We start from the raw sequence: 49,936 nt of genomic DNA on the forward strand, positions 1-49,936 counted from the left end.
TCCCTCCGGAGCCCCGTGGCCGAGACCGGAGCGTGGGGCTTTCGCCGGGTGTCGGTGGTCGCTAAACAGGCGCACGCGGCGAAGGAGTGGGGCGTGCGCATCAGGCTCGGAATGGTCGGCGGCGGCGAAGGCTCGTTGATCGGGGCGGTGCATCGGCTCGCCGCGCGGATGGACGATCGCTTCGAGCTCGTCGCCGGCGCCCTCTCCGCCGATCCGGCGCGGGGGCGGGCCTCGGCCGAGGCGATCGGCCTCGCGCCGGAGCGCACCTACGCGACCTATGCCGAGATGGCGAGGGCGGAGGCGGCGCGGGCCGACGGCATCGAGGCCGTCGCCATCGTGACGCCGAATCACCTCCATTTCGACCCCGCCATGCGCTTTCTCGACGCCGGCATCCACGTGATCTGCGACAAGCCGATGACCACCTCGCTCGCCGATGCCGAGGCTCTCGCCGCCAGGGTCGCCGAGACCGGGCTCGTCTTCGCCCTGACGCACAACTATTCGGGCTATCCGATGGTGCGCCAAGCGCGCGCCATGGTGGCGGCGGGCGAGATCGGCACCGTGCGCGTCGTCGCCGCCGAATATGTCCAGGACTGGCTCGCCGAGCCGGTCGAGGCCACCGGCATGAAGCAGGCCGAGTGGCGTACCGATCCCGCCCGCTCCGGCGCCGGCGGGTCGGTCGGCGACATCGGCACCCACGCCTACCATCTGACCGGCTTCGTCACCGGGCTCGCCTGGGAGGTGGCGGCGGCCGAGCTCTCCACCTTCGTGCCCGGCCGCCGGCTCGACGACAACGCCTTCGTCCTCCTGAAGGCGGGCGAGGCGCGCGCCATGCTGTGGGCGAGCCAGGTGGCGCCGGGCAACCGGAACGCCCTCTCGCTGCGCGTCTACGGCGACAGGGGCGGGCTCGAATGGCGCCAGGAGGCGCCGGAGGAACTGTGGTTCAGCCCGCTCGGGAAGGAGAGACGCCTCCTCACCCGCGGCGGTCCGGGGACGGGGGAGGCGGCGCGCCGGGTGACGCGCCTGCCGCCCGGCCACCCGGAGGGTTATTTCGAGGCGTTCGCCACCCTCTATGGCGAGGCGGCGGACGCCATCGAGGCCCATCGGGCCGGACAGCCGCGGCCCGCCGACTGTCTCGTTCCGACCGTCGAGGACGGGGTCGCCGGGGTCGCCTTCATTGAGGCGGCCGTGCGCCTCGCAGGCCGCTGAGCGCGGACCCGGCGGGCGCCCCGCCCCCGGCCGACCAGCGCTCGAGGGGCGAGGTGCGCGTCGGGCTGGGCGACCGGGACGGGCGGCCGCGGCTTCTGGCGTCCTACCAGCAGGGCTCGGGCAAATTGCGCTTCCCCTCCGTGCCGGTGGGGGTGGAGGCGATGGTGCTCAACACCGCCGGCGGCCTCGCCTCGGGCGACGTGTTCACCGTCACGAGCCGCGCCGAGGCGCACGGGCTGACGGTGTCGACGCAGGCGTGCGAGCGCGTCTACCGCGCCGAGGGGCCGCCCGCGCGGGTGCGCCAGAGCCTCTCCGTCGCCGCCGGCGCCAGCCTGCGCCACCTGCCGCAGCCGACCATCCTCTACGACGGCTCGCGGCTCGATCGGCTGACCCGCGTCGACATCGAGGAGGGAGGCGCCCTGACGCTGGTGGAAGGGCTGGTGCTCGGCCGTGCCGCGATGGGCGAGGACGTCACCGCGCTCGCTCTCGCCGACCGGGTCGAGGTGCGCCTCGGCGGCCGGCTCGCCTTCGTCGATGCGCTGCGCCTCGACGATGCGGCGCTGGCGCGGGCGCGCCAGCCGGCGGGCATCGGCGCGGCGCGCGGGATCGGCATCGTCATCCACCGCGCGGCGGGGCCCGGCTCGATGGGCGATACGCTCGAGGCGCTGCGCGAGGCGCTCGCCGGCACGGCGGTGGTGGCGGGGGCGAGCCTCCTCAACGGGCTTCTCGTGGCGCGCATGCTTGCGCCGACGCACACCACGCTTCAGGATGCGCTCGCAAAGGCCGTGTGGACGCTGACCGAAGGTGCGCCGCCGCGGGCCTGGGCGCTCTGATCGGCAGGAAGGCATCGATGAATCTATCGCCGCGTGAGAAGGATAAGCTCTTGATTGCGATGGCGGCCGAGGTGGCGCGCCGCCGCCGCGAGCGTGGCGTCAAGCTCAACTATCCGGAGGCCATCGCCCTCATCAGCGACTTCGTGATGGAGGGCGCGCGCGACGGTCGCTCGGTCGCCGAGCTGATGGAGGCGGGCGCCCACGTCGTCGGCCGCGACATGGTGATGGAGGGGGTCGCCGAGATAATCCACGACGTGCAGGTGGAGGCGACCTTTCCCGACGGCACGAAGCTCGTGACCGTGCACGATCCGATCCGCTGAAGGAGCCGCTATGCTGAACTTCTGCCCCAACTGTATGCATCGCGGCGCGACGGTGCGGCGATGATCCCGGGCGAGATCGTCACCGCCGAGGGAGAGATCGAGCTCAACGCCGGGGCCGACGTGGTGGAGATCGCCGTGGCGAACACCGGCGACCGGCCGGTGCAGGTTGGCTCGCACTATCATTTCTACGAGACCAACCCGGCGCTCCGCTTCGACCGCGAGGCGGCGCGGGGGCGCCGGCTCGACATTCCCGCCGGCTCGGCGACGCGGTTCGAGCCGGGGCAGGAGCGCACCGTGCGGCTGATCCCGCTGTTGGGCGCGCGCATCGTTTATGGCTTCAACGCGAAGGTCGCCGGAAAGCTCGACTGAGGCGGCCTTCCCTCACGAGGGAGAGAGCCGATGTGTGGTCACGACGTCATCGCGAGTGTGCGCGCCCAGGTGCTCAGTCGGCGCCACCTCCTGTTGGGAGGCGCGGCCGCGGGCGCTGCCGTCACGGCGGCGAGCCTTGCCCCGCCGCGGGCCGCCGCGCAGACCGCGGGCGGCACCATCCGCGACCTTACCCACACCCTGTCGCCCGACTTCCCGACCTTCTTCGGCGAGCCGCAGTTCGCGATCGAGCAGCTCTTCCACTTCGACAAGGACGGCTTCAATCTCTTCAAGTACACCGTCAACGAGCACACCGGCACCCATGTCGACGCGCCGTTGCACTTCTCGGCCGACGGGCAGTCGGTGGACGAGATCCCCGTCGACAATCTGATGGCGCCGCTCGCGGTGGTGGACATTGCCGCGAAGGCCGCCGAGGACCCCGACGCGCAGGTGACGCCGGACGACCTCAAGGCCTGGATCGCGGCGAACGGCGACATCCCGGAGCGCGCCTGCGTGGCGCTCTATTCGGGCTGGGAGCGGTTCGTGTCGAGCGACAAGTTCCGCAACGTCGGCGACGACGGGAAGATGCACTTCCCCGGCTTCCACGTGGAGGCGGCGCAGATGCTGATCGAGGAGACGAGCGCGGTGGGGATCGCGGTCGACACCCTGTCGCTCGACTACGGCCCGTCGCCGGACTTCGCCACCCACTATAAGTGGCTGCCCACCAATCGGTGGGGTGTCGAGTGCGTCGCGGGGCTCGGCGAGCTGCCGCCGACGGGGGCGACGATCATCCTCGGCGCGCCGAAGCATGCCGGGGGATCGGGCGGCCCGGCCCGCGTCTTCGCCCTGGTCTGAGGCGGGGGGACGGCGCGCCGGGTGCGGGCTCGCCTTCGGGCGGGCACCCCTCGGCGGCGTCACAGTGGTGTGCGGCGAAAACGCGGTCGGAGGGCCATTCATGCGCCGCCAAGCGATTGCTGCGGCGCATGGATGTGCAATGATGGGCCCGTCTCGTTCGACCCATCCTCGGAGGACCGATGCCTGCCCGCATCTCCCGCCACGACTACGCCGCCATGTTCGGCCCCACCGTGGGCGACAAGGTTCGTCTCGCCGATACCGAGCTCTTCATCGAGGTGGAGAAGGATCACACGATCTACGGCGAGGAGGTGAAGTTCGGCGGCGGCAAGGTGATCCGCGACGGCATGGGCCAAGGCCAGCAGACGCGCGAGCAGGGCGCCGTCGACACCGTCATCACCAATGCCCTGATTGTCGACTGGTGGGGCATCGTGAAGGCCGACGTCGGGCTGCGCGACGGCAAGATCGTCGGGATCGGCAAGGCGGGCAATCCGGACACCCAGCCGGGCGTCACCATCGTCGTCGGGCCGAGCACGGAGGCGATCGCGGGCGAGGGCAAGATCCTGACGGCCGGCATCATCGACAGTCACATCCACTTCATCTGCCCGCAGCAGATCGACGAGGCGCTCGCGGCCGGCGTCACCACTATGATCGGCGGCGGCACGGGCCCCGCGACCGGCACCAACGCCACCACCTGCACCCCCGGCCCCTGGCACATCGCCCGCATGATCGAGGCGGCTGACGCGTTCCCGATGAACCTCGCCTTCGCCGGCAAGGGCAACGCCTCGCTGCAGGCGCCGCTCCTGGAACAGGTGTCGGCGGGCGCGATGGCGCTGAAGCTGCACGAGGACTGGGGCACCACGCCGTCCGCCATCGACAACTGCCTCACCGTCGCCGATCAGACCGACGTGCAGGTGATGATCCACACCGACACGCTGAACGAATCGGGCTTCGTCGAGGATACCGTCGCCGCCTTTAAGGGCCGCACCATCCACGCCTTCCACACCGAGGGGGCGGGCGGCGGCCACGCGCCGGACATCATCAAGGTGGCGGGGCTCGCCAACGTCATCCCCTCGTCCACCAACCCGACGCGGCCCTACACGGTGAACACCATCGACGAGCATCTCGACATGCTGATGGTGTGCCACCACCTCGACCCCTCGATCCCCGAGGACATCGCCTTCGCCGAGAGCCGCATCCGCAAGGAGACGATCGCCGCGGAGGACATCCTCCACGACATGGGCGCCTTCTCGATCATCGCCTCCGACAGCCAGGCGATGGGCCGTGTCGGCGAGGTGATGACCCGCACCTTCCAGACCGCCCACAAGATGCGCGTCCAGCGCGGCCGCCTGCCGGAAGAGACCGGCCAGAACGACAATCTGCGCGTACGCCGCTACATCGCCAAGGTGACGATCAACCCGGCGATCGCCCACGGCATGACGAAGCACGTCGGCTCGATCGAGGTCGGCAAGCGCGCCGACCTCGTCCTCTGGTCTCCCGCCTTCTTCGGCGTGAAGCCCGACATGGTGCTGATCGGCGGTGCCATCGCCGCAGCCCAGATGGGCGACCCCAACGCCTCGATCCCGACACCGCAGCCGGTCCACATGCGCCCGATGTTCGGCGCCTTCGGGCCGGCACGCACCGGCACCTCGGTCACCTTCGTGTCCAAGGCGGCGGCGAGCCTTCACATGCGCTCCGGCAAGGCGCTGGTGCCGGTGGAGGGCACGCGCGGCATCGGCAAGGCCGACATGAAGCTCAACGACGCGCTGCCCAAGATCGAGGTGGACCCGGAAACCTACCGCGTCACGGCCGACGGCGAGCTCCTCACCTGCGAGCCGGCGACGGTGCTGCCGATGGCCCAGCGCTACTTCCTGTTCTGACGCATCCGCGATGGGCGCGATGGCGTTCGTTCCGCTCGTCCTCTACGTCATTGCCTTAGTCCTCGGCATCGCCGGGGTGGGGCTGCCGGGTCAGGGCGCGGACCTCTCGCCGCTCGCCGCGTGGATGCTGTTGGTCTCGCTCGGCCTCAACAGCCTCTGGGCGGCGCTCGGCCATCTGATGAAGTCGGAGGAGGTGGCGGCCTCCATCGGCTGGGCGACGAGCCCGTTTCAGAAGGAGGTCGGGGCGGCCAATCTCGGCATCGGCCTCGCCGCCGTCGCCGCGGCCTTCCTCGGCGCGGGGGCGGGCTGGGCGGTGTTTCTCGTCGCGGCCGGCTTCCTGTGGGGCGCGGCGACGGTCCACCTGCTCGACATGGTCCGTGCGAGGAATTTCGCGATCAACAACGCCGGCCCGATCTTCTGGTGGGACATCCTGACACCGCTCACCATTCTGATCGCCCTCCTATGAGTGTGCTAGCCTCCGGCGCGGCTGGAGATGCTGCGGGGCGAGGGCGCTCCGCCTGCACGATGGAGCAAAGCGATGGCCAACGATCCGCGCGACAAGAAAAAGCCCGAAGAGACCGAGGAAAGCGACGCCGATGAGGCTCTGGACGAGGCGCTGGAGGAGAGCTTCCCGGCGAGCGACCCTCTGCCGGAGCCGTCGGTTCCCGGCCGCGGCGATCACAAGGACTAGGCCGACGCGCGCGGGCTTCGCTCGTCGATCGGGCGTCGGCGGTCCGGCGGGCGAGGCGCGCGCATGATGCGTCTCCTCGCGGCGGTGGCGGCCGTGCTCGGCGGCGTCGTCACCGCGAGCGCCTGCGGCGGGCCGGAGGACGCCTGCGCCACGCCGCTCGGCACCTACCACATCAGCCTGCCGGAGGGTGTGACGGGTCCCGTGCCGGCGTTCGTCTATTTTCACGGCGCGGGCCGCAGCGGCGCGCCGGTGGGGCAGATGCCGTTCGCCGCGGCGCTGCGGGCCCGCGGCTACGCGGTGATCGCACCCAACGGGCGGATGCGGCCCGGCAGCCGCTTCGGCCCCGGCTGGTTCTTCCGCGACGGGGCCGACGGGCCGCGCGACGAGCTCGCCTTCACGCGCGAGGTGATCGCCGACGCCGCTTCCCATCACGGCGTCGATCCTGCCCGCATCGTGCTCTCGGGCTTTTCCATCGGCGGCTCGCTGGTGTGGTATCTCGCCTGCCGCGACTCCCATCTCGCCGCGGCCTACACCGCCTACGCCGGCGGCTTCTGGGAGCCGATGCCGCCGACCTGCGACGGTCCCGTCCATCTCCTCCACACCCATGGCTGGCGCGACCAGACGGTGCCGCTCGAAGGTCGCCCGCTGCGCGGCGGCGCGATCTATCAGGGCGACATCTTCGAGGGGCTGAAGCGCTGGCGCGTCTCAAACGGCTGCGATCTCTTGCGCGCCGACGCATTCGACACCCATGGTCGCTATTGGCGCCGCAGCTATACGAGCTGCGCACCCGGCACGGCGCTGGAGCTCGCCCTCTGGCCGGGCGGTCACGTCACCCCCGACGCCGAGTGGGCGGCCCTCGCGGCCGACTGGGTGGAGGCGGTCCTTCCGGAGATCAAGCCATGATACGCGCCCACACCCTCCTCGCCGCCGACGCCCCGAGCGGTCCTCTCGTCACCGCGCGTCTCGGCTACGACGACCGCCACCGCCGCCGCCTCGCCGTGTCGACCGACGGCGGGGAGCGCGTGTTGATCGATCTCGCGGAGGCGACGCGGCTGCGCGACGGCGACCGCATCGCGATGGACGACGGCCGCATCCTCGCGATCGTCGCCGAGCCGGAGGACGTCGCCGACATCTTCGCCGCCGACGCGCCCGCGCTGACGCGGCTCGCCTGGCACCTCGGCAACCGCCATACGCCGACGGCCGTGCTCGCCGACCGGCTGCGCATCCGCCGTGACCACGTGCTGGAGGCGATGGTGGAGCGCCTCGGCGGGCGCGTCGAGGCGAAGCTGGCGCCGTTCGATCCGGAGGTGGGCGCCTATCACGACGGCGGCGGCCACGGCCATCACCACGACGAGCACGAGCACGATCACGCCCATGCTCACGGGCACGACCATCATCAGGGCGCGCACACGCACCGTCATGGGCACCATGACCATCACGAGTGAGGCGCTCGACGCGCGCACGCTCGCCCTCGTGATGGCGTGGTTCTCGCCGGCCTGCCCCATCGGCGCCTTCAGCTATTCGCACGGGGTGGAGCGGCTCAACGAGGACGGCGTCGTCGCCGACCGGCCGGGCGCCGAGGCGGCGATCCGCCTCGCCCTCACCGACGGCAGCGGCCGGTCCGATGCGATCCTCCTCGCCCACGCCTATCGGGCGGTGGCGGGTGACGACGAGGCCGCGTTTCACGAGGTGCGCACCCTCGCTCTCGCCCTCGTTCCCTCCATGGAGCGGCGCGAGGAGACCGTCTATCAGGGCAACGCGTTCGCGACCATCGTCGACGCGGCGTGGCCCGGCGCTGGCGCGCTGTCGGGCGACGACGTGCCGCTGCCGGTCGCCGTCGGCGCCGCGGGCGCGCTCCACGGCGTGCCGCTTGTGCCGCTCGCGCAAGCCTTTCTCGGCGCCTTCGCGGCGAACCTCGTGTCTGCCGCCGTCCGCCTGGTGCCGCTCGGGCAGACCGACGGGCAGCGCCTCACCGCGACGCTCGCGCCGGTGGCGGCGGCGGTGGCCGTCGAGGCCGTGGCGCTGCCGCTCGACGCGGTCGGCGGTGCCGCGATCGGGTTGGATCTTGCCTCCATGCGGCACGAGTGTCAGGAGGTTCGATTGTTTCGATCATGAGGGGGCAAGGAATGTCGCGCACCGAGAACGGTCCGCTCCGGGTGGGGATCGGCGGTCCCGTCGGATCGGGCAAGACGATGTTGATGGAACGCCTCTGCAAGGCGCTGCGCGACAGGATCGACATCGTCGCGATCACCAACGACATCTACACCAAGGAGGATGCGCTGATCCTCGCCCGCGCCGAGGCGCTGGCGGTGGAGCGCATCATGGGGGTGGAGACGGGCGGCTGTCCGCACACCGCGATCCGCGAGGACGCCTCGATCAATCTCGCCGCCATCAAGGAGATGCGGGGTAAGTTCCCGAATGTCGACCTGGTGCTGGTGGAATCGGGCGGCGACAATCTCGCGGCGACCTTCTCGCCGGAGCTCGCCGACATCACGATCTACGTGATCGACGTCGCCGCCGGAGAGAAAATCCCCCGCAAGGGCGGCCCCGGCATCACCCGCTCCGACCTTCTCATCATCAACAAGGTGGACCTCGCGCCGTTCGTGGGCGCTTCGCTGGAGGTGATGCACGCCGATGCCACGCGCATGCGTGGCGAGCGGCCGTTCCTGATGACCAACCTCAAGGCCGGCGACGGGGTGGACGACGTCATCGCCTTCCTGCGCGACACCGGCGGGCTCGACGTCTGACCTGATGACCGACTTCGGCCAGCGCGACGCTCTGATCTCCGAACGCATTCTGGAATCGATGCGCGACGGGGTGGTGAGTATCGACCTCACCGGCCGCATCATCACCTTCAACGGCGCGGCGGGCCGCATCCTCGGCAAGAAGCCGGAGGACGTGCTCGGTCGCTCCTTCGCCGAGGAATTCCTCGCCGAGGAGAGCTTCGACGACTTCAACGAGGTGGTGTTCAAGGCTGTGTACGAGGCGGCGACCACCCACTCGATCGAGATCGCCCTCAAGGTGGATGGTCAGCGCACCGACCTCGTCGTCGCCTCGAGCTTCCTGACGATGGAGGGCGAGGACGGCGAGGAGCAGCGCTTCGGCGTGGTGGTGGTGTTCTCCGACACCACGGAGGAGCGCAAGCGGCGCAAGATCAAGCGGCTCTTCGGCGAATATGTCGATCCGCGCATCGTCGACCGGATCCTGTCGAGCGAGGAGGCCTCGCGGTCGCGGCGCGGCGACATGACGATCTCGTTCGCCGACATGCGCGACTTCACCGGTTGGTCGGAGCGGCTCGACGCGGACGCGCTCGTCGACCTCCTCAACCGCTTCCTGACGGCGATGACGGAGCCCATCGGAGCCGCCGGCGGCATCACCGACAAATATATCGGCGACGCGGTGATGGCCTGCTGGGGTCCGCCCTTCACCGACGACGCGGGGCAGGCGCGGGACGCGCTCAACGCCGCCCTCGGTCAGATGGAGGCGATCGCGCCGCTGCGGGCCGAGCTCGCCGCGGAAGGGGTGGCGGGAGCGGAGCGGATGGACGCCGTCGTGGGCGTTGCGACGGGCGACGTCCTCTCCGGCGACATCGGCCCGCCGTCGAGCCGCAACTTCACCGTCATCGGCAACGCGGTGAACCTTGCGGCGCGGCTGCAAGAGGCGGCGAAGCTCTACGGCCAGCACATTCTCGTCGCCGACGACACCGCCGAGCGGGCGGGCTCCGGCTTCGTGTTCCGTGAGATCGACCGCATCACCGTGCGCGGCTCGCACCGGCCGGTGCGCGTCTATGCGCTGCTCGGCCGGCAGGGCGATGTCGCCGCGCCCGCCGTGGAGCTCGCCGCGCGCTACGGCGAGGCGCTCGCCGCTCTGCAGGCGCGCGACCTCGACGCGGCCGACGCCGGTTTCGCCGCCTGTCTGGAGATGGCGCCCGACGACCGGCCCGCCGCGCTGATGCGGGGCCGCATCGCCGCCTATCGGCTCGACCCGCCGCCGGAGGACTGGGACGGGGTGTGGCGCGGGGCCGGGATGGCTCAGGCGGCGCGGAAGTAGCGCAGCGTCAGACAGGTGAGGTCGTCCGCCCGCTCCGCGCCCTTCTCGAAGGCGACCACGGCGTCGCGCACCGCCTCGTCGAGGGCGGCGGCGTCGTCGGTATGGTGAAGCGCGACGGTGTCGACGAGCCGCGCGTCGCCGAACGCCTGGCTGTCGGCGTTGAAGGCCTCGGTCACGCCGTCGGTGAAGAGGAACAGCGTGTCGTCCGGGTGGAGGGTGACCGTCGCCTCGGTGAACTCGAAATCCTCGATCACGGCGAGGGCGGGGTCGCCGGCGCGCGGCAGCTCCGACACGGCGCCGGTCGTGCCGTTGGCGAGGAGCGGCGGGTTGTGGCCGGCGTTCACGAAGGTGAGCGAGCCGGTGTCGAGGTCGAGCACGCCGTGGAAGAGGGTCACGAACATCATCTGCTCGTTGTCGGCGGCGAGGAAGGTGTTGACCTCGGTGACCGTCGCGGCGGGTGAGGGGGCCGACTGCGCCGTCGCCTTGATGAGGGTGCGGGTGATCGCCATGAAGAGCGCCGCGGCGACGCCCTTGCCCGAGACGTCGGCGACGACGATGCCGAGCCGCCGATCGTCGATCATGAAGTAGTCGTAAAAGTCGCCGCCGACCTCCTTGGCCGTCTCCATCAGCCCGTAGATGCGGAAGGCGGGGTGCTCGGGAAGCGGGCGGGGGAGGAAGGAGCGCTGCAGCTCGCGGGCGATCTCGAGCTCCTGCTCCAGTCCGGCGAGGCGGGCGCGGGTGATGATCGCGTCCTGCAGCTCGCGGATGAGCTCGGTCAGCCGGCGGTGCTGGTCGGTGATCCGCTGGCTCATACCCTGGAGCACGGTGGCGAGCACGGCGAGCGCCTCGGTGGGGCGCTCGGCCGCGGCGGCGGTGGCGGCGGGGTCCGGCTTCGGCTCGGCCATCACGCGGCGCAGATCGGACAGGATCTCCTTGCGCCCGTCCTCGTCGAGGGTGCCGGCGAGGCGTTCGAGCTGGCGGCGGATGATGCGTTCCTGCCGCTGGCGCTGGCGGGCGATCGCTTCCTCCTGTTCCAGCAGTTGCAACGCGTTGCGGCGGAACACGGCGAGCGCCTCGCCGATGCGGCGGATCTCGCCGGTACCGCTCACGGGCGTGGAGGGTTGGAGGTTCCCCTCCGACAGCTCGTGCAGCGTTTCGATGGCGCTCTCGAGCGGCATGAAGGCCTGCCGCAGGAAGACGTAGAGGCCGATGATCATGACGAGGCTGCCGAGGCCCACGGCGACGAGCCCGGTGCGCTCCAGCCGCCGCGTGGCGCTGAGGCTGTCGGTGGCGTCGCGCAGGGTGACGAGGGTCCCCGCGACGCCGCCCATCATCTCGTCCACCGGCGCGGCGGCGGCGAAGTAGAGACGACCGTCGGCGGACAGAAGCTCCGCCGCCGCGGTGCGGCGGGGCAAGGTGGGCGACACCTTCTCCCACAGGGTGGGATTGGTGCCGGCGATCATCCGGCCGCGCAGCGACATCAGATAGCTCGGCTCGCCGAGCCGGTCCGTCAGCTCCTGGAGGACTTCCTCGGCGTCGATCGCGAGGCTGAGGACGGCGCGCGGAACGCCGCTGATCGAGACCGCGCGGGCGGCGGTGATCACGTAGCGGTCGGGCCGCTCCTGGCGCAGTCCGCCCACCGTCGCCGTGCCGGAGGTCAGCGCATCGATGGCGGGAGCGCCGAGGATGGGGCGGGCGCGGAAGACGGGCGCGTTGGCGGCGAGGAGCTCGCCGTCGAGGTCCAGAACCTGCACCATGATGCCCGGCGTGATGAGATCGGGCGAGTTGAGGATGACCTCGGTGATCTCCGCCGGGGTGAGGTTGGGTGCGGCGACCGAAAGGCGCGCGGCGAGCTCGGCGGCCGGCACCTCGAGATCGTCGGTCCGCTCGATGACGAGGCTCGACCAGAACGAGCGCTGGGCGCCGATGGCGATCTCGGCGAGGCGGTCCTGTTCGAGGCGGGCGCGCACGGTGCCGACGGCGACGAGGCTCCCGATGACGACCACCAGGGCGATGGACAGGAGGAGGGTGATGCGGGTGCGCAGCAGCATCGTCAGCGCCTCCGGCGCCGGCCGGCCGGCCGGATCGCGGCGAGAAGGCTCGCCCCGCCGAGGACCGCGGCCGCGAGGGTGGCCGAGCCGATGGAGGAGAGGCCCGTCAGATAGGTGGTGGCGTGGGAGGCCGCGGAGAGCACCATGGCGAAGGCGATCGTCATGGCGGCGGGCGGCGCGAAGGCACGGGCTCCGAGGGAGAGCATCGTAAGCCCGAGGCCGAGCCCGACGGCGATGGAGGTGATCGGGGCGGGCAGCGCGACGAGGCAGGCGCCGGCGAGGGCGAGGGCGCCGAGCGCCGCACCGACGGCGGGCGCCGCTCGCACGGCGAGTGCCGGCGCGAGCAGCGAGGCGACGCCGACGAGGCCGAATTGGAGCCCGATCGTCGCATAGTTCTCGCGCATGGCGATGCCGGACGTCTGGATGTCGGCCCAGGCGAAGACCGGGAAGGCGGCCGCGACGAGGGTGATCGCCTCGGCGAGGGCGAGCGCACCGGGGCTGGACGGCGCGAGGAGGTCGAGCCGCGTCCTGACGCGCTGCGGCGTGCGCGAGGCGCTGGCGATCGAGGCGAGTCCGACGATCACCACCACGACGCCGATGGTGGCGAAGGCCATGCGCCGTCCCTCCGCCTCGGCGAGGAGGGAGCCGACGATCGGCCCCGCCGCCCCCGCCGCGAGAAACACGAGGGCGGCCCGCCAGGGCCGGCGTGCCGCCGCCCCTTCGGCGAGGAGCACCGTCCACACCGCCGTCCAGAGGCCGAAGCCGGTGACGAACACGATGAGGGCGAACGGCATCGCGTCGTGGACGAAATAGGTGGCGCCGAGCGCGACCCCGGCCGCGCTCATCGCGAAGAGGGTGATCGCCTTCGACCAGCGGCCGCCGAGGAGGAGGGCGAGGAGGAGCCCGAGGATCGCGCCGAGCCCGTCGGCGGCGACCGCCCCGGCGGCGGCGATGGTGCTGAGGGGAGCGTCGCCGATCCGGTCGATGGCGAAGTTGGCGACGAGCGGGCGCGAAGCCTCCGCCGCCGCCATCGCCAGGAAGGGCCATGCGAGGCCCGCCCCCTCGCGCTCGATGCGGCGCACGAAGAGCCGGTTGAAGCGGTAGGCCCGGAGCGGGCGCATCGCCGCGTCGATGCGGCCGTGGAGGAGGTTGCTGGTGTCGAGGGCGCGCACCTCGTCCACCACCAGGAGGAGGCGGCGGTAGCTGCGTCGCAGCGGGCCGATGAGGCGCGCCGCGGCGGCGCCGAGCGGAGTGAGCGGCCCCGGCGGCGGCGGCGTGAAGTCGGCGAAGACGCCGCGGGCCACGCTGCGGCCGCCGGCGACGAAGCGGGCGCGCGGCAGGTCCACCCGCTCGAGCAGGGCGAAGCGCAGCGCGAGGCCCACCGCGAGGCCGGCGAGAAGGGCGACAGCGAGGGCGCTCGCGAGGATGTGCTCGCGGACGGCCTCGACCACGTAGAGCGAGGGCCGCACGAGCACGGCGCCGCGCGTCTCGCCGACGCTGATCGGGGCGCGCATGTGCGTGGCCGCGTCGAACACCTGTCCCGGCTCGACGGCGTAGAGCACGTCCTCCGCCTCGTCGAGGATCGCGATGCCGGCAATCGACGGATTGGCGGCGAGCATGGCCTGCAGATGGGGCTCGACGCCGCGCATCTTGTCGAGCGGGATCCCGAGCGCCACGGCGTGCTCGATCTCCTCGGCGACGGCCTCGCCGATGGCGAGCGCCACCTCGTCGGACTTGATGGCGAGATCGTCGAAGGCGTTGCCGAAGGATCGCTCGATGGCGAGGAAGGCCGCGAGGAGGGCGAGGAGGCCGACGAGGGTGCCGACGAGCAGCGCGAGAAGGTCGGACCGCTCGGCCCGGCTCGCGTGCGAGGATCGAGGAGGTTGCGCCACTTCTCAGACCTCCGCGTCGAGGCGGCGCAGCTCTTCGGCCGCCGTCTCGAGGGTGCGGGTGGCGGCGAGGGCGGTGACGACGGCCTCGTTGGAGGAGCTGCCGAGCGGCGTTGCGGGATCCGCGATCGGCTCGTGCCGGCTGATCGCGGCGAGCGCGCCCTCCATGTCGTGGTCGCGCCGCCGCATGACGAGGAAGCCGATGATGCCGGCGATCACGCTCGCCCCGAGCGTGATCGGGGCGGCGGCGACGAGGAGCGTCGGCACGCGCGTTAGCGGCAGCACCAGCGCGTCCTTGTCGATGATGAGAGCGACCCAGCCTTCGGTCTGGTCGAAGTCGTTGATGAGGGGACCGCCGAGGGTGATCGTCTCGGGCTCGGTGGCCCGCCACCGCGCGGCGCCGCGGCGGTTGCCGATGGCCTCGAGCCAGGGCGGCGGCACCGGCTCGCCGACGGCTCCGCGGTCGGTGGAAAAGAGCGTGATGCCGGTCTGGGAAAACACGTCGACGGCGAGGAGGCCCGGGGTGGACGCGAGCACCTCCTCGAGCAGCGGTTCGATCTGCTGCAGCTCGGCGAGCGGTAGGCCGAGCTGCAGGTTGCGCTCGATGGTCTCGTCCATGTCGCCGAGCACGAAGTCGAGCTTGGCCTCGGCGAGCCGCGCGTCGCCCTGCTCCACGACGCGGGCGGCCACCACCACGAAGGCGAGCAGCGCGGCGAGGGTCGCCAGACTGAGGAGGATCACGCCGCCGGTGCGTCCCATGGGGTCCGTCTATCTGGGTGAGGGGCCGAGGTCTGTAATCAAGTCCCGGCGAGCCCGTGTCAATTTCGTGTCCATCTCTTAGCGTGAAATTGGCAAGCAGCGTTGTGAGTGTCGCGCAGTGGCACTAGGCTGCGCCCGTAACGCGACACGAGGCCCATGGGCAAACTCAGCCTGACCCTTCTTGTGGTTTTGTTCCCGCTGCTGGCCGCGTCGCTGGCGCTCGGCGCCTATCTCAACTACGCGAGCGTGCGCAACAGCTATATCGAGATGGTGGGCACGCGGATGCAGACCGTGGCGCGCCGCGTCGCGTCCGACGCGCAGGTCGCGCTGTCGATGGGCATGCCGCTCGCCGGGCAGAACGCGCTGGAGCGCCTGTTGACGCGCGAGGCCGCCGCCGACCCGATGATTCGCTCGGTGGACGTCGTCGCCGCCGACGGCACCGTGCTCTTCTCCAGCGACCCGGTTCGCCGCGGGACGCGCGAGCAGGAGAGCGACCCGATGGCGGAGCGGCGGATGGCGTCGATCGTGTCGGCCTTCGACACCACCGAGGGGTTGGTGGTGACGCGCGCCTCCCGCCCCGCGCTCGACGCAGCGCTGGCGCGTGCGGGCGGTGGTATATTGACGGTCGCCGTCGCCGCACTCTCGTTGGCCGCGCTGGCTATTGCCATCGTCGTGGTGTTGGCGGTACGGGGCCTTACGCGGCGGCTGACCGACCGTGCGGCCACCGCCGCCGGTGAGGAGGTGCCGGCAGAGATGGTTCCGGTGATTGCCGAGATCGACGAGGCCCATGCCGCCATTCGCAGCCGCTGGGCCGCAAGCCGGCCGCCGGCCACGGGGAGCTGAACGGATGCGTCGCTTCGATGGGGCTATTCTGCTGTGCGTCACCGCCATCCTGATGGCGGGGCTCGCCGCCATCTCGTGGCAGACGGTGCGCAGCGCCGAAGCGATCCTCCTGCCGGCGCTGGAACAGAAGGCCGACACGGTCGCCCGCTCCCTCTCGAGCCTCGTCGCCGAGGCGGTGGACTACGGCATTCCCCTCGACCGCATGGTGCGTGCCGACGAGGTGCTGAAGGACGCGATCGCCGAGAATGGCGACTTCGCCTACATCGCGGTGGACGACAAGAGCGGCCGGACCCTCGCCTTCGCCGCAGCCGACGCCTACGCCGACATCCGCGGCGAGGACGACGCGGCGATGCGCACCGTGACGGCGCCGATCGAGCGGAACGGCCAGACGATCGCCGTCGTGGTGGTCGGCACGCCCGACGAGGTGGCGCGCACGGTGGTGCGAGAGCTGTGGCTCGACGTGGCGGTGCTCCTGGTGGTGGCGCTCCTCGTCGCGCTGGAGCTCATCACCTTCGCCTTCTCGATCCCCTCCGCGGTGATGATGCGGGGCCTCGCCCAGCGGCTCGATGCGCTGCGGCGGGGCGACTTCCGGCCTCACCTGCCGCTTGCCGGCAGCGGTCCCCTCGCCGACGAGGTGACGGCCGTCGACACCGCCATCGCACGCACGCGCGAGGATCACCGCCTGTTGCGCGAGGAGGCGATGGAGCGGGGCGACGAGGCGGCGCTCGAGGAGCTCGACCGGCTCGCCGCCCGCCATCAGCTCGAGGTGGCGCGGCACGAACCGCCGGTGAGCCTCGTCGCCGTGCGGGCCCCGGTGTTCCTCTTCTACCTCGCCGAGGAGATGACGCGGCCCTTCCTGCCGAGCTACATCGAGAGCATGGCGCGGCCCATCGCCGGACTGTCGGTGGAGTTCGTCATCGCGCTGCCGATCATCCTGTTCATGGCGCTGGTCGCCTTCCTGCAACCCTCGCTCAACGGCTGGACGGAGCGGATCGGCCGAGCGCGCTCGCTCAGAGGCGGGGCGGTGATCGCCCTCTTCGGCTATCTCGGCACGGCCGGGGCGACCGACATGAGCCAGTTGATCCTCTGCCGCGCCATCACCGCCATCGGCTTCGCCACGGTGTTCGTGTCGGCGCAGGGCTTCATCGTCGACCGCACGGGGGCGGAGAGCCGGGCGCGAGGCATCGGCCTCTTCGTCTCGGCGATCATGGCGGCGATGCTGTGCGGCCCGCCGATCGGCGGCATCGTGGCCGATCGGCTCGGCGTCAGCGCCGCCTTCGTCATGTCCGCGGCGATGGCGCTGATCGCCTATCTGTGCGCTCTCGTCGCCCTGCAGCGCGATCCGAAGCGCACGACGCCGCCCGCCCGCGCCGTCCGCATGTCCGACGTGATGGCGGTGCTGCGACAACCGGTGCTCTTCCTGCTCCTCATCGGCTGTGCGCTGCCGTCCAAGATGATCCTCATCGGCGTGTGCTTCTACTTCCTGCCGCTCGACCTCGCGGCGGACGGCTTCCAGCCCGCCGTCATCGGCCGCGTCCTGATGCTCTACGGCCTCGCCATGCTGATCCTGGTGCCGATGATCTCGCGCGTTTCGGACGAGCGCAGCAAGCGCGTGCCCTACGTGGTGTTCGGCGGCGTCCTGTCGGGGCTCGCGGTCGCCCACCTCTTCCTGTGGCCGCAGCCTTGGGGGGGCGCGCTGATGGTGCTCCAGATCGGCCTCGCCCAGGGCATCTCCACCACGCCCCAGTCGGCGCTGGTGGGTGAGCTCGGCCGCCTGCACCTGCCGGAACTGTCCGAGGGGGGCATCTACGGCGTCTTCCGTCTGATCGAGCGCACCGGCACGGCGGTGGGACCGGCGATGGTGGCGCTGATCTGGGGCGCGGCCTCCGGCGAGGCGGCCGTGGTGGCGATGGGCGTGCTTCTCGTCGTCGGAGCGCTGCTCTTCGGGCTCGCCTCGACGGGCCTCGGCGAGCGCACCGCTGCGGCGGGAGCGGGTAAATGACGTCGACCTTCACCCGTCGGGCGACGCTGAAGCTCGCCGCCGGCCTCGCGGCGGTGCCGGTGGTCGGCCGCGCGCAGGGGCGCCCCTTCAAGATCTTCCAGATCACCTATCGCGGCGACACCGACGTGGAGCGCGGCTTCCGCGACTATTTCGATCAGCGCGGCATCCCGGTGGAGATCATCTCGAGGAGCGCCGAGCTCGACCCTTCGCGGGTGCCGGAGATCCTGAAGGAGGTGCGGGCCGAGAAGCCGGACCTCGTCTACACCTGGGGCACTCCGGTGACGATCGCCACCTTCGGCAAGGCGGGGGAGACGGACTCGGAGCGCTACATCACCGACATTCCGGGCGTCTTCACCATGGTGTCGGCGCCGGAGAGCTCGGGCGTGGTGCCCTCGCGCGCATCCTCGGGGCGCAACATCACCGGCACGTCCCACGTGGTGCCGCCCGAGCCGCAGCTGCGGGCGATGGAAGCCTACCTGCCGTTCACCAAGCTCGGCGTGCTCTATACGCCCACGGAGCAGAACTCCATCGCCATTCTCGCGGCGCTGCGCGAACTCACCAAGCCGATGGGCTTCACCCTGCTGGAGCGGACCTTCCACCTCGACGAGGCCGGCAAGCCCACCACCGAGGGGGCGGCCGATCTCGTGGCGGAGCTCGCCGAGGAAGGGGCGCAGTGGCTCTACTATCTGCCCGACACCTTCCTCTCCACCAACATCGACAAGGTGGCGCCGGTCGCGACGAGCCTCGACCTGCCCGGCTTCTCGGCGACCGAGCTCTTGCATCGCGACGCGCTGATCAGCCTCATCAGCCGCTACTATTCGCTCGGACAGCTCACCGCCTACAAGGCGGAGCAGATCCTCCTGCGGGGCGTCGATCCCGCCGACATTCCGATCGAGACGCTGAAGCGTTTCGCCCTCATCATCAACATGCCGCTGGCGCGCGAGCTGCAGCTCTACCCGCCTCTCGGAATGCTGAACTACGCCAATATCATCACCGACTAGGCGGCCTGACATGACGATCGCCCCTCCAACGTGGGCCGCCACCGACTTCCACACCGTCGATCTGTCCGTCGACGACGTTCCAGCGGTGTTCGCGCTCTACGCCGAATCGCTCGCGGCGGTGCCCGACCCGGCCGCGGTGCGGGCCGACGCGCCGTCCTTCTTCGAGAAGATCTTCGCCGTGGGCGGGGAGATCATCGGCCTGTTCGACGGGCTGGTGATGATCGGCTACGGCGTGATCAGGCCGGAGCTCGAGGAAGAGCACGACCGGGTCGGCCTCGACCGCGTGGTGCCCGCCGACGCGCCGATGCGGGTGCTCGACGGGTCGGCCGTGCGTCCCGCCTACTGGCGCCACGGGCTGCAGCGCACGACGATCGACGCCCGCATCGCCCGCGCGGCCGAGCTTGGCGCCACGCACGTGATCGCCAAGGCCTCGCCGGGCAACGTGCCGTCGATGCGCAACCTCACCAAGCAGGGCTTCCATATCCTGGGACGGGTGATGAAGCCCTATGGCTGGCGCTACGTGCATCATCGGCCGGTGCATCTCACCGCGGCCGAGCCCATCGAGGGGGAGTGGTATCCGGCCCATGACGTCGACGGCGCCGAGGCGATGTTCCGCGAGGGTCGTGCCGCCTTCGCCGCTAAGCGGGACGACGCCGGCGAGCCCATGCTGAAGTTCACGCTGGGGCCGGACGCCCCGCGCTGAGCGGCCGCCTCAGGCGGCGCGGGCGACGGAGACCGCCTCGGTCCGCGTCGGCGTCACCTCGAAGAGGCGCAGGAAGCCGGAGATCTCGAACACGTCGCGGATCGCGGGCTGCAGCGTGCACAGCACGATCGCGCCGCCGCCCGCCTTCGCCTTCTTGCCGCCGAGGAGGATGACGCGCAGTCCCGCGCTCGAGATGTACTCCACCTTGGCGAGGTCGATGACGATGCGCGCGACCCCCTGACCGAGGCGGCCGAGGATCTCGGTCTCGAGCGTCTTCGCCGTCGCCGAATCGATGCGTCCGCTGAGGACGAGCACGAGGACGGGCCCCACCTCTTCGTGTTGGATCGCAAGTTCGCTCACCAGTCAGCCTTTCTCGATCGCGAGGACGAAGCGCGTCACGTTGTGGGCGTCGTCCCGCCGGTAGGATAGGTCCCGCGTCAGCGTCCGCACGAGGTGCACGCCGAGGCCGCCGATGGGGCGCTCGTCGAGGGGCATCGTGACGTCCGGCGCGGGGCGGGAGAGGGGGTCGAAGGCGATGCCGTTGTCGCGCACTTCGCCGACGATGTCCGCGCCGTCGCGCGACACACTCACGGCGACGCGAGGCCCCCCGGGCGCCGCACCGTGGTTGATCACGTTGGCGATGAGCTCCTCCAGGATAAGGTTGAGGTGCATCACCGTCGCCATGGGAAGTTGTTGCGTCTCGCCGAAAGCCTCGACGGCCTCGACCATCCGATCGAGGTCGTCCATCGTCGTCAGTATGAGGTCGATGGCTTTGTCCACCTCGTCCATCAGGTCGGCGCGACGGCGATCGCCGGAGCGCGAGGGAATGCGGCACGGAGGCCGCCGATAGGGTCCCCCATTATACGGGCCGGAGCAATGTGCAAAGGCCGTCACGCTCAGCGTGGCGGCAGCGTGCGCAGCCACGCGACGATGGCGCCGACGTCCTCGGGCGTCATGCCGGCATAGTAGCCGAAGCCCATCGGCGGCTTGAGGCGGCTGCCGTCGCGCGACACGCCGGTGGTGATCGCGCGGGCGATCTCCTCGTCGCTCCAGCCGCCGAGGCCGTGCTCCGGGTGGGAGGTGATGTTGGAGGCGACCGACACGCCCCACGGGCCCGGAAATTCGCGGCCGCCGGCACCGAGACCGTTGACGGGATCGGGTCCGGTCGGCGTCCAGGCCACGTGGCACTCCATGCAGTGGGCGATGGTCGCGAGATAGAAGCCGTTGCGCACGACGTCCGCGGCGCGCTCCGCCTCCGGGATCGGCGCCTCGGCACCGGGGAAGGGGTGCGCCTCGGGCAGCGCCGAGAAGCTGCGCGGCGGCGTTGTCGCCTCCACCGCGGGCACGGTGCGCAGATAGGCGACGATGGCGTCGAGGTCGTCCCCGGTGAGGACCTGGTAGAAGGTCGTCGGCATGACGGGCGCGAGCAGCGCGCCGTCGGGCCGCACCCCTTCCACGATGGCGCGCTTGATCTCCGCGTCGCTCCAGCCGCCGATCCCCGTCGCCGCGTCCTGGGTGATGTTGGGGGCGTGGACGGTGAAGTCGGGCGTTTCGAAGCGCAGACCGCCGGAGAGGGCGCGCTCCATCATCGGCCCGTTCGGTCCCACCGGCGTGTGGCAGTTGCCACAGGCCATCACGGTATTGACGAGATAGTCGCCCCGCTCGGCCGAGCTTTCGGCCGCCGCGCCGCCGGCCGGCAGACCGCCGGCCGCAACGGCGAGCGCCACGCCCAGCCCCACCATCCTTCGACGTTCCATGTCCCACCCGTTCGGTGTCGTTATTTTGTCTTAGTCTAAACTGGAGTCACGCGCCGGAGAATGGGGCGGCGTGGGGGATGCACCGATCGGTGCGGCGACGATCGGTCGGGTCGGGCTGCTTGCCGCGCCATTCCCGCACGCCTAGGAGGGAAGAAAACGAACGCCAGGGAGGCGGCGATGGGCGAGCACTACGACGGGAAGGAAACGCGTCGGCCGGAGGAGCGGGAGAGGGCGCTGTTCGCCGCGCTGCCGGGCATGATCGCAGGTCTTCTGGCGGCGCCCGCCTGGGCGCGGCGGCTCGACGGCGTCGACCCTGCGGCCGTCACCTCGCCCGAAGCGCTCGCCGGCCTTCCGGTGCTGCGCAAGAGCGAGCTGATGGAGGCCCAGCGCGACGCCCCGCCCTTCGGCGGCTTCGTGGCAGCGCCCACCGCGACGCTCGCGCGGGTGTTCGTGTCGCCGGGGCCGGTGTTCGTGCCGCAAGGGACTGAGAGCGACGCCTGGGGCGCGGCGCGGGCGCTCCATGCCGCCGGTGTGCGGCCCGGCGACCTCGCGGTCAACACCTTCGGCTACCACGTGACGCCCGGCGCGTTCATTCTGGAGAGCGGGCTCGCGGCGCTCGGCTGCCCGGTGTTCGCCGCCGGTCCCGGCCGGCCGGAGGAGGTCGTGCCGCTTCTCGCCGCGCTGCGCCCGTCGGTCTATTGCGGCGTGCCCGATTTCCTCAACATCCTCCTCGACCGGGCGGAGGCGGCGGCAGCCGATCTCTCCTCGCTCCGGGCGGCGCTCGTGTCGGGCGCGGCGCTTCCCGGCGATCTGCGCCAGCGCATCGAGGCGCGGGGCGTCCACGTCGCCCAGTGCTACGCGACCGCCGACCTCGGCGTCATCGCCTACGAGAGCCGGGCCCGCGAGGGGCTGATCGTCAACGAGGACGTGATCCTCGAAATCGTCCGTCCCGGCACCGGCGACCCGGTCGCCGAGGGTGAGGTGGGCGAGGTCGTGGTGACGCGTCTCTGCGAGGGCTACCCGCTGCTGCGCTTCGCCACCGGCGACCTCTCGGCGATCCTGCCGGGGGAGAGCCCCTGCGGGCGCACCAATCGCCGCATCCGCGGTTGGATGGGCCGGGCCGACCAGCGTACCAAGGTGAAGGGGATGTTCGTGGACCCGGCGCAGATCGCCGAAGTGCGGCGGCGTCATCCCGAAATCGTCCGGGCCCGGCTGGTGGTGAGCCGCGCCGACCACGTCGATCAGATGGTGCTGATGGTGGAGGCGCCCGCCGCGGCGGAAGCGGCGATCGGGGCGACGCTGAAGGCCGTCACCAATCTCTCCGGCAGCGTCGAGGCCGTGCCGGAGGGGGCGCTTCCCAACGACGGCAAAGTGATCGCCGACGAGCGCCCGGTGGAGGGTTGAGCCGAAACCACGGCTGAAATAGAGATCCAACCCTCGACAAGCGGGCCGCGAGACACTATTCAAGCGGCCTGGCATTTCTTATGCGATATGACGCAACACGCTGCGGCGGCAGCGTGACGGGATCCGACGACATGAACATCATCGACGAGCTCAACCGCGAGCAGATGGCCGCGATCGAGGAAAAGCGCACCCTTCCGGCGTTCCAGCCGGGCGACACCGTCCGGGTGAACGTGCGCGTGACCGAGGGGACCCGCACCCGCGTGCAGGCCTACGAGGGCGTGTGCATCGCCCGCTCGGGCGCCGGCCTCAACGAGAATTTCACCGTGCGCAAGCTCTCCTACGGCGAGGGCGTGGAGCGCGTCTTCCCCGTGTACTCGCCCATGCTCGAGTCCGTCGAGGTGGTGCGCCGGGGCAAGGTTCGCCGCGCCAAGCTCTACTACCTGCGTGGGCGCACGGGTAAGGCCGCCCGCATCGCCGAGCGCAAGGAAAAGCGCCCGACTGCCGCCAACGCCTAAGCTATCGACCCCGCCTCGATGCCGCGCGACCGGGACCGGTCGAGTCGGCTCGCGGCACGGCCGTCGGATCGCTTCCCTTCCTACCGCCGCGGGCGTGCCCACGGCGGCGTGATGGCACGCGTCACGCTGGCTGCGACGCTGCTCGTCGCCGCGGTCATGCTGGTGGCTGCGGCCTGGCTCTTCACCGGACAGGGCGAGCCCGGAGCTTCGCCGGGGACTGGTCCGGCGCGCGTCACCGCCACGCCGCGCGCCGCTTCGACCGCCGCGCCGGCTCCCTCCGCCGCGAGCCCGGCGTCGGCCGCTGCATCGCCGGCCGATGCTCCCCCGCCCGAGGAAGAGACCGACTCCGATATCCGCTATGTCGAGGAGAACGGCATCGCCTCGCCTCGGCCCACGGGGCCGCTGGTACGCGACACCCGGCCGATCGAACCGCCGGAGCCGGAGGCGCCCCGGCCGCCCCAGCCCGAGCGCTACCGCCTGGTGGTGGTCGAAAGCGCCGGGCTGATCGACGCCCGCACCCACTTCATCAAGCTCGCCCACATCGAGGCGCCCGCCGCCGACGCGAGCTGCAGCCATGCCGACGGGGCGAAGTGGCCGTGCGGCCGTCGCGCCCGCACGGCACTGCGGCGCCTGGTGCGGCGCCGCGCCATCGACTGCCTCGACCTTGCCGCCGTCGCCGCGCAGCAGGCCGGCAAGCCGCTGCCGGCGCCCACTCGCGAGGAGACGCGAGCCGAGACGTGCACGGTCGCCGGCACCGACCTTGCCGAATGGCTGGTGGAGCAGGGATGGGCGACCCCCACGGCGGACGCGCCGGAGGGCTGGCAGGCCATGCATCGCACGGCGGTCGAGGAGGAGCGCGGCCTCTACGCCGCCGACGCCCGATAGGGCGCGCGCGGCTCTCTCAGCGCTGCAGCTTGTCGGACAGGTTGCCGATCTCGCCCATGAACGTCGCCGCGCGGCTCGCGATCATCGCCTGCAGGCGGCGGGCGGCATCCGGATATTCTTCGAGGATCCTCAGCATCTGGCTGCGCGGCAGCACGAGAAGCTCGCACGTCGTCTGCGCCGCGGCGCTGGAGCCCCGCGTGATCGGCACGATGAGGGCGAGCTCGTCGATGAGCTGACCGACGCCGGCGACCCTTGGAGAGAGACTTTCGCTCGCCGGGGTCAGCCGAAGCTGTCCGCCGAGCACGAGGATGGCACTGTCGGCCTGTTCCCCGGCCTCGAACAGCGCTTGCCGAGGCTTGAGGGTGACAGGCTCGCTGCCGAAGGCGAGCAGTTTGAGCGCGTCCTCGTTCAACACTTTGAGGAACGGGGCATTGCGCATCACCGCCATGTGACGGGCGAGACTCACGTTAGATGTTCGCCGCCCGCGGCATGAGCTTGTAGCCGCCACCTTCGGTGACGAGCAGCTCGGCTGCGGCCGGGTTCTTCTCCATTTTTTGGCGTAGTCGGTAGATGTGGGTTTCGAGGGTGTGGGTGGTCACGCCGGAGTTGTAGCCCCAAACCTCGTGCAGGAGAACGTCCCGCGTGATCGGCCTCTCGCCGGCGCGGTAGAGGAACTTCAAGATGGCCGTCTCCTTCTCGGTGAGGCGCACGCGGCGGCCGTCCGGCTGGAGCAGGGCCTTGGCGGCCGGCTTGAAGGTGTAGTGGCCGATGACGAAGGTCGCGTCCTCGCTCTGGTCGAACTGCCTCAGGTGCGCGCGGATGCGGGCGAGGAGCACGGCGAAGCGGAACGGCTTCGTCACATAGTCGTTGGCGCCGGCCTCGAGACCGACGATGGCGTCGGCGTCGGTGGTGTGGCCGGTCAGCATGATGATCGGCGCCTTGAACCCCGCCGAGCGCATCAGCCGCACCGCTTCGCGCCCATCGAGGTCGGGCAAGCCCACGTCGACGATGGCGAGCGCGATGTCGCCGGCCTTTGCGGCGGCGACGCCTTTGGTGGCACTGTCGGTGGCGATGACGGCGAACTCGTCGTAAAGTTCGATCTGCTCGCGCAGACCTTCACGCAGGTCCTCGTCGTCGTCGATGATCAGGATGGTCCGCTTGGTCACCACTCACTCCCTTCGGTCGACACTCTTGCCCGAGCCTAGTGTGGTGTGTCACCCGCCTTCAAACGAGCATCAGCAAGTTGGAAAAAGCAAAATTTCTGGTGAACGTCGCTCGGATCGACGGTCCTTTCGTGGCTTCGCGGCCGGTGCGGGTCGCAAAAGGGCGCCGAACCGGCGGGCCGCGGCGCCCGGCGCTGGTGCGTCCGCGCCCCGGTCGGCCGAGCGAGGCGCTGGTGAGCGTGGGCGGCCGCACGCTTCGCGCCGCCATCGGCCGCAGCGGCATTCGCACGCTGAAGCGGGAGGGCGACGGGGCGAGCCCGCGAGCGCGCATCGCCCCGGTGGCGCTTCTCACCCGCGGCCGCTGGGCCGCCGCGGTGCCGACACGCCGCCTCAGGGTGCGGGATGGTTGGTGTGACGATGTCACAAGCTCCGCCTACAACCGACATTGCCGGCGACCATGCCCCGCCTCCCATGAAAGAATGGTGCGCAACGACCATCTTTATGACTATGTCATGGTGATGGATCACAACCAGATGCCGCGCGTGAGAGGCGGCGGGTCGGCGATTTTCGTGCACGTGGCCCGCAGCGGATTCGGCGCGACAGAAGGCTGCATCGCCTTTCCTTCCGCAGCGTGGCGGCGGCAGGTGGTGCCGATGGGACCCTATCTCGTGGGTGTGGAGGCAAGACCGGCGCGATGATCGCATTCCGCAAGATGAACGGACTGGGCAACGATTTCGTGGTGGTCGACGCCCGTCACCACGCCGTCGACATCTCCGCCGACACGATCCGGGCGCTCGGCGACCGCGAGAATGGCGTCGGCTTCGACCAGTTCATCCTCATCGAGCCGGCGGCAGAGCCGGCGGACGCGACGATGCGCATCTTCAATCCCGACGGCGGGGAGGTGGGGGCGTGCGGGAATGCGGCCCGCTGCGTCGCCGCGCTGCTTCTCGACGAGCGGGCGATGCCGGAGGTCCTCATCGCGAGCGCCGGCGGCCCGATGCGGGGCTGGCGGGAGGCGGACGGGCGCATCGCCATCGACATGGGTGAGCCGCGCTTTGCCGGGCCCGCCATCCCGCTCGCGAGCGAGGCGGGCGATTCCTGGTGCGTGCGCTTTCCCGAGCCCGAGCTCGCGAGCTACGGCGCGGCGGCCTGCGTCAACGTGGGCAATCCCCACGCCGTCTTCTTCGTGCCCGACGTCGGGGTCGTGCCCCTCACCGACATCGGGCCAAAGTTCGAAAATCACCGCTTTTTCCCCGAGCGCGCCAACATCTCCTTCGTGACCGTGCACGGCCCGGACCGGGTCGAGGCGCGGGTGTGGGAGCGCGGGGCGGGGGCGACGCTCGCCTGCGGGACGGCGGCGTGCGCCATCGTCTCGGTCGGCCACCGGGCCGGCATTCTGGGCGAGCGGGTGGAGGTCGTGTTGCCGGGCGGCCCGCTCGCGATCGCCCTCACGGCGGGGCGGATCGTCATGGTCGGGCCCTACATGCTCGATTGGACCGGCGCCATCACACGCGACGGGTTCGTGCGCGACCCGCTGCCGACCTCGGTCTGAGCCGCCGCGTCAGCCGATCCGCGCCGCGTCCGGGTCGGGGTGCTCTTCGGCGCACAGGCCGTGATCGGCGAGCGTTTCCACGATCCGGCAGTCCGCGACCGACCCCGTTCCGCACGCTTCGATCATGCCGGCGAGGGAGCGGCGCAGGGCGGTGAGCCGGCGCAGCCGCTCGTCCACGGCCTCGAGCTGGCGGCGGGCGATCTCGTCGACCCGGTCGCAGGGCTGGTCGGGCTGATCGGCGAGTGCCAGCAGCTCGCGCACGGCCTCGAGCGGAAAGCCGAGCTGGCGGGCATGGCGGATGAAGACGAGGCGACGCCGTGCCGCCTCGTCGTAGCGCCGCTGGTTGCCGGTGGTGCGCGCCGGCTCCGGCAGAATGCCGATCTGCTCGTAGTAGCGGACCGTCTGCACCTTGATGCCGACCTCGCGGGCGAGGTCGCCGATGGTGAGCGGATGGCTCATGAATTCGCTTCTCCGAGACCCTTGAAGCTATAGCGACTGTAGAGAGTAGGTTTGTCCCCGAGCGAGTGCAAATGCGGGGACGTCATGAGCGGATGTTGCGGGTCGAAGGCGCGCTTCGACGGGGCTTCGAAGGGCTTCAGGCGGGCGCTGTGGGCGGTCATCGCCTTGAACGCGACCATGTTCGTGGTCGAGATCGTCGCCGGCGAGATCGCCGGGTCGCAGGCGCTGAAGGCCGACGCGCTCGACTTCGCCGGCGACACCCTCACCTACGGGATCAGCCTCGCGGTGATCGGCATGTCGCTGCGCCGGCGCGCCGTCGCCGCGCTCGCCAAGGGCGTGAGCCTCTCGTTGATGGGGCTGTGGGTGATGGGGAGCACTCTCTGGCGGGTGTTCGCCGCGGGCGTTCCCGAGGCGGAGGTGATGGGGATCGTCGGCGTCCTGGCCCTCGCCGCCAACCTCGCCTCCGTCGTCATCCTGATGAGCTACCGGGACGGCGACGCCAACGTGCGCTCGGTGTGGCTCTGCTCGCGCAACGACGCGGTGGGCAACGTGGCGGTGATGATCGCGGCGCTCGGCGTGTTCGGCTCCGCCAGCGCCTGGCCCGACCTCTTGGTGGCGGGGGTGATGTCGGCGCTCTTCCTCTCGTCCTCCGTGCAGATCCTGCGGCAGGGGATCGCCGAATATCGGGCGGGCGACGAGCACGACCACGCCGTGGCGGGCGCCCACGCGGCACGCTGAGGGCGGAATGGGGAGTGCGGCCGGCGGCGGGGTGCCTCAGCGTGCCGCGCCGCAGCTCTCGCGCACGACGAGGCGAGGGGTGACGAGGCGCATCGGAGCGCTCGCATCGGCGGCCGCGTCCATCCGCTCCAGCAGCACCTCCACCGCCACCGCGCCGAGCGTGTCGATGGGGTGATCCATGGTGGTGAGGCGCGGGATCGAGAAGGCGGCCTCCTTGATGTTGTCGTAGCCCACCACCGCGAGCTCGCCGGGCATCGCGATCCGCAGGTCCGCCGCCGCCCGCAGCACCGAGAGGGCGGCGATGTCGTTGCCGGCGAAGATCGCGGTGGGCGGCGCCTCCGACAGCAGCGTCATGGCGAGCGCGTAGGTGCTTTCGAAGTCGAACTCGGCGCTGTGGTGGAGCTCGGGGGCGAGGTCGGCCTCGCGCATCGCCGTCTCGTAGCCGCGGGCGCGGCTGTTGCCGAGGCGGGCGGGGCCCGTGAGGGCGACGACGCGCCGGTGGCCGAGCCCGATCAGATGCTCGGTCGCGATGCGCCCGCCGGTGAGGTTGTCGGTGGCGACCAGCGAGATGTCGCCGCTGTAGTTCACGCTGCGGTCGAGGAGCACGGCGGGCACCTCCATCTCGCGGGCGAGAGCCTGCAGCTCGTGCGAGGTGCTGCCGGAGATGAGGAGCACGCCGTCGACGCGCCGGTCGACGAGGGCGCGGATATAGGCGATCTCGCGCGCGGAATCCTGCCGCGTGTTGCACAGGATCAGCGAGTAGCCGCGGGCGTCGGCGACCGCCTCGATGACCCGCGCGAGCTCGGCGTAGAACGGGTTCGAGATGTCGGGCAGCACGAGCCCGATCACGTGCGAGCGCTGCCCGCGGAGCGCCTGGGCGAGGCGGTTCGGCCGATAGCCGAGCTCGGCGATCGCCCTCAGCACCTTCTCGCGGGTCTCCGCCGCGACGGGGCGGGGGCCGTTGTTGATGACGTAGCTCACCACCGCCGTGGAGGTGCCGACGTGGCGCGCCACGTCGGCACGCGTCACCGCCGTCGGGCGGCCGCGCCGGGTGTCGTCCGAACCGTCACGCTGCATGGCGTCCGCTCCCTAGAGCGTCCTGCGCTCTATCTCGTTGAATGCGAGAACGTCTTTCCCGCTCGAGCGACTCGATTCGAGCGGGACATGCTCTAGCGAAAGCAGCTCTCCATGTGGGCGACCACCTTGCGGCAGAACTCGCTCGACGGGTCGGCGAAGCCGCTCGTCGCGGTATGATGGTTGCAGCCCTCCTGCGGCACCAGCTCCATCGAGTTTCCCGCCGCCGCCCAGACCGCGCCGAAGTCCTCCGACTGGCGCCAGAACTCGCCGCTTTCCAGCGCACCCCACGAGATCAGCAGCGGGCAGAGCCCTTCGTGAACGAGGAACTGCGGCGAGTTGCGGGCGATCTGCTGGCCGTTGAACTGGATCTTCGGCTGCAGCCAGGTGTACTGGAACGGCGCGAGGTCGAAGAGGCCGCTGATCGGGGCGCCGCCCTTCACGAGATCGGCGGGGAGCGCGTAGTCGGCCTCCCACTCCGTCACCGCCATCATCGCGGTGAGGTGGCCGCCCGCCGAGTTGCCGGTGACGTAGATCTTCTCCGGATCACCGCCATAGTCGGCGATGTTCTTGTAGGTCCAGGCGAGGGCGGCGCGGCAGGCGCGGGTGATCTCGTCGATCGTGACCTTGGGGCAGACCTCGTATTCGATGATCACCGTGGTGGCGCCGTTGCCGTGGAAGCCTTCGGCGATCCAGGAATAGTTCTCCTTCACCAGACGCGCGTCGAACCAGTAGCCGCCGTGGATGAACACGACGACCGGCGCCCCCGGCTCGGCGGCGGGGTAGATGTCGAGCTTCTCCTTGACGGTCGGCCCGTAGGCGATGCCGGCGTGGTGGGGCAGGTGCTCGCGCGCCGCGGCCGCCATCGCCTTGCGCTCGGCGATCACCTTGTTGAGCGCCTCGGGGTCGGAGATGCGCGCCTCGGGCCGATACTCGTCGTCGAGCTCTTCCTGGGTGGTGAAGTTGCGGTAGAGGGGCAAGAGAGGTCCTTCCGTCAAGATCAGCCCGTCATGCCGCTGCGCGACACGGAGCTGACGAAGTAGCGCTGGAGCCAGAGCATCAGACCGGCTGGAACGATGGAAAGGAAGAGGGCACCGGCGAACATCTGGCTGAAATCGATCACGCCCGACAGGCTGACGAGGCCGGCGAGGGCGACCGGGCCCACCTGCATCTTGGGGTCGGTGGCGACGAGCAGCGGCCACAGATAGGCCTGCCACTGGAAGACGAAGAGGGTGAGCCCCGCGGCGATGATCGGCCCCTTGGCGAGCGGGAGATAGACCGACCAGAGGACGCGCAGCCAGCTCGCCCCGTCGAGCCGGGCCGCCTCGGCGAGGGAACGGGGAATGCCGAGGAAGAACTGGCGCAGCAGATAGATGGCGAAGCCGTTGCCGAGGCCGGCGAGGGCGAGGCCGAAGAAGGAGTTGGTGAGGCCGACCTCGCGCACCTGTGCCGACAGCGGCACGGCGACGGCGTCGAACGGCACGCTGAAGCCCACCACGAAGAAGGCGAAGAGGACGTTGCGCCCCGGAAAGGTGAGCACCGAGACCGCGAAGCCCGCCATGATCGCCATCACCAGCCCGAGCGTGGTGGTGATGACCGTGACGATCAGCGAGTTGAGCAGCGAGCGGCCGAAGCCGGTGCCGAGGAGGCCGACGATGTTCGACAGGGTCCACGTCTCCGGCACGATGCTCTGCCAGGTGAGCGGGGAGAAGTGGGCGAAGATCTCGGCGTTGGGCCGCAGGCTGCTCGTCAGCATCCAGATGACCGGCAGCATGAAGAGGAGGGCGACGCAGATCCCCGCGATGGTGAAGAGGACGGTGGCGAAGCGCGGAATGGCACCCACGGCCTACTCCTTGGAACGCAAGAGGCGGAACTGCAGCGCGACGATCGCGAGCAGCACGATGAGCACGAGGACGATCTGCGCGTCGGCGAGCGACACGTCGCCCTGCACGTAGGCCTGGGTGTAGATCTCGTACATGACGAAGCGAGTGGAGTTCTCCGGGCCGCCTTGGGTGAGGATCGCGGCGGGCACGAACTGCAGGAAGTTCGCCACCGTGTTCGCCACCACCACGAAGGCGAGGGGGCGCTTCAAGAGCGGCAGGGTGATCGAGAAGAAGGTGCGCAGCGGGCCGGCGCCGTCGAGGGCGGCGGCGTCCTTCACGTCGTCGGGAATGTCGCGCAGGCCGGCGATCAGGAACACCATCCAGTAGCCGACGCCGATCCAGGAGGCGATGATCACCACCGACCACAGCGCCTGATCGCTGGAGGCGAGGAAGGGCTGGGCCGGGATGCCGATGCGTTCGAGCGCGGCGTTGATGATGCCGTCGCCGCGCATCGCGGTGCCCCACACCACCGCCGACACCGCGACGGGGATGGTGATCGGCAGGAAGACGAGGGTGCGCCAGAACGACATGCCCCAGCCGCGCTGGGTGAAGAGAAGTGCGAGCATGAGCGCCACCACCGTCTGCACCGCCACGGTCACCGTCACGAACACGAGAGTGACGAGCATCGACTTCAGGAAGGTGGGGGAGGTGGTGAACAGAAAGACGAAATTGTCGAGCCCGACGAACATCTTCTCGTCCGGATTGAAGAACGAGCGCTGATGCAGGCTCTCCCAGACCGCGATGCCGGCGGGGATCACGCGCAGGAAGAGGAGGGCGAGGAAGGCCGGCACGATGAGCAGCAGGCCGACGAGCCATTCCTGCGACTTCGCGCCGAAGATCGCAAAGCGGTCGCGCACGGGGGGCGTGATGGGGGGCGTCAGAACCGGTCTCCTGCGGGTGGCGGCCCGCCGCTGGGGCGGGGCCGCGGTGCGGATGGGCCGCCCGAAGGCGGCCCGCTATGGCATCAGCGGATGCGCGAGAGGGCAACCTCGAGCTGGGACTGCATCTGGTCGAGACGCGAGGAGGCGTCGGCGCCGTTGATGATGTCCATGTTCGCCTGGAGGAACTCGGTCTCGAACTGGACGTAGCCGACGGAGGCCGGGCGGTGGGCGCAGGTCTTGTCTGTCTCGTACTCGATGAGCTCCTTGAGGCCGTCGAGATTGTCGCTCGCCGCTTCCATCTCATCGCTGACCTTGTTCATGACGAGGAGGTTGGCCGGCACGTTGGGCGACTGGGCCGCCGCGGCGAAGCCGCCTTCCTCGGTGGTGCCGAGCCAGGTGAGAAACTCCACGGCCTGCGCCTGATGCTGGCCGAACGGGTTCACCGCGAGGGCGAAGCTGTCGCACGGGGTGTAGGCCTCGCCGCCCTCCATGTAGGGGAAGGCCGCCACGGCGAAGGGAACGCCCTGGTTCTGGAACTCACGCACGCGGTCGGTGGTGGTGGCGAGGAAGGGCAGCTGGCCGGAGGTGTAGAGCGCGTCCATCTGCGGGAACGGCACGCCGCGCGGGGCGAGACCGTCGGCATAGAGGCTGCCGTACCAGCCCATCGCCTCCTTCCAAGCGTCGCCGTTCACCTCGGGCGTCAGCATGTTGTCGCCGGTAAGGCCGACGCCGCCGCCGGCCGACATGATGATCGGCTGGAGCTGATAGAAGGTGTGGCCTTGCGAGAAGGCGATGCCGTAGGGCAGGTCGAGCGCCTCCTTCACGGTCTTCGCCTTCTCGATGATCTCCTGCCAGGTGGCGCGCTCGGCGGGATCGATGGAGGGCGGCTCGACGCCGGCTTCCTTCAGCATCTCCGGGTTGTAGATGAGGATCTGCGTCGAGTTGAACACCGGCACGGCGTAGAGGTGGTCGCGGTAGGTCACCGCCTCGAGCGACTCGGCGTTGGTGGTCTTGGCGAGCTTCTCGCCGAGCACGTCGGTGAGGTCGAGCACGAAGCGGCGCGCGGCGAAGGAGGCGGTGCGCGGCGGGTCGAGGATCAGGATGTCGAAGGTGGTGTCCTTGGCGCGGATGCGCGACTCCAGGATGTCGTTGAGCTGGGCGAAGGGGATCACCTCCTGCTCGATCTGGATGTCCGGATTCTTGGCGTTCCACTGTTCCACCGACGGGCCGAAATAGGTCGGCTTGCAGCAGGACACGAGGTTGAGCTCGACGGGGCCGGTGTCGCCGGCGCCGGTCAGCGTCTGGGCGCCCGCGGGGGCGATCAGCGCCGCCAATGCCGCAGCGGCGCCGAGCGCCTTGAGGGGGTGGGTCAGTCTGGATCGCATCATGGGATCACCTGGCTTCTTGGCACGTGGCGGAAGGGTCATACGGCGCGCTACGGGGTGGCGATGCGCTTCCCCGTTTCGCGATCGAAGAGGTGGAGCCTGTCCGGATCGAAGCGCACGTGGAGCGTGCTTCCCGGCGCGTCGGCGATGCGCTCGCGGAAGACGCCCGTCAGCTTGTGGCCGGCGAGGTCGAGGTGGACTTGGGTCTCGGCGCCCGTCGGCTCCACCAGCGCCACGGTCGCGGCATGGCCCTCGGGATCGAGAATGAGATGCTCCGGGCGCACGCCGAGGATTGCGGGGCCTGTGGCGCGCGCCCGGACCGGGACGGTCAGCGGGCCTGCCGTGAAGCCGTCGGGGCTGAGCGTCCCTTCGATGAGGTTCATCGCGGGAGAGCCGATGAAACCTGCCACGAAGACGCTTTCGGGATGATCGTAGAGGGTGAGGGGAGCGCCTTCCTGCTCCACCTCGCCGACGTTCATGACGACGATGCGGTCGGCCATCGTCATCGCCTCGATCTGGTCGTGGGTGACGTAGATCGTGGTGGTGCCGAGACGCTGGTGCAGCGACTTGATCTCGCTGCGCATCTGGACGCGCAGCTTGGCGTCGAGATTGGACAGCGGCTCGTCGAACAGGAAGGCGGCGGGGTGGCGGACGATGGCGCGGGCCATCGCCACGCGTTGTCGCTGGCCGCCGGAGAGCTGGCGGGGCAACCGGTCGAGATAGTCGCCGAGGCCGACGACGTCGGCCGCCTGGCGGACCTGGGTGGCGATCTCGGCCTTGGGCAGCCCCTTGATGCGGAGCGAGAAGCCCATGTTCTCGGCGACCGTCATGTGCGGATAGAGGGCGTAGTTCTGGAACACCATGGCGATGTTCCGCCGCTTGGCGGCGACGGCGTTCATCCGCCGCCCGTCGATCATCAGATCACCGCCGGAGATGTCCTCGAGCCCCGCGATCATCCGCAAGAGGGTCGACTTGCCGCAGCCCGAGGGGCCGACCAGCGAGACGAACTCGCCGTTCGCGATGTCGAGCGAGACGCCCTTCACGACCCGTGTCGAGCCGAACCGCTTTTCGATGCTCCGAAGGGTGACCTGAGCCAAATCCCGCCCCGCTTCCTCACGCTGATAGGTGCCCGCAGCCTGGAAGACGGCGGCGCCGATGCGCTTGCATCAACGATCTACTCGTGTAGATAAAGGTATCGATACCAACTCGTGGGGGGCCTGTAAAGGCACTCTGCCGCCGCTTCGGCAGCCCCCCAGTCCGCCAACTTCGAGCCGAAGGAGCTTCGATGTCCGCACAAATTAAGGTTCTCATCGTCGGGGAAACGTGGCTGACGACGGCGACCCACACGAAGGGCTTCGATTCGTTCGTCACGAGCAGCTACGGCGAGGGATACTCGTTTCTGAAGCGGGCGCTCGAAGAGGGCGGCTACAGCGTGGAGGTGATGCCCAACGAGACCGCGGCGCTCACCTTCCCCGACAATCTCGAGGCGCTGAAGGCCTACGACGTGGTGGTGCTGAGCGACATCGGGGCGAACACGCTCCTCTTGACGCCGACTACCTGGAAGCAGTCGAAGAAGACCACCAATCGCCTGCAGCTGATCCGCGACTATGTCGAGGGGGGCGGCGGCCTGGTGATGATCGGCGGCTACCTGACCTTCACCGGCATCGAGGCGAAGGGCTTCTGGAAGGACACCCCCGTCGAGGCGTCGCTTCCCGTCCGCCTGATGGCGACCGACGACCGCTCCGAGCATCCCGAAGGGGTGAGCGCGACGGTGGTGAAGGCGGACCATCCGCTCCTCGCCGGCGTCGAGGGCGCGTGGCCGGCGATGCTCGGCTACAACCGGGTGAGCCTTGCCGAGGGGGCGGAGCTCGTCGCCACGGTGGGCGAGGATCCGCTTCTTGCGGCCACCACCTGCGGCGCCGGACGCACCGTGGCCTTCATGTCCGACTGCAGCCCCCATTGGCTGCCGCCCGAGTTCTTGAGCTGGGCCGGCTACGCCCCGCTCTTCTGCAACATCTGCGGGTGGGCGGCCGGGCGCGCGTGAGCCGTATCGACGTCGTCCACGACTGCGATCCCGGCAACGACGACGCCGTCGCGATCCTCGCCGCGATCGGCCATCCGGGGATCGCGCTGCGGGCGGTGACCACCACCTACGGCCATCTCGCCGGGGACCGCACCGCGCGCAACGCGGCGATCGCGGTCGCCGCGGCGGGCGCCGACGTGCCGGTCCACGCCGGGGCATCGGCGCCGCTCGTGCGCGAGCGGCTGATCGCCCGGCTCCTCGACTTCGACAGCGGCCTCGATGCGCCGCGGCCGCAGCTTGCGGCGGTGCCGCTCGCCGTGGGCGACAGCGTCAGCGCCCTGCGGGCGGCGGTGGAGGCCCATCCGGGCCTCACCATCGTCGCCACCGGGCCGCTCACCAACCTCGCCCGTCTTCTGACCGATCACCCGGAGACGGCCGCCGGCATCGGCCGCATCGTGACGCTCGGCGCCGCCTGGGGCCTCGGCACCAAGACGCCGTCGGCGGAGTGGAACGTTGTGAGCGATCCCGACGCCGCGGCGATCGTCTACGCCGCGCCGGTGCCGGTCACCATCGTCCCCGTCGACGCCTCGGCGACGGTGCCGATCGACGCCGACCTCGTCGCCGCGGTGGCCGGACGGCCCGGGCCCGGCGCGGCGCTCGCGGCCGAGCTTCTCGCCTCGCTGGAGGGGCTCCACACGCCGCCGGTGGTCGGCCCGCCCGGCTGCCCGCTCCACGATCCCTGCGCCATTCTCGTCGCCGCGGATGCCTCGCTCGCCACCGTCGCCCCGGCGCAGGTGGAGGTGGACCTTCGCCCGGGGCTCACGTATGGGCGGACCGTGTTCAACTTCCGCCCCGACGCCCACAATCCCGCCAACGTCGACGTGGTCGTCACGCTCGACCCGGCCCGCACCCGCGCGGCGCTGGTCGATGCGCTCGCCGGCCTCTCCTGACCGAACCCCCGAAGGCAAGGCGCTCCCATGACCGGTGACCCCCTCATCATCGACTGCGACCCCGGTATCGACGATGCCCTCGCGATCTTCCTGGCGCTGGGCTCGCCGGAGCTCGATCTCGTCGGCGTCACCACGGTGGCGGGCAACCGGCCGCTCGACCAGGTGACGCGAAACGCGCTGGCGCTCCTCGCGATCGCCGGGCGTAGCGACGTGCCGGTCCATGCGGGCTGCGCGAGGGGGCTGCTGCCGCGCAACATCCGGAACGCCTTCGCCCATGGCGAGGACGGGCTCGGCGGGCTCCCCCATCCGGAGGGGATCGCCGAGCCCGTCGGCCACGCGGTGGACTATCTGGTGGAGACCATCATGGCGGCCGAGCCGGGCACGGTGACGCTCGCCGCGATCGGGCCGTTGACCAACGTCGCGACCGCCTTCACCCGCGAGCCGCGGCTTGCGGAGCGCCTCAAGCGGCTCGTCGTGATGGGCGGCGCGGTGGGGGTGCCGGGCAACATCACTCCGACGGCCGAGTTCAACTTCATGCACGACCCGGCCGCCGCGCACATCGTCCTGTCGAGCGGCGCGGCGATCGACCTCTTCGGCCTCAACCTGACGCGGCAGGTGCGCGTCACGGCTGGCTTCGTCGACGGGATCGCCGCCAGCGGCACGCGCACCTCCACCGCCGTCGCGGCGATGACGCGCGCCTACGTCACGAAGGACAGCGCGATGCACGACCCGTGCGTCGTCGCCAAGCTGATCGCGCCACAGCTCTTCGGCGGCACGATGGCACGGGTGATCGTCGACTATCGCCCGGGGCCGACCGACGGCACGTCGCTGCTCGACCCGACCGATACCGACGAGAGGCTGTTCGTCAACGTCGTCGAGACGGTCGACAGCGACGGCGTGCGCGCCCTCCTCACCGAGCGCATCGCGCGCCTGCCCTGAGCCTTCCCTCCGTCAGTCGTCGATCGGCGGGGAGATCGCGGAGGGGCGCAGGAACACCACGCCGGCGACGACGGCGGCGATCAGGAAGCCCAGCGCGATCGGATGGTCGAGCACCTTCGAGACGTCGTGGTTGGTGACGATCAGCGCCTGCCGCAGCGACAATTCGAACAGCGGCCCGACGACGAAGCCGATCAGGAAGGTGACGACCGAGTAGCCGTAGCGCTGCATCACGTAGCCGAGCACGCCGAGGCCGAGCATCGCGAAGACGCCGAACACCGTGTCGCGCTCCAGGTAGGCGCCGATGACGCAGAACAGCACCACCATCGGGATGATCAGCCGGATCGGCACCCGCGTCACCTGCGCGAAGAGGTTGAGGCCGACGCGTCCGACGAGGAGCATGAAGACGCTCGCGATCAGCATCGAGACGTAGATGCCGTAGATCAGGCGGGGGTGCTGCTCGAATACCAGCGGCCCCGGCTGCACCCCGTGCAGCATGAATGCCGACACGAGGATCGCCGCCGACACGCTGCCCGGCAGGCCGATCGCGAAGAGCGGGATGAGGCTCGCCGGCAGGACGGCGTTGTCGGCCGCCTCGGTGGCGGCGACGCCCTTGAGGTCGCCCTTGCCGTACTGGTCGCCCGGTTTCGCGAGGCGCTTGTTGATGGCGTAGGAGAGGAAGGCGCCGATGGTGGGGCCGAGCCCCGGAATGATGCCGGCGCCGATGCCGATGCCCGTCGCCGTCAGCGTGGTGGGGAAGACGCGGCGGATGTCCGGCCAGCGGATCGCCTTGTCGGTCTCCACCGGGAAGGCCGCCTGGGCGGCGCCGGATCGGCGGCGCTCGGCGAAGAGCTGCGCCTGGAGGAGCATTTCGGTGAAGGCGAGCATGCCGATGGTAGCGGCCGTCAGCGGAATGCCGTCGAACAGCTCCACCATGCCGAAGGTCATGCGCGGGGTGGCGCTTTCCGGATCGAGGCCGACGGTGGCGAGAAACAGGCCGAGCACGCCGGAGATGAGCCCGCGCGGCAGCGACGCGCCGGAAAGGGCGGCGATGAAGGTGAGGGCGAAGATCATCACCGCCGTCATCTCCACCGGCCCCATGCGCAGCGCGAAGGCGGCGAGCGGGGCGGCGAGGCCGATGAGCACGAGCGTCGCCACCATGTCGCCGAAGACGGAGGCGAAGAGGGCGACCTTGAGCGCCCGCGTCGCCTCGCCCTTGCGGGCGAGGGGGTAGCCGTCGAAGCAGGTGGCGGCCGAGCTCGGCTCGCCGGGGGTGTTGAGCAGGATCGCGCTCGTCGCCCCGCCCGCGGCGCTCGCCTTGGTCACGCCGACGAGGAAGGCGATCGCCGCGATGGGCGACATCGAATAGGTGATCGGCACGGCGACGGAGAGGGCGGCGGGCCGGCTGAGGCCGGGCAGCACCCCGACGATGTAGCCGAGCAGAATCCCGCCGAAGACCGACACGAGGGCCGCCGGGGTGAAGGCGTCCTGGGCGGCGAGAAGGAAGGTTTCCATCAGTTCACAGTCCGGACCAGTCCACCAGATAGAGGAGCGCGAGGCTGGTGGCGCCGACACCGAGAAGGCGCAGCGGATGCCGCTCGCCGATGCTGAGGCTGACGAGAAGGCTCAGCACCGTGCCGCCGACGATGAGGCCGGCGCGATCCACCACCGCCACCCCCACGACGCTGGCAAGGATGAGGGCGACGACGGTCGGCAGTCCGTGGAGGGATTGCGCCGCCGCGACGGTTGCGGGGCGGAGGAGGCCGGCCACGAGGTTGATCGCGGCGAGCCCGAGGATCAGCGCCGCGGAGACGGTCGGCACCATGCGGGGCGAGAGGCCCCAGTTCGCGGTCGCCATCGTCTCGTTGGGGATGAGGTAGAAGATGACGAAGAGGCTCGCCCCACCCACGATGGCGAACTCGACCAGCGGCCGCACCAGGGGGCGCGGCCGCCGTACGGCATCGCCGTCGGTCGGGTCGGTCATTTCTTGACCGCGGCTCCGAACTGGTCGCTCTGCTTGTGGATCAGCTCGCTGAACGCGTCGCCGGTGATCGTGAAGCTGCCCATGTTGCGCTTCTTCAGGATCTCGAGCACCGCGGGCGACTTCGCCGCCGCGTCGAACGCGGCCACCAGCTTGGCCTTGACGTCGTCCGGCAGGCCGGCGGGAGCGGCGAAGATCACCATGTTCACGCTGGAGATCGGGTAGCCGAGCGAGGTGAGCGTCGGCGCGTCCTCGAAGCCGGGGACGGGATCGGTGCCGAGGCCGGCGAGCACCATCAGCTCACCCGCCTTCGCCTGCGGGTAGTAGGTGCCGGAGCTGTAGGCGAAGTCCACGTGGCCGCCGAGCGTCTGGGCCACCGCCTCGGCGCCGCCCTTGGTCGGGACGGGCTTGATGGTGATGCCTTCCTTGTCGGCGACGGAGGCCATCACCACGCGGTCGAGCGAGGTGGTCGAGGCGTAGGTGAGGCCGTCGGGTGCGGTCTTCGCCTCTTCCACCACGTCGGCGAAGCTCTTCCAGCCGCGCGAGGGGAGGGCGACGAGGGCCTCGGGGAACACGCCGAAGGCCCCGATGAAGTCGAAGTCGTCGATGGTGTAGGCGAGGCTCGTGGTGTGCGGGTCGAAGGACACGGTGGTGGAGATCGCCGCCGCGAGGTTGTAGCCGTCGGCGGGCTTCGCCTTCAGCGCAGTGAGGGCGAGAGCGCCGCCGGCACCCGGCTGGTTCTCCACCACGATCGGCTGGCCGAGGGACTGCGACAGCGCATCGGCGGCCGCCCGAGTGATGGTGTCGACGCCGCCACCGGGACCGAATCCGACGGTGATCGTCACCGGCTCTTCCGGAAACTCGGCGAAAGCGGGAAGCGGCGCCAGGGCCACGCAGGCGACGACGCCGAGAAGGCGAAGGCCAAATGAAGATTGCTGCATAATTTTGCCTCTGAGCAGGCTCGGAACGGTGACGGATCTCCCTGAGCCCTCGTAATTGTGCCCCCAGAGAACCAACTCCGTGCGGCACCGTCAAACGCTATCCCGCTGATGGCAAAGGATTTTGGCTGCCGCTATGGAGCGGACTATGCGATCCTTTCTCAGGATAGGCGTTAGCGATAGTTCGAGGGATTTATGCACGTCGAGACGATTGCGCTGTTCGCGCTGACCGAGGTCCTCCTGTCGTTGACGCCGGGGCCGGCGGTCCTCCTCGTCGTCGGGCTGTCGCTGCGGCAGGGGCTCCCGGCGGGGCTTGCGGCGACGGCGGGGGTGCTGGCGACCAACGCCGTCTATTTCAGCCTCTCCGCACTCGGGGTGGGGGCGTTGATCCTCGCCTCGGCGACGCTCTTCACCGTGCTGAAGTGGATGGGGGCGGCCTATCTCGTCTGGCTCGGGGTCGCGATGATGCGGCCGCTCCTGCGCCATTGGCGCGAGGGGGAGGCGGGGGGCGCTGCCGTCGATCTCGAGGCGGCCCACCGCGCCGCGCCGGCGGGCGGCCTGCGAAAGGCCGTGTGGCGCGGCTTCGCGCTGCAGGGCTCCAACCCCAAGAACCTCGCCTTCTTCGTGGCGATCCTGCCGCAGTTCGTCTCCGCCGACGCGGCGCTCGGCATGCAGATGGTGGTGCTCGGCGTCGTGTCCGTGCTCCTCGAGGCGCCGATCCTCATCGCCTATGCGCTCGCCGCCTCGCTCTCGGCGCGGCTGATGCGCCAGCGCCTGGTGACGCTCCTGGAGGCGATCGGCGGCGGCGTCCTCGTGGGGCTCGGGGCCGCGCTCGCGGCCTCCTCCCGCAGCGACTGAGCCTATTCGGCCGCCTGCGGCACCGCGACGGGCTCGGTCTTCGCGTCGTGGATCGCCACGGTCGCCTCGATGAGGCCCTTGCGGCCGTCCTCGAACGTCACCTCGGTGGCGATGAAGCAGGAGGAGCGGCCGTCGTAGAGCGCGTCGACGAGCGGGGCATAGCGCTCGGCGACGAACGAGCGGCGGACCTTCTGGGTGCGCGTCAGCTCGCCGTCGTCGGCGTCGAGCTCCTTGTGGAGCACGAGGAAGCGGTGGACCTGCATGCCCGCCATCAGCGGCTCCTCGGCGAGCGCCCGGTTGGTGGCGGCGACGTGGTCGGCGAGGATCGCGGCGACGCGGGGGTGCTGCGCGAGCTCCTGGTAGGAAGCGTAGGAGATGTTGTTGCGCTCGGCCCAGTTGCCGACGGCGACGAGGTCGATGTTGAGCATCGCGACCACGAACGGCCGATCGTGCCCGTAGGTCACGGCCTCGCGGATCTCCGGGAAGAACTTCAGCTTGTTTTCCAGATATTTGGGGGCGAACAGGGCTCCTCCATGGAGCTTGCCGACGTCCTTGGCGCGGTCGATGATCTTGAGCTGGCCGTCCGGCTCGAAGAGGCCGGCGTCGCCGGTCTTGATGTAGCCGTCCTCGGTCATCACCTCGGCGGTCGTCTCGGGGGCCTTGTAATAGGCGATGAACATGCCGGGCGACTTGAAGAGCACCTCGCCGTTCTCGGCGAGCTTCAGCGTGACGCCTGTCATCGCCGGCCCCACCGTGTCGGAGCGCACGGCGCCGTCGGCCTGGGCGGTGATGTAGAGGAACGCCTCCGTCTGGCCGTAGAGCTGCTTCAGGTTGATGCCGAGGGAGCGGAAGAAGGAGAAAAGGTCGGGGCCGATCGCTTCCCCGGCGGTGTAGGCGGTGCGGATGCGGCTGAAGCCGAGCACGTTCTTGAGCGGGCCGTAGACGAGGATCTCGCCGAGCCCGTAGGCGAGGCGGCCGGTCAGCGGCACGGGCTCGCCGTCGAGGATCGCCTCGCCGTAGCGCTTGGCGACGGCCATGAAGTGGTGGAACATCCGCCGCTTCAGCGCCCCGGCGTCCTCCATGCGGATGAGGACGCGGGTGAGCAGGCTCTCGAACACCCGCGGCGGGGCGAAGTAGAAGCTCGGGCCGATCTCGCGCAGGTCCTGCTGCACCGTGTCGGGACTTTCGGGGCACGCCATGGCGAAGCCCGCGACGAGGCCCTGGGCGTAGTTCAGATAGTGGTCGCCGACCCAGGCGAGGGGGAGGTAGGCGAGCACCTCGTCGCTCTCGCGCAGATGGTCGAAGGCGGCGGTGTCGCGGGCGGCCTGCACGGCGCCGGCGGCCTTCAGCACCACCCCTTTCGATTGGCCGGTGGTGCCGGAGGTGTAGAGGATGGTGGACGGGTCCTCGCCCGAGGCGGCCATGATGCGGGCCTGCCAGCGCTCGGCGAGGGCGGGGTCCCTCGCAAGGCGCGCGTCCCCCATCGCCTGCACGTTGGTGAACGCCTTCACGTGGTCGTGGCCGTAGTCGCGCAGCCCGCGCGGTTCGTCGTAGATGATGTTCTTCAGCTTCGGCAGGCGGTCGGACTCGCCGAGGCACTTGTCGACCTGCTCCTGGTCCTGACAGACGGCGATGGCGATGTCGGCATGGTCGAGCACGAAGGCCATCTCCTCGGCCACCGCGTCGGCATAGACGGGCACCGGGATCGCCTGGAGCGATTGGGCGGCGAGAAAGGTCCAGTAGAGGCGGGGGCGATTGCCGCCGATGATCGCCACGGTGTCGCCGGGCGCCACGCCCATCGCTTCGAGGCCGAGGGCGAAGCGCATCACCTCGTCGGCCATCTCCGCCCAGGTCCAGGTGATCCAGATACCGCGGTCCTTGAGGCGCATCGCCGGACGCGCGCCGCGGCGGCGCACGTTGTCGAGGAGAAGCTTCGGGAACGTGTCGCCCTCGGCCTGACCCGAGGGCGCCCTGTCGGTTGCCATTGGCGTTCTCCCTGGGGCGTCGCACCCCTTGCGCTTGTTGTTCGGCGCCGCGGCGCCGTGTCGGTCACGCTTTGCAGGGATGAGAACGCGAGTTGGAGTGACAATCAAGCCTGACGCCGCGGCCCGTGGCGTCGGCGTCAGTCGGCGACCCGGTCGCGCCACGCCTCGTAGGCGTCGAGACCGGTCTCAAGCAGGCTCGGGAACAGCTCGATCTCGAAGAGAGCCTCGTCGGCGGGTCCCTCGGCGTTGGCCTTCGCGTCGCGCACGGCGGCCTCGATCTCGGAGGGCTCGTAGTCGCCGCGCCCGATGGCGGTGAGGGCGACGAGCTCGGCCTGCTCGTCGACGTTGAGCGAGGAGATCATCGCCTTCGCCTCCTCGAGGGTGCCGTCCTCGGCATTCTCCTCGGCGAGCTGGGCGGGGTCGTCGCGCTCCAGACTGGTGCCGGCGTCGAGCTCCGTCTCTTCCTCCATCTCGCCGGCCTCGGCGTCCGGCATCTCGAAGAGCGCCGCCCGCGCCTTGACGATGATGATGCGCACGAGCTCGGTGTCGATGTTGAGCTCGGTGGCGCTCTCTTCGCGCGTGCTCATCGCCGATCCCCCTTGGCACGGTTGCCTTTGCCGAGCTCGGCGCGGGCGCGGGCGTCTTTATCGAGCATCTCGGCGCTCTCCACCGGGTTGGCATCGGCCTCCTGTTTAGCGTCGGGCACGGCGTGGCGCTCGTTGTGCACGTTCCGCTGGTCGTCGCCCTGGAGCGCGTTCCTGCCCATGATGTCGCTCGCGAGGTCGGTTTCAGAGAGCGGCGCGCTGCGGTCGTCGCGGGGCGTTTTGGCGGTGTCGGCCATGATCTGCTCCTCAGCTATTTCTAGCCTCCCAACCCGTGACGGGGACGGAAGGTTTCAGCCGGTGGGGCGGCATCGGGACGCGCCGGCGCGACGGGCGGCCAATCGCGGCGCGACGGCTTGACGGCGGGCGGGCGAAGGCGTAGCTGAGGCCCTGCGGGTCAGCCCGCAACCCGTCCGCCAGCGCGTCGCGCCCGCGGGCGCGTTTTGCGTTGCTTAGGTCTCGGCGCTCGTGCCAATGCCTACCTACGACGGGTGAGCGTGATGTTCGACAGTCTTTCCGAACGCCTTTCCGGCATCTTCGACAAGCTGACGCGGCGCGGCGCCTTGTCGGAGGGTGACGTCGACCTCGCCTTGCGCGAGGTCCGCCGCGCGCTGCTCGAAGCCGACGTGGCGCTTCCCGTGGTCCGCCAGTTCGTCGACCGGGTCAGGGAGAAGGCCGTCGGCGTCGAGGTGGTGAAGTCCGTCACCCCCGGCCAGATGGTGGTGAAGATCGTCCACGACGAGCTCGTGGCGATGCTCGGCGAGACGGCCGAGCCGATCGACCTCAACGCCGCCCCGCCGCTCGCCATCATGATGGTGGGCCTGCAGGGCTCGGGCAAGACGACGACGTCGGCCAAGATCGGCCGCCGGCTGCAGGCGCGCGACAAGAAGCGCGTGCTGATGGCCTCGCTCGACACCCGCCGCCCGGCCGCGCAGGAGCAGCTGCGCGTGCTCGGCGAGGAGAACGACATCGAGACGCTGAAGATCGTGGCCGGCCAGTCGCCGACCCAGATCGCCGAGCGCGCCATGACCGCCGCCCGTCTCGGCGGCTACGACGTGGTGATCCTCGATACCGCCGGCCGCCTCCACGTCGACGAGCCGCTGATGCACGAGATGGCGGAGATCAAGCGGGTGACGCGCCCGCACGAGATCCTCCTCGTGGTCGACGCGCTGACCGGCCAGGACGCCGTCAACGTGGCGAAGGCCTTCGACGAGCGGGTGGGCGTGACCGGCACGGTGCTGACCCGCGTCGACGGCGACGGGCGCGGCGGCGCGGCGCTCGCGATGCGCGCCGTCACCGGCAAGCCGATCAAGCTGATCGGCGTCGGCGAGAAGGCCGACGCGCTGGAGGAATTCCACCCCGCCCGCGTCGCCGACCGTATCCTCGGCATGGGCGACATCGTCTCGCTGGTGGAGAAGGCCGCCGAGCACGTCGACGCCGAGAAGGCGCAGGCGATGGCCAAGAAGATGGCCAAGGGGGGCTTCGACCTCAACGATCTCAAAGAGCAGCTCGGCCAGATGGAGAAGATGGGCGGGCTCGGCGGGCTGATGGGCATGATGCCCGGCGTCGGCAAGATGAAGAAGCAGATGGACGCGGCCGGCATCGACGACCGGATCATCAAGCGCCAGGTCGCCATCATCAACTCGATGACGAAGCAGGAGCGCAAGAAGCCCGACCTCCTCAAGGCGAGTCGCAAGAAGCGCGTCGCCGCCGGCTCCGGCACCAAGGTGGAGGAGGTGAACAAGCTCCTCAAGATGCACCGCCAGATGTCCGACATGATGAAGATGATGGGCAAGCGGAAGGGCGGCCTGATGGGCGGCCTCGGCGCCATGATGGGCGGCGGCATGCCCAAGATGCCCGAAGGCGGCCTCGGCGACATGGATCCGGCCGAGCTCGAGAAGCTGGCCAAGCAGATGCCGCAAGGCGGCCTGCCGGGCGGTCTCGGCGGCATGCCCGGCGGGCTGCCCGGGCTCGGCGGTGCGGGCGGGCTTCCCGGCCTCGGCGGCATGCCGAACCTCGGCGGCGCCGGACGCGGCAAGCGCCAGAAGGGCAAGCGCAAGTGAGCGGCGCGGCCATCCCGCGCGATCCGCGCGCCGTGGCGGCGGCGGAGGGCGGGTTCGTCATGCCCGAGCGCCTCTACTCCGCCCGCCTCGTGCTGGAGCGGCTGGGGCCGGAGCATTTCGACCTCTTCGCCAGCCTGTGGGGCGATGCCGAGACGGCGCGCTTCATCGGCGGCCAGCGCGACCCGGCGGGAGCGTGGACCTTCCTCGCGATCTTCGCCGGCCAGTGGGCGCTCTACGGCTTCGGCCACTATGCGATCGCCGAGCGGAACGGGCGCTATCTCGGCTTTGCCGGCCTCTGGTTTCCGGTCGACTGGCCCGAGATCGAGATCGGCTACGGCCTGTTGCCGGACGCGCGCGGCATCGGCTACGCCCGCGAGGCGGTGCAGACCGTGCGCGACGCCGCCTTCGTCGCCGGCGCGCCGGGCCTCGTCAGCTACATCGCGCCGCAGAACCTTCCCTCGCAGCGCGTCGCCCAATCGGTGGGCGCGGTGCACGAGGCGACCATCGCGCTGCGCGGCCTGCCGGCGATGGTGATGCGCCATGCGACGCCCGGCGCCGGATCGCGCGCGTCGAACCTTTCCGAGGGAGCGGTCGCATGAACGCCGTTCCGCACCGCCCGGCGATGCCCCCCGCCCTCGCCACCCAGCGCCTGGCGCTGGTGCCGTGGCGGGAGGACCATTGCGCCCGCCTCGCGGTCCTCGCGGCCGAGGAGGGGATGACGCGGCGTCAGCTCGCGAGCGGCCGGCCGGATCTCGGCTGCGCCTGGCGCCTCCTCGCCGCGATCGTCGGCCACTGGGCGCTGACGGGCTTCGGCCTCTACGCGGTGGAGCATCGCGGCGTCCTCGCCGGCTATGTCGGGCTGATCGAGCCCATCGGCTGGCCGGAGCCCGAGCTCTGCTATGCTGTGTGCGTCGACTGCCGGGGCAAGGGGTTCGTCGCCGAGAGCGTGCGTGCGGTGGTGACGGCGGCGGCCGGCGCGGGCTTCGCCCCGCTCGCGAGCTTCGTCGCCGTCGACAACGCCCCCTCGCGTCGCGTGCTGGAGCGCCTCGGTGCCGCCTATGAGGGCGACAGCGTGCTCGGCGGCGCCGTGCGGGCGGTCTACCGTCATCCCCATCCCGCCGAGGAGCGGATGACGGGATGAACACGATTCTTGCGACGCCTGCCTCCTTGACGCTCCCCCCGTTCACGATGCCGAGCACCATCGCGACGCGGCGGCTGCGCCTCGTGCCCTGGCGCAGCGACCACTTCCCGCGCGTCGCCGTCTTCAATCGCGATCCGCGGGCGACGCGCTTCCTCGGCGGGGCGTCGACCGACGACGGCGCCGCCTGGCGCGCCTTCGCCGCCATCGCCGGCCATTGGACGCTGCGCGGCTATGGGCTCTATGCGGTGGAGGAGGAGAGCGGTCTCCTCGTCGGCGGTGTCGGCCTCTACCATCCGCAGGACTGGCCGGAGCCGGAGCTCGGCTACCTGCTCCTGCCGGACCGCCAGGGCCGCGGCTACGCCACCGAAGCCGCGCGCGCCGTGCGCGACGCCGCGATGGCCCGCGGCCTCGTCCGACTCGCAAGCTTCATCCATCCCGAAAATCGGGCCTCGATCCGCCTTGCCGAACGCCTCGGCGCTCGGGCGGAGGGGACCCGCGACCTCTATGGCACGACCTTCGTGCGGTATTGCCATGACATGGCCGGCGCGGCCCACGCGTCATCCTCAACCTTGCACTGAATCTCAGGAGAACTGAATGTCGACCCGTATTCGTCTCGCCCGTGGCGGATCCAAGAAGCGCCCCTACTACCGGATCGTGGTGGCCGATGTCCGTGCGCCGCGCGACGGCCGCTTCATCGAGAAGGTGGGCAGCTACAACCCGATGCTCGCCAAGGACCATCCGGAGCGGGTGACGCTCGTCGAAGAGCGCATCCGTCACTGGCTCGGCCTCGGCGCCCAGCCGACCGACCGCGTGCTGCGCTTCCTCGACCAGGCCGGCATCGCCTCCCGTCCGGTCCGCAGCAACCCGAAGAAGGCCGAGCCGGGCAAGAAGGCTCAGGAGCGCGCCGAGGCTCGCCGTCAGGCCGAGGCCGACAAGGCCGAAGCGGCCGCCACCGCCGAAGCCGAGGCGTGATCCGACCGGCCGGGCGGTGCGCCCGGCCGTCCGAAGGATGGGCGAGGCCATGAGTGACGAGCGTCGCGTCGTGATGGCGAGCATCGGCGCGCCCCACGGGGTGCGTGGCGCCGTGCGCCTCACCGTCTTCGCCGAAGATCCCCTGTCGCTGCGCCGCTACAACCCGTTCGAAGCACCGGACGGGCGCCGCCTGAAGCTCACCTCGGTGCGGCAGGTGGGCAAGAGCGTGGTCGCCGAGATCGAAGGGGTGGCCGACCGCGATGCCGCCGAGGCGCTGCGGGGCATCGACCTCGCCGTGCCGCGCCGACGTCTGCCGCGGCCCGACGAGGACGAGTTCTACCACATCGATCTCGTGGGGCTGGAGGCGCGGCTTGCCGACGGCACGGTGCTCGGCCGAGTGTTCGGCGTCGCCGATTTCGGCGCCGGCGACGTGCTCGACGTGAGGGGGCCGCACGGCGCGTTGGTGCCGTTCACCCGGGCGGTGGTGCCCGAGGTGAGGATCGGCGAGGGCTATCTGGTGGTCGACCCGCCGCCGGGCCTCCTCACCGACGAGAGCGACGAGCCGGGCGAGAACGACGAGCCAGGCGAGAACGAAGAGCCGGGCGAGGGGGACGATGCGGGCGGTGACGCGCCGGCGGACGCACGCGCCACCACGGCGCCCGGCGAGCCCGACCCGGCGTGACCTTTTCCGCCCGCGTCCTGACGCTCTACCCTGACATGTTTCCCGGGCCGCTCGGCGCCGCCCTCGCCGGGCGGGCGCTGCGCGAGGGCCTGTGGCGGCTCGACGCGGTGAACATCCGCGACTTCGCCACCGACCGGCACCGCTCCGTGGACGACACGCCCGCCGGCGGCGGCCCCGGCATGGTGATGCGGGCCGACGTGATGGCCGCCGCCATCGATGCCGCGCCCACCGTCGGCCCGCGCCTGTTGATGAGCCCGCGCGGCCGTCCCTTCTCGCAACGGATGGCCGAAGAGCTCGCCGCAGGGGAGGGGGCGACCTTGGTGTGCGGCCGGTTCGAGGGCGTCGACGAGCGCGTGATCGAGGCGCGCGGCCTCACCGAGGTCTCGATCGGCGACTACGTGCTGTCGGGCGGTGAGGTGGCGGCGCTCGTGATCCTCGACGCCGTCGTGCGCCTCCTGCCGGGGGTGATGGGCAACGCCCAATCGGCGAGTGAGGAGAGCTTCTCCGACGGCCTGCTGGAGCATCCCCAATATACCCGCCCGGCCATCTGGGAAGGGCGGGCGATCCCCGACGTCCTGACGAGCGGCGACCACGCGCGGGTGGCGCAGTGGCGCCGCGCCGCGCGCGAACGCCTCACCGCCGAGCGCAGGCCCGACCTGATACGCAAGCCGCGCAATTAACAGGCAGCGACAGCTCCTGCTTGCGCTCCGGGCAGTCCATGCCAATATCAGGAAGCGGGAGGGTGCCCGATGGGCCCTCTCGACGGTCGCTTGTTGCAAGGACTGCTAGAATGACTCGAATGACCCCTCTCTCGAGCCCGCTGCTTCTGGGCTTTGAAGAGATCGAGCGCGTTCTGGAGCGCGTGTCGAAGAGCGGGAGCGATGGCTACCCGCCCTACAACATCGAACGGATCGTGACGGGAAACGACGATCGCCTGCGGATCACGCTGGCGGTGGCCGGCTTCACGAAAGATCAGCTTTCGGTGACCGTGGAGGACAATCAGCTCGTCATCCGCGGTGCGCAATCTCCAGACGCGGATCGTGACCGACACTTCCTCCACAGGGGTATCGCGGCCCGGCAGTTCCAACGCGCCTTCGTGCTGGCGGAGGGGATCGAGATCCTCAGCGCCTCACTCGCCGACGGGCTGTTGTCCATCGACCTGGTGCGTCCCGAACCCGAGCGGACGGTTCGAACCATCGAGATCGGCGCCGAACCGGCACCGTAGTAAAGGAGTTGAGTCGGACTATGACTGAGATCGAAAAGGCTTCGGCCGACACCAATCCGGCGATCACCACCGAAATGCTGGCGACGTTGGGCACGGGCCAGGTGGCCTATGTGCGGGCGTTCCGCTCCGAGGAAGTGACGGCTCTCTTTCCGAACGTTCCTCACCTGACGCCGGGCCAGCGTCTGTGGGCACTGCTGTCGGCCGATGGGACCCCCATCGTTCTGGCGGACACGCCCCAGGCCGTGCTCGCCAACGCCATGGAAAACAACCTCGTGACGGTCAGCCGCCACTAGAGCACGTCCCGCTCAACCTCGATCGGGTTGAGGGGAAAAGCGTGCTCGCTCTCAAGATCTGGCGCGATTGCTCTTCGCTCAGGTTGATCCAACCTGAGCGGCAGGCGCGCTAGGCTCCGGCCCTAACCATTTCCTTACCGTTCTC

57 protein-coding genes are annotated in these 49,936 nt (G+C 70.4%); 36 read left to right on the forward strand and 21 right to left on the reverse strand.

Annotated elements, in window-relative coordinates; translation table 11 throughout:
- Positions 1 to 111 precede the first annotated feature (111 nt).
- The 13 genes from JCR33_RS11535 to JCR33_RS11595 all read left to right on the forward strand — a co-directional run bounded on the left by JCR33_RS11535 (position 112) and on the right by JCR33_RS11595 (position 10,198).
- Positions 112 to 1,206: a Gfo/Idh/MocA family protein gene (locus JCR33_RS11535; protein ID WP_198882286.1), complete on the forward strand. Its 1,095-nt coding sequence runs from the start codon at positions 112 to 114 to the stop codon at positions 1,204 to 1,206.
- A 53-nt stretch (positions 1,207 to 1,259) separates the two neighbouring features.
- Positions 1,260 to 2,039, forward strand: coding sequence for an urease accessory protein UreD (locus JCR33_RS11540; RefSeq protein WP_198882233.1), 780 nt, complete (start codon positions 1,260 to 1,262; stop codon positions 2,037 to 2,039).
- A 17-nt stretch (positions 2,040 to 2,056) separates the two neighbouring features.
- Positions 2,057 to 2,359: an urease subunit gamma gene (locus JCR33_RS11545; protein ID WP_198882234.1), complete on the forward strand. Its 303-nt coding sequence runs from the start codon at positions 2,057 to 2,059 to the stop codon at positions 2,357 to 2,359.
- Positions 2,360 to 2,419: 60 nt separating this feature from the next.
- Positions 2,420 to 2,728, forward strand: coding sequence for an urease subunit beta (locus JCR33_RS11550; protein WP_198882235.1), 309 nt, complete (start codon positions 2,420 to 2,422; stop codon positions 2,726 to 2,728).
- A 30-nt stretch (positions 2,729 to 2,758) separates the two neighbouring features.
- Positions 2,759 to 3,580 carry a cyclase family protein gene (locus tag JCR33_RS11555; RefSeq protein ID WP_198882236.1) on the forward strand — a complete coding sequence of 274 codons (822 nt, stop codon included), beginning with the start codon at positions 2,759 to 2,761 and terminating at the stop codon, positions 3,578 to 3,580.
- Positions 3,581 to 3,759: 179 nt separating this feature from the next.
- Positions 3,760 to 5,457: an urease subunit alpha gene (gene ureC, locus JCR33_RS11560; protein ID WP_198882237.1), complete on the forward strand. Its 1,698-nt coding sequence runs from the start codon at positions 3,760 to 3,762 to the stop codon at positions 5,455 to 5,457.
- Between the two features lie 19 nt (positions 5,458 to 5,476).
- Entirely contained in the window at positions 5,477 to 5,923 is a 447-nt protein-coding gene (locus tag JCR33_RS11565; protein WP_198882238.1) for a DUF6790 family protein, read from the forward strand.
- Between the two features lie 72 nt (positions 5,924 to 5,995).
- On the forward strand, positions 5,996 to 6,148 hold the full coding sequence (locus JCR33_RS11570) for a hypothetical protein (RefSeq protein ID WP_198882239.1): 153 nt from the start codon (positions 5,996 to 5,998) through the stop codon (positions 6,146 to 6,148).
- A gap of 63 nt (positions 6,149 to 6,211) precedes the next feature.
- Complete coding sequence (locus tag JCR33_RS11575; protein WP_211110247.1) at positions 6,212 to 7,051, forward strand: alpha/beta hydrolase family esterase; 840 nt, start codon at positions 6,212 to 6,214, stop codon at positions 7,049 to 7,051.
- Positions 7,048 to 7,593 carry an urease accessory protein UreE gene (locus tag JCR33_RS11580; RefSeq protein WP_198882240.1) on the forward strand — a complete coding sequence of 182 codons (546 nt, stop codon included), beginning with the start codon at positions 7,048 to 7,050 and terminating at the stop codon, positions 7,591 to 7,593. The genes JCR33_RS11575 and JCR33_RS11580 overlap by 4 nt, the downstream gene beginning before the upstream one ends.
- Positions 7,523 to 8,263 (forward strand): urease accessory protein UreF, encoded by a 741-nt coding sequence (locus JCR33_RS11585; protein WP_232372524.1) that lies wholly within the window; start codon positions 7,523 to 7,525, stop codon positions 8,261 to 8,263. The genes JCR33_RS11580 and JCR33_RS11585 overlap by 71 nt, the downstream gene beginning before the upstream one ends.
- Positions 8,264 to 8,274: 11 nt before the next feature.
- Positions 8,275 to 8,895, forward strand: coding sequence for an urease accessory protein UreG (gene ureG / locus JCR33_RS11590; RefSeq protein ID WP_198882241.1), 621 nt, complete (start codon positions 8,275 to 8,277; stop codon positions 8,893 to 8,895).
- 4 nt (positions 8,896 to 8,899) lie between these two features.
- Positions 8,900 to 10,198 (forward strand): adenylate/guanylate cyclase domain-containing protein, encoded by a 1,299-nt coding sequence (locus JCR33_RS11595; RefSeq protein WP_198882242.1) that lies wholly within the window; start codon positions 8,900 to 8,902, stop codon positions 10,196 to 10,198.
- Here the strand turns inward: JCR33_RS11595 and JCR33_RS11600 are convergent.
- Genes JCR33_RS11600 through JCR33_RS11610 form a run of 3 tightly spaced genes read right to left on the reverse strand, consistent with a single transcriptional unit; the run spans position 10,180 to position 14,897 of the window.
- On the reverse strand, positions 10,180 to 12,249 hold the full coding sequence (locus JCR33_RS11600; RefSeq protein ID WP_198882243.1) for a PP2C family protein-serine/threonine phosphatase: 2,070 nt from the start codon (positions 12,247 to 12,249) through the stop codon (positions 10,180 to 10,182). The two genes, JCR33_RS11595 and JCR33_RS11600, sit on opposite strands and share 19 nt — an antisense overlap.
- Before the next feature lie 2 nt (positions 12,250 to 12,251).
- Positions 12,252 to 14,141 (reverse strand): hypothetical protein, encoded by a 1,890-nt coding sequence (locus JCR33_RS11605; protein ID WP_198882244.1) that lies wholly within the window; start codon positions 14,139 to 14,141, stop codon positions 12,252 to 12,254.
- Between the two features lie 3 nt (positions 14,142 to 14,144).
- Positions 14,145 to 14,897, reverse strand: a complete 753-nt coding sequence (locus tag JCR33_RS11610; RefSeq protein WP_198882245.1) for a hypothetical protein — start codon at positions 14,895 to 14,897, stop codon at positions 14,145 to 14,147.
- A gap of 156 nt (positions 14,898 to 15,053) precedes the next feature.
- Between JCR33_RS11610 and JCR33_RS11615 the strand changes: the two genes are divergently transcribed.
- Genes JCR33_RS11615 through JCR33_RS11630 form a run of 4 tightly spaced genes read left to right on the forward strand, consistent with a single transcriptional unit; the run spans position 15,054 to position 19,446 of the window.
- The gene (locus tag JCR33_RS11615) at positions 15,054 to 15,740 is read left to right on the forward strand and encodes a cache domain-containing protein (RefSeq protein ID WP_198882246.1); all 687 of its coding nucleotides are present in this window, start codon (positions 15,054 to 15,056) and stop codon (positions 15,738 to 15,740) included.
- A 4-nt stretch (positions 15,741 to 15,744) separates the two neighbouring features.
- Complete coding sequence (locus tag JCR33_RS11620) at positions 15,745 to 17,742, forward strand: MFS transporter (protein WP_198882247.1); 1,998 nt, start codon at positions 15,745 to 15,747, stop codon at positions 17,740 to 17,742.
- Positions 17,739 to 18,743, forward strand: coding sequence for an ABC transporter substrate-binding protein (locus JCR33_RS11625; RefSeq protein ID WP_198882248.1), 1,005 nt, complete (start codon positions 17,739 to 17,741; stop codon positions 18,741 to 18,743). The genes JCR33_RS11620 and JCR33_RS11625 overlap by 4 nt, the downstream gene beginning before the upstream one ends.
- Before the next feature lie 10 nt (positions 18,744 to 18,753).
- Positions 18,754 to 19,446: a GNAT family N-acetyltransferase gene (locus JCR33_RS11630; protein ID WP_198882249.1), complete on the forward strand. Its 693-nt coding sequence runs from the start codon at positions 18,754 to 18,756 to the stop codon at positions 19,444 to 19,446.
- A gap of 9 nt (positions 19,447 to 19,455) precedes the next feature.
- Here JCR33_RS11630 and JCR33_RS11635 read toward each other — a convergent pair whose 3' ends face one another.
- From JCR33_RS11635 to JCR33_RS11645, 3 genes are all read right to left on the reverse strand, one after another.
- Positions 19,456 to 19,806 carry an STAS domain-containing protein gene (locus tag JCR33_RS11635; RefSeq protein WP_198882250.1) on the reverse strand — a complete coding sequence of 117 codons (351 nt, stop codon included), beginning with the start codon at positions 19,804 to 19,806 and terminating at the stop codon, positions 19,456 to 19,458.
- A gap of 3 nt (positions 19,807 to 19,809) precedes the next feature.
- On the reverse strand, positions 19,810 to 20,235 hold the full coding sequence (locus JCR33_RS11640) for an ATP-binding protein (RefSeq protein WP_198882251.1): 426 nt from the start codon (positions 20,233 to 20,235) through the stop codon (positions 19,810 to 19,812).
- Between the two features lie 107 nt (positions 20,236 to 20,342).
- The gene (locus JCR33_RS11645; RefSeq protein WP_232372525.1) at positions 20,343 to 21,203 is read right to left on the reverse strand and encodes a c-type cytochrome; all 861 of its coding nucleotides are present in this window, start codon (positions 21,201 to 21,203) and stop codon (positions 20,343 to 20,345) included.
- Positions 21,204 to 21,380: 177 nt separating this feature from the next.
- On the opposite strand from JCR33_RS11645, the gene JCR33_RS11650 reads away from it, so the two are divergent.
- The 3 genes from JCR33_RS11650 to JCR33_RS11660 all read left to right on the forward strand — a co-directional run bounded on the left by JCR33_RS11650 (position 21,381) and on the right by JCR33_RS11660 (position 24,007).
- Positions 21,381 to 22,607, forward strand: coding sequence for a phenylacetate--CoA ligase family protein (locus tag JCR33_RS11650; RefSeq protein ID WP_198882252.1), 1,227 nt, complete (start codon positions 21,381 to 21,383; stop codon positions 22,605 to 22,607).
- Positions 22,608 to 22,738: 131 nt separating this feature from the next.
- On the forward strand, positions 22,739 to 23,122 hold the full coding sequence (gene rplS / locus JCR33_RS11655) for a 50S ribosomal protein L19 (protein ID WP_198882253.1): 384 nt from the start codon (positions 22,739 to 22,741) through the stop codon (positions 23,120 to 23,122).
- 111 nt (positions 23,123 to 23,233) lie between these two features.
- On the forward strand, positions 23,234 to 24,007 hold the full coding sequence (locus JCR33_RS11660) for a hypothetical protein (protein WP_198882254.1): 774 nt from the start codon (positions 23,234 to 23,236) through the stop codon (positions 24,005 to 24,007).
- Positions 24,008 to 24,023: 16 nt separating this feature from the next.
- On the opposite strand, the gene JCR33_RS11665 is transcribed toward JCR33_RS11660, so the two are convergent.
- Together JCR33_RS11665 and JCR33_RS11670 are read right to left on the reverse strand one after the other, a co-directional pair.
- On the reverse strand, positions 24,024 to 24,473 hold the full coding sequence (locus JCR33_RS11665) for a Crp/Fnr family transcriptional regulator (RefSeq protein WP_198882255.1): 450 nt from the start codon (positions 24,471 to 24,473) through the stop codon (positions 24,024 to 24,026).
- 1 nt (position 24,474) lies between these two features.
- On the reverse strand, positions 24,475 to 25,173 hold the full coding sequence (locus JCR33_RS11670; RefSeq protein ID WP_332461170.1) for a response regulator transcription factor: 699 nt from the start codon (positions 25,171 to 25,173) through the stop codon (positions 24,475 to 24,477).
- 476 nt (positions 25,174 to 25,649) lie between these two features.
- Between JCR33_RS11670 and JCR33_RS11675 the strand changes: the two genes are divergently transcribed.
- Positions 25,650 to 25,868 carry a hypothetical protein gene (locus tag JCR33_RS11675; protein WP_198882257.1) on the forward strand — a complete coding sequence of 73 codons (219 nt, stop codon included), beginning with the start codon at positions 25,650 to 25,652 and terminating at the stop codon, positions 25,866 to 25,868.
- Positions 25,865 to 26,722 carry a diaminopimelate epimerase gene (gene dapF, locus JCR33_RS11680; RefSeq protein ID WP_198882258.1) on the forward strand — a complete coding sequence of 286 codons (858 nt, stop codon included), beginning with the start codon at positions 25,865 to 25,867 and terminating at the stop codon, positions 26,720 to 26,722. Before JCR33_RS11675 ends, dapF begins: the two co-directional genes overlap by 4 nt.
- Positions 26,723 to 26,731: 9 nt before the next feature.
- Here the strand turns inward: dapF and JCR33_RS11685 are convergent, their stop codons facing one another.
- A complete protein-coding gene (locus tag JCR33_RS11685; RefSeq protein WP_198882259.1) occupies positions 26,732 to 27,181 on the reverse strand; it encodes a MerR family transcriptional regulator in 450 nt (149 codons plus the stop codon).
- An 84-nt stretch (positions 27,182 to 27,265) separates the two neighbouring features.
- On the opposite strand from JCR33_RS11685, the gene JCR33_RS11690 reads away from it, so the two are divergent.
- Positions 27,266 to 27,919 (forward strand): cation transporter, encoded by a 654-nt coding sequence (locus tag JCR33_RS11690; RefSeq protein WP_198882260.1) that lies wholly within the window; start codon positions 27,266 to 27,268, stop codon positions 27,917 to 27,919.
- 36 nt (positions 27,920 to 27,955) lie between these two features.
- On the opposite strand, the gene JCR33_RS11695 is transcribed toward JCR33_RS11690, so the two are convergent.
- From JCR33_RS11695 to JCR33_RS11720, 6 genes are all read right to left on the reverse strand, one after another.
- A complete protein-coding gene (locus JCR33_RS11695) occupies positions 27,956 to 28,996 on the reverse strand; it encodes a LacI family DNA-binding transcriptional regulator (protein WP_198882261.1) in 1,041 nt (346 codons plus the stop codon).
- 92 nt (positions 28,997 to 29,088) lie between these two features.
- Positions 29,089 to 29,973: an alpha/beta hydrolase gene (locus JCR33_RS11700; protein ID WP_198882262.1), complete on the reverse strand. Its 885-nt coding sequence runs from the start codon at positions 29,971 to 29,973 to the stop codon at positions 29,089 to 29,091.
- Positions 29,974 to 29,993: 20 nt separating this feature from the next.
- Positions 29,994 to 30,836 (reverse strand): carbohydrate ABC transporter permease, encoded by an 843-nt coding sequence (locus JCR33_RS11705; protein WP_198882263.1) that lies wholly within the window; start codon positions 30,834 to 30,836, stop codon positions 29,994 to 29,996.
- A gap of 3 nt (positions 30,837 to 30,839) precedes the next feature.
- The gene (locus JCR33_RS24975; RefSeq protein WP_198882264.1) at positions 30,840 to 31,733 is read right to left on the reverse strand and encodes a carbohydrate ABC transporter permease; all 894 of its coding nucleotides are present in this window, start codon (positions 31,731 to 31,733) and stop codon (positions 30,840 to 30,842) included.
- Between the two features lie 107 nt (positions 31,734 to 31,840).
- Positions 31,841 to 33,145 carry an ABC transporter substrate-binding protein gene (locus tag JCR33_RS11715; protein ID WP_198882265.1) on the reverse strand — a complete coding sequence of 435 codons (1,305 nt, stop codon included), beginning with the start codon at positions 33,143 to 33,145 and terminating at the stop codon, positions 31,841 to 31,843.
- A gap of 47 nt (positions 33,146 to 33,192) precedes the next feature.
- Positions 33,193 to 34,239 carry an ABC transporter ATP-binding protein gene (locus tag JCR33_RS11720; RefSeq protein WP_198882266.1) on the reverse strand — a complete coding sequence of 349 codons (1,047 nt, stop codon included), beginning with the start codon at positions 34,237 to 34,239 and terminating at the stop codon, positions 33,193 to 33,195.
- A gap of 188 nt (positions 34,240 to 34,427) precedes the next feature.
- Here JCR33_RS11720 and JCR33_RS11725 point away from each other — a divergent pair, with 188 nt between their 5' ends.
- From JCR33_RS11725 to JCR33_RS11735, 3 genes are read left to right on the forward strand one after another with little or no spacing between them, the layout of a single operon-like run.
- A complete protein-coding gene (locus JCR33_RS11725; protein WP_198882267.1) occupies positions 34,428 to 35,186 on the forward strand; it encodes a glutamine amidotransferase in 759 nt (252 codons plus the stop codon).
- The gene (locus tag JCR33_RS11730; protein ID WP_198882268.1) at positions 35,183 to 36,115 is read left to right on the forward strand and encodes a nucleoside hydrolase; all 933 of its coding nucleotides are present in this window, start codon (positions 35,183 to 35,185) and stop codon (positions 36,113 to 36,115) included. The genes JCR33_RS11725 and JCR33_RS11730 overlap by 4 nt, the downstream gene beginning before the upstream one ends.
- A 27-nt stretch (positions 36,116 to 36,142) precedes the next feature.
- Entirely contained in the window at positions 36,143 to 37,054 is a 912-nt protein-coding gene (locus JCR33_RS11735) for a nucleoside hydrolase (RefSeq protein ID WP_198882269.1), read from the forward strand.
- 12 nt (positions 37,055 to 37,066) lie between these two features.
- Here JCR33_RS11735 and JCR33_RS11740 read toward each other — a convergent pair whose 3' ends face one another.
- The 3 genes from JCR33_RS11740 to JCR33_RS11750 are packed head-to-tail and all read right to left on the reverse strand — an operon-like array spanning position 37,067 to position 39,973.
- Complete coding sequence (locus JCR33_RS11740) at positions 37,067 to 38,566, reverse strand: tripartite tricarboxylate transporter permease (protein WP_198882270.1); 1,500 nt, start codon at positions 38,564 to 38,566, stop codon at positions 37,067 to 37,069.
- A gap of 4 nt (positions 38,567 to 38,570) precedes the next feature.
- Positions 38,571 to 39,035: a tripartite tricarboxylate transporter TctB family protein gene (locus JCR33_RS11745; RefSeq protein ID WP_198882271.1), complete on the reverse strand. Its 465-nt coding sequence runs from the start codon at positions 39,033 to 39,035 to the stop codon at positions 38,571 to 38,573.
- Positions 39,032 to 39,973, reverse strand: a complete 942-nt coding sequence (locus JCR33_RS11750) for a tripartite tricarboxylate transporter substrate binding protein (RefSeq protein ID WP_198882272.1) — start codon at positions 39,971 to 39,973, stop codon at positions 39,032 to 39,034. The genes JCR33_RS11745 and JCR33_RS11750 overlap by 4 nt, the downstream gene beginning before the upstream one ends.
- A gap of 192 nt (positions 39,974 to 40,165) precedes the next feature.
- Between JCR33_RS11750 and JCR33_RS11755 the strand changes: the two genes are divergently transcribed.
- Positions 40,166 to 40,828 (forward strand): LysE family translocator, encoded by a 663-nt coding sequence (locus JCR33_RS11755; RefSeq protein WP_198882273.1) that lies wholly within the window; start codon positions 40,166 to 40,168, stop codon positions 40,826 to 40,828.
- 2 nt (positions 40,829 to 40,830) lie between these two features.
- Here JCR33_RS11755 and JCR33_RS11760 read toward each other — a convergent pair whose 3' ends face one another.
- The 3 genes from JCR33_RS11760 to JCR33_RS11770 form a co-directional block, all read right to left on the reverse strand.
- Entirely contained in the window at positions 40,831 to 42,813 is a 1,983-nt protein-coding gene (locus tag JCR33_RS11760; protein WP_198882274.1) for an AMP-dependent synthetase/ligase, read from the reverse strand.
- Between the two features lie 137 nt (positions 42,814 to 42,950).
- A complete protein-coding gene (locus JCR33_RS11765) occupies positions 42,951 to 43,400 on the reverse strand; it encodes a DUF3775 domain-containing protein (protein ID WP_198882275.1) in 450 nt (149 codons plus the stop codon).
- On the reverse strand, positions 43,397 to 43,654 hold the full coding sequence (locus JCR33_RS11770; RefSeq protein ID WP_198882276.1) for a hypothetical protein: 258 nt from the start codon (positions 43,652 to 43,654) through the stop codon (positions 43,397 to 43,399). The genes JCR33_RS11765 and JCR33_RS11770 overlap by 4 nt, the downstream gene beginning before the upstream one ends.
- A 261-nt stretch (positions 43,655 to 43,915) precedes the next feature.
- Between JCR33_RS11770 and ffh the strand changes: the two genes are divergently transcribed.
- The 9 genes from ffh (at position 43,916) to JCR33_RS11815 (ending at position 49,791) form a co-directional block, all read left to right on the forward strand.
- Complete coding sequence (gene ffh, locus JCR33_RS11775) at positions 43,916 to 45,478, forward strand: signal recognition particle protein (RefSeq protein WP_198882277.1); 1,563 nt, start codon at positions 43,916 to 43,918, stop codon at positions 45,476 to 45,478.
- The gene (locus JCR33_RS11780; protein WP_198882278.1) at positions 45,475 to 46,077 is read left to right on the forward strand and encodes a GNAT family N-acetyltransferase; all 603 of its coding nucleotides are present in this window, start codon (positions 45,475 to 45,477) and stop codon (positions 46,075 to 46,077) included. The genes ffh and JCR33_RS11780 overlap by 4 nt, the downstream gene beginning before the upstream one ends.
- The gene (locus JCR33_RS11785; protein ID WP_198882279.1) at positions 46,074 to 46,619 is read left to right on the forward strand and encodes a GNAT family N-acetyltransferase; all 546 of its coding nucleotides are present in this window, start codon (positions 46,074 to 46,076) and stop codon (positions 46,617 to 46,619) included. Before JCR33_RS11780 ends, JCR33_RS11785 begins: the two co-directional genes overlap by 4 nt.
- Positions 46,616 to 47,197 carry a GNAT family N-acetyltransferase gene (locus JCR33_RS11790; RefSeq protein WP_198882280.1) on the forward strand — a complete coding sequence of 194 codons (582 nt, stop codon included), beginning with the start codon at positions 46,616 to 46,618 and terminating at the stop codon, positions 47,195 to 47,197. Before JCR33_RS11785 ends, JCR33_RS11790 begins: the two co-directional genes overlap by 4 nt.
- 16 nt (positions 47,198 to 47,213) lie before the next feature.
- A complete protein-coding gene (gene rpsP, locus JCR33_RS11795; protein ID WP_198882281.1) occupies positions 47,214 to 47,591 on the forward strand; it encodes a 30S ribosomal protein S16 in 378 nt (125 codons plus the stop codon).
- Positions 47,592 to 47,640: 49 nt separating this feature from the next.
- Positions 47,641 to 48,273 carry a ribosome maturation factor RimM gene (rimM, locus tag JCR33_RS11800; RefSeq protein WP_198882282.1) on the forward strand — a complete coding sequence of 211 codons (633 nt, stop codon included), beginning with the start codon at positions 47,641 to 47,643 and terminating at the stop codon, positions 48,271 to 48,273.
- Positions 48,270 to 48,953: a tRNA (guanosine(37)-N1)-methyltransferase TrmD gene (gene trmD / locus JCR33_RS11805; RefSeq protein ID WP_198882283.1), complete on the forward strand. Its 684-nt coding sequence runs from the start codon at positions 48,270 to 48,272 to the stop codon at positions 48,951 to 48,953. The genes rimM and trmD overlap by 4 nt, the downstream gene beginning before the upstream one ends.
- Positions 48,954 to 49,063: 110 nt before the next feature.
- Positions 49,064 to 49,498: an Hsp20 family protein gene (locus tag JCR33_RS11810; RefSeq protein ID WP_198882284.1), complete on the forward strand. Its 435-nt coding sequence runs from the start codon at positions 49,064 to 49,066 to the stop codon at positions 49,496 to 49,498.
- A 20-nt stretch (positions 49,499 to 49,518) separates the two neighbouring features.
- Positions 49,519 to 49,791, forward strand: coding sequence for a BQ00720 family protein (locus JCR33_RS11815; protein WP_198882285.1), 273 nt, complete (start codon positions 49,519 to 49,521; stop codon positions 49,789 to 49,791).
- The last annotated feature ends 145 nt before the right edge of the window (positions 49,792 to 49,936 follow it).

Source organism: Acuticoccus mangrovi, assembly GCF_016411865.1.
Lineage (GTDB): Bacteria > Pseudomonadota > Alphaproteobacteria > Rhizobiales > Amorphaceae > Acuticoccus > Acuticoccus mangrovi.

Excerpts from the sequence above, each read along its gene's own strand:
- JCR33_RS11565 (WP_198882238.1), top strand. The coding sequence starts at position 5,477 with ATGGCGTTCGTTCCGCTCGTCCTCTACGTCATTGCCTTAGTCCTCGGC.
- JCR33_RS11575 (WP_211110247.1), top strand. The coding sequence starts at position 6,212 with ATGATGCGTCTCCTCGCGGCGGTGGCGGCCGTGCTCGGCGGCGTCGTC.
- ffh (WP_198882277.1), top strand. The coding sequence starts at position 43,916 with ATGTTCGACAGTCTTTCCGAACGCCTTTCCGGCATCTTCGACAAGCTG.
- rpsP (WP_198882281.1), top strand. The coding sequence starts at position 47,214 with ATGTCGACCCGTATTCGTCTCGCCCGTGGCGGATCCAAGAAGCGCCCC.
- JCR33_RS11675 (WP_198882257.1), top strand. The coding sequence starts at position 25,650 with ATGGTGCGCAACGACCATCTTTATGACTATGTCATGGTGATGGATCAC.
- JCR33_RS11760 (WP_198882274.1), bottom strand. The coding sequence starts at position 42,813 with ATGGCAACCGACAGGGCGCCCTCGGGTCAGGCCGAGGGCGACACGTTC.
- JCR33_RS11645 (WP_232372525.1), bottom strand. The coding sequence starts at position 21,203 with ATGGAACGTCGAAGGATGGTGGGGCTGGGCGTGGCGCTCGCCGTTGCG.
- JCR33_RS11765 (WP_198882275.1), bottom strand. The coding sequence starts at position 43,400 with ATGAGCACGCGCGAAGAGAGCGCCACCGAGCTCAACATCGACACCGAG.
- dapF (WP_198882258.1), top strand. The coding sequence starts at position 25,865 with ATGATCGCATTCCGCAAGATGAACGGACTGGGCAACGATTTCGTGGTG.
- JCR33_RS11545 (WP_198882234.1), top strand. The coding sequence starts at position 2,057 with ATGAATCTATCGCCGCGTGAGAAGGATAAGCTCTTGATTGCGATGGCG.
- ureG (WP_198882241.1), top strand. The coding sequence starts at position 8,275 with ATGTCGCGCACCGAGAACGGTCCGCTCCGGGTGGGGATCGGCGGTCCC.
- JCR33_RS11620 (WP_198882247.1), top strand. The coding sequence starts at position 15,745 with ATGCGTCGCTTCGATGGGGCTATTCTGCTGTGCGTCACCGCCATCCTG.
- JCR33_RS11790 (WP_198882280.1), top strand. The coding sequence starts at position 46,616 with ATGAACACGATTCTTGCGACGCCTGCCTCCTTGACGCTCCCCCCGTTC.
- ureC (WP_198882237.1), top strand. The coding sequence starts at position 3,760 with ATGCCTGCCCGCATCTCCCGCCACGACTACGCCGCCATGTTCGGCCCC.
- JCR33_RS11570 (WP_198882239.1), top strand. The coding sequence starts at position 5,996 with ATGGCCAACGATCCGCGCGACAAGAAAAAGCCCGAAGAGACCGAGGAA.
- rplS (WP_198882253.1), top strand. The coding sequence starts at position 22,739 with ATGAACATCATCGACGAGCTCAACCGCGAGCAGATGGCCGCGATCGAG.
- JCR33_RS11585 (WP_232372524.1), top strand. The coding sequence starts at position 7,523 with ATGCTCACGGGCACGACCATCATCAGGGCGCGCACACGCACCGTCATG.
- JCR33_RS11650 (WP_198882252.1), top strand. The coding sequence starts at position 21,381 with ATGGGCGAGCACTACGACGGGAAGGAAACGCGTCGGCCGGAGGAGCGG.
- JCR33_RS11550 (WP_198882235.1), top strand. The coding sequence starts at position 2,420 with ATGATCCCGGGCGAGATCGTCACCGCCGAGGGAGAGATCGAGCTCAAC.
- JCR33_RS11555 (WP_198882236.1), top strand. The coding sequence starts at position 2,759 with ATGTGTGGTCACGACGTCATCGCGAGTGTGCGCGCCCAGGTGCTCAGT.
- JCR33_RS11615 (WP_198882246.1), top strand. The coding sequence starts at position 15,054 with ATGGGCAAACTCAGCCTGACCCTTCTTGTGGTTTTGTTCCCGCTGCTG.
- JCR33_RS11810 (WP_198882284.1), top strand. The coding sequence starts at position 49,064 with ATGACTCGAATGACCCCTCTCTCGAGCCCGCTGCTTCTGGGCTTTGAA.
- JCR33_RS11740 (WP_198882270.1), bottom strand. The coding sequence starts at position 38,566 with ATGGAAACCTTCCTTCTCGCCGCCCAGGACGCCTTCACCCCGGCGGCC.
- JCR33_RS11785 (WP_198882279.1), top strand. The coding sequence starts at position 46,074 with ATGAACGCCGTTCCGCACCGCCCGGCGATGCCCCCCGCCCTCGCCACC.
- JCR33_RS11745 (WP_198882271.1), bottom strand. The coding sequence starts at position 39,035 with ATGACCGACCCGACCGACGGCGATGCCGTACGGCGGCCGCGCCCCCTG.
- JCR33_RS11580 (WP_198882240.1), top strand. The coding sequence starts at position 7,048 with ATGATACGCGCCCACACCCTCCTCGCCGCCGACGCCCCGAGCGGTCCT.
- JCR33_RS11695 (WP_198882261.1), bottom strand. The coding sequence starts at position 28,996 with ATGCAGCGTGACGGTTCGGACGACACCCGGCGCGGCCGCCCGACGGCG.
- JCR33_RS11595 (WP_198882242.1), top strand. The coding sequence starts at position 8,900 with ATGACCGACTTCGGCCAGCGCGACGCTCTGATCTCCGAACGCATTCTG.
- rimM (WP_198882282.1), top strand. The coding sequence starts at position 47,641 with ATGAGTGACGAGCGTCGCGTCGTGATGGCGAGCATCGGCGCGCCCCAC.
- JCR33_RS11685 (WP_198882259.1), bottom strand. The coding sequence starts at position 27,181 with ATGAGCCATCCGCTCACCATCGGCGACCTCGCCCGCGAGGTCGGCATC.
- JCR33_RS11770 (WP_198882276.1), bottom strand. The coding sequence starts at position 43,654 with ATGGCCGACACCGCCAAAACGCCCCGCGACGACCGCAGCGCGCCGCTC.
- JCR33_RS11630 (WP_198882249.1), top strand. The coding sequence starts at position 18,754 with ATGACGATCGCCCCTCCAACGTGGGCCGCCACCGACTTCCACACCGTC.
- JCR33_RS11600 (WP_198882243.1), bottom strand. The coding sequence starts at position 12,249 with ATGCTGCTGCGCACCCGCATCACCCTCCTCCTGTCCATCGCCCTGGTG.
- JCR33_RS11640 (WP_198882251.1), bottom strand. The coding sequence starts at position 20,235 with ATGGACGAGGTGGACAAAGCCATCGACCTCATACTGACGACGATGGAC.
- JCR33_RS11535 (WP_198882286.1), top strand. The coding sequence starts at position 112 with ATGGTCGGCGGCGGCGAAGGCTCGTTGATCGGGGCGGTGCATCGGCTC.
- JCR33_RS11660 (WP_198882254.1), top strand. The coding sequence starts at position 23,234 with ATGGCACGCGTCACGCTGGCTGCGACGCTGCTCGTCGCCGCGGTCATG.
- JCR33_RS11750 (WP_198882272.1), bottom strand. The coding sequence starts at position 39,973 with ATGCAGCAATCTTCATTTGGCCTTCGCCTTCTCGGCGTCGTCGCCTGC.
- JCR33_RS11735 (WP_198882269.1), top strand. The coding sequence starts at position 36,143 with ATGACCGGTGACCCCCTCATCATCGACTGCGACCCCGGTATCGACGAT.
- JCR33_RS11725 (WP_198882267.1), top strand. The coding sequence starts at position 34,428 with ATGTCCGCACAAATTAAGGTTCTCATCGTCGGGGAAACGTGGCTGACG.
- JCR33_RS11755 (WP_198882273.1), top strand. The coding sequence starts at position 40,166 with ATGCACGTCGAGACGATTGCGCTGTTCGCGCTGACCGAGGTCCTCCTG.
- JCR33_RS11690 (WP_198882260.1), top strand. The coding sequence starts at position 27,266 with ATGAGCGGATGTTGCGGGTCGAAGGCGCGCTTCGACGGGGCTTCGAAG.
- JCR33_RS11715 (WP_198882265.1), bottom strand. The coding sequence starts at position 33,145 with ATGATGCGATCCAGACTGACCCACCCCCTCAAGGCGCTCGGCGCCGCT.
- JCR33_RS11625 (WP_198882248.1), top strand. The coding sequence starts at position 17,739 with ATGACGTCGACCTTCACCCGTCGGGCGACGCTGAAGCTCGCCGCCGGC.
- JCR33_RS11610 (WP_198882245.1), bottom strand. The coding sequence starts at position 14,897 with ATGGGACGCACCGGCGGCGTGATCCTCCTCAGTCTGGCGACCCTCGCC.
- JCR33_RS11815 (WP_198882285.1), top strand. The coding sequence starts at position 49,519 with ATGACTGAGATCGAAAAGGCTTCGGCCGACACCAATCCGGCGATCACC.